Raw genomic sequence first — 57,671 nt, forward strand, 5'->3', positions numbered from 1 at the left:
CTCCGACAGCGGCGTGGCGGTTGCTGCGGTTGCAGCGCTGATTCAAAGTGTCGCCTTGCTTTTTGCACCCGAGAGCGTCGCTTCGTCGAGCGTCCATGCCTATGCAGCGTTGGCTTCTGCAGCGCTTTTCTTGAATACCGCGGGAAAATTTTCGCTCATCAAACGCATTCGGCACAACTTCCGCTTTGTCGCATCGCCGGATCAGAAATATGCGGTGCAATATTTTGATGACCACAACACGGCGCTGCAAATGGCAAAAGGTTGTGTAGCGGATACCCCTGCTATTGCGTATCAAAACAAAGCAGGTTTCCTAAAGCATTTTTTGAGTTTAAGTTATGAAAATGATCCCAGTGACCAAAGTTCGCACATCATTGCGCCCATTGGCGCTATCCTGTCGTTGGTACTCTGTATTGTATATTATGTTTTGAACCAGGACGTGATCGGTGCGATTACGGTGTTTGCAGCGGCCACATGTATCAGCGTACCGATGATGAACATGTTGAGTGTAAATCTTCCCCTCGCGCGGCTGAGCAAATTGGCGACACGCTGTGGAGCAATGGTGGTTGGGTATCCCGCTGTGGAACATTTTTCCACCGCCAATGCTGTGGTGTTGGATGCGAAGGATCTGTTCCCGAAGGGAACCGTGATTCTCAATGGCATTAAAACTTTTGGAGGGCAACGGATCGATGACGCCATTGTGGACGCAACTGCGCTGATGTGCGCGACAGGCGGCCCTCTGAGCGACTTGTTTGATCAAATCATCAAGAGCCACCACGATATGCTCCCAAAGATTGAAAACCTCAGCTATGAGGATGACAAAGGAGTCGTCGGTTGGGTATCGGGCCGCCGGATTCTGGTCGGAAACCGGGATTTAATCAAGGCGTACGGCATTGAGCCTCCGTCAAGGGATTACGAAGAAAAGTATTTGCTGGGCGGCAAACAGGTGGTATACTTGGCTTCGGGCGGAGATCTGGTTGCAATGTTTGTTCTCTCCTATAATTCGGACCGCCGCCGTGCGGCCGAGCTTCGCCGGATGGAGGACAACGGTATCAGCTTGATTGTGCGCACCTGTGACCCAAACATCACTCCACGCTTGCTGGCGCAGGTGTTTGATCTGGATGAACACGGTGTTCGCGTGTTGCCAGAACGCTTGGGCAAAGAATACATGGACCTGGTCGAGGAGCCGGATGAGCGTGTCGATGCTCTGTTGGCAACCAAAGGGCGTCCAACCGCTATGATGCGTATGCTGACGGCCTGTGTGCGGCAGCGCAGCAATATCTCTGTAGCGATTGCCCTACAGACCGTGGCGGTGGTTTTAGGTTTTCTGCTGGTGGCATTTCTGGCCTGTTATTCGGGCCTCAAACAACTCAGTACAGCCGCTCTGCTATTATTTGAACTGTTCTGGCTGGTAGCAGTGCTGATCGTTCCACGGCTACGCAAGCCTTGACCGGAGGAGAACACCATGGAACTTGCATTGACGGCCAAACAATATGAGGGGCAGGACCTGGGCGATGTGGATTTTGCGGACCGGGAACTGCGCGGTGTGCGCTTTGTCAACTGCCGGTTTTACGGGGCGGCGATGAGTGGGTTGTTCACACGGGACTGTGCCTTTTTGAACTGCATTTTTTCGTTTGCCGCTTTGAATGGAAGCGTCCATATCGCTACCTTGTTCCAAAACTGTACGTTTAACGGGGCCAGTTTGTTTAGCGCAGAAATGAAGGACTGTAAGTGCAGTGGCAGCAGTTTTGCCGGCGCCAATCTAACAGGTTTCACGCTCCACGGCGGAAATTTTTCGGATACTGTCTTTGATGGCTGTGACCTGCGCATGATGGACCTACAAGGAATCTGCTTCTCTCATGCATTTTTTCAAGGCGCCAACTTGGAAAAAGCGGATCTACGCGGCTGTGACTGTTCACATGCCGTATTTGCAGATGCTTTTTTGAAAGGAACGGATCTGCGCGGCGCCAAATTAAACGGTGTGGATGTGCGGAGGATGCGTTTCCAGAACACCCGAATCGATTTGGAGCAGGCGGTTCAGTTTGCGGAAAGTTTGGGATGCACACTATCCGGTTGACCAAAAGCACACAGGGAGGCCCTAGAACTCCTTTTGTATGGTTGGCGGATCGCAATTCCGGTGCTCCTAGCAGGAATGTTTAAAAAATTTTTTGGTACAAAATGGGAACAAATTATACAGAATGGAATCGACGCGCGGAGAGCAAGAACGGCTTCTTCCGCGCGTTTCCGGCGATTTGGGCCCTTTTTAGATGGGTGTTTTCAGCAAATACGACATCTAGTATTTGTCAGACTATATGTTGACATGAACCCCAATATGTAGTAAAATGCAATCCTGGTAAAAGGAGCTTGTAAATACAAATAAACGATGCGGGCAGAATAAAGCCAAAGAGAGCTGCTGGTAAGCGCACGGTGCAAAAAGTTTTTTGTACCCTTTGTGAAAAGGAAAAGCCGGCATCGGTCAGAAAGATTCCCCAGCGGACCGGAGAGCCGCCCGGGATATTCCCGCTGGATGTCGAAAGAGAGGATGGAAGCTGTGGCACTTCAAATAAAAAAGAGAAACGGCGTTGTGGTCGAGTTCAATGCCCAAAAGATTCGCAATGCCATTTTTAAAGCCAATGTTGCGGTTACCGATGAAGGAATGACCGGTGCAGCGTTGGATCAGTTGACGAAAAAGGTTGCAGATGCATTTGCAGACAACGTGATCCCCACGGTAGAGGATGTACAGGACAAAGTGGAAGAGATGTTGATTGCGGCAGATTATGCTAAGACTGCAAAGGCGTACATCTTGTACCGCGCGGAGCATGCAAAGATTCGTCAGGCTGAAGGAGACCTGATGGATATTTATAAAGAGTTGACTTTTCGGGATGCGCGTGACGTGGACATCAAGCGCGAGAATGCAAACATTGATACCGATACAGCCATGGGAACCATGCTCAAGTATGGCTCTGAGGGCTCCAAGTACTTTATCAACAATTATGTACTGCCAAAGGATATTGCATCAGCGCACATCAACGGCGATATCCACATCCATGACGAAGATTTTTATATGCTGACAGAAACCTGCTGTCAGATTGATCTGCTCAAGCTTTTTAAGGGTGGATTTTGTACAGGGCACGGTTTCCTTCGGGAGCCGAACGACATCCGCAGTTATGCCGCGCTGGCGTGTATTGCAATTCAGGCCAATCAGAACGAAATGCACGGCGGACAGAGTATCCCCAATTTCGATTATTCCATGGCGCCGGGCGTTGCCAAGACCTTCCGCAAGGCGTACTATCGTGAACTGGCGAAATATCTCCATATCACAAAGGGAATGTCCATGAGCGATGCCAAGGCGTTGGCATCTACCGTTCAAAACGATCTGCCCGGCCCGGTAAAGCTCGGCAATACCGACGAATACGGCAAGGCGGTGATCGCTTATCTGCCGCGCCATCAACGGGAGAACGGCTTTGAAGAAATCACAGAAGCAGAGGCCCGTGAGGCGCATCAATATGCAGTGGAGGCGGCGACTACCAGCACAAATGATGCTACTTATCAGGCGATGGAAGCACTGGTGCACAATTTGAATACCATGCATTCCCGTGCAGGCGCCCAAGTGCCATTTTCCTCTTTGAACTACGGCACCGATACGTCCCCGGAGGCGCGTATGGTGATTCGAAACCTGTTGCTTGCCACAGACCGCGGCTTGGGCGACGGGGAAACCCCCATCTTCCCTGTGCAGATTTTTAAGGTGAAAGAGGGAATCAGTTACAACGAGGGAGATCCGAACTATGACCTCTTTAAACTGGCTTGCCGGGTAAGCGCAAAGCGGCTGTTCCCCAATTTCAGTTTCCTCGACGCGCCGTTCAACCTCCAGTATTACAAAGAAGGCGATTATGATACGGAGGTCTCCTATATGGGCTGCCGGACCCGTGTGATGGGCAATGTGCATGACCGTACACATGAGACTACGTGTGGGCGCGGCAATCTGAGTTTTACTTCCATCAATCTGCCCCGCATCGGTATTGAAGCAAAGGGCGACATCAAGCGTTTTTACGAGCTGCTCGATAAGCGCATTGATCTGGTGATTCGCCAGCTGTTACACCGGTTCCAGATTCAGTGCAGCAAGAAGGTGTACAATTACCCCTTCCTGATGGGACAGGGGGTTTGGCTGGATTCGGATAAGCTGGGCCCGGAAGATAATATTGCAGAGGTGCTCAAGCACGGTACGCTCAGCATCGGGTTTATCGGCTTGGCTGAAACCTTGAAGGCCCTAACCGGAAAGCATCATGGGGAGAGCGAAGAATGCCAAAAACTTGGTCTGGAGATCGTCGGCTATATGCGCAAGCGTATGGATGACGAGAGCGAGAAACGCGGGTTGAATTTTACACTCTTGGCTACGCCTGCGGAAGGATTGTCCGGCCGTTTTGTCCGTATTGACAAAAAAAAGTATGGCATTATCCCTGGAATTACGGACCGCGAGTATTACACCAACAGTTTCCATATTCCGGTGTATTATCCGATCAATGCCTATCGAAAGATTCAGTTGGAAGCACCTTATCATGCGTTGACCAATGCAGGCCACATCAGTTATGTGGAATTGGATGGCGATACAGCGAAGAATGTGGATGCATTTGAGTCCATTATCCGCTGCATGAAGGAGGCCGGCATCGGGTACGGTTCGGTAAACCATCCGGTAGACCGTGACCCGATCTGTGGTTATACCGGCGTGATTGACGACGTTTGCCCGCGGTGTGGACGCCATGAAGGGGAAGGAATTTCCATGGAGAAGCTGGATGAGCTGCGCAAGCGCTATCCCGGCGTGCCACACTTTGCAGGAAAAACTTGAGTAAATGTTGATAGAACACATTTGGAATGAAAATAAATCTGAAAAGGAGTTTGATGATGATGGCAACGACTCATGTAACAGCAAATTTGGTCGGCGAGGGCGTCGGCTTTGAAAGAATCCGCAGGATTACCGGCTACTTGGTCGGCACGATGGACCGGTTCAACGATGCGAAGCGCGCGGAAGAACACGACCGTGTGAAGCATGGCCTCTCTAAGAATTAGCGGTATTGTACCGGAGTCGATTGTGGATGGAAAGGGCATCCGCTATGTGATCTTTACACAGGGATGCCCACACCACTGCCCCGGTTGCCATAACCCACAGACACATGATTTTTTCGGCGGCCGTATGGTGGACACGGACGACCTTCTGGAGGAGCTGCGGGAGAACCCGCTGTTAAAAGGGGTGACCTTCAGCGGAGGAGAGCCTTTTTGTCAACCGGCGCCGTTGGCGGAGCTGGCGCGTAAAATCCACGCGTGCGGCCTGGACGTGACCGTCTATACGGGGTACACCTATGAGCAATTGATCGACCAGCACAATCCGGATACGGATGAACTGCTTCGGCAGGCGGATGTTTTGATTGACGGCCGCTACGAGCAGGACAAGCGCGACTTGACGCTCCGCTTCCGCGGGAGCAGCAACCAGCGTGTGATCGACATGAACCGCACCCGCGCAGAGGGGCGGGTTGTTGTAGAGCAATTGGATGAAGAATAAAAAAAGAGCCGCTTTGCGGTCCCAAATGCGGGAACGGAGGGCGGCTCTTTTTGTGTCATTTTTGTAATATATGAAATAAATAGAATTATTGAAAAATAGAGAATATTATTATAAAATATATTTGAAAAGAAAATTTAAAATTAAAAAATTTATTCTAGCGCGCAGAAAAGCTTTTATTAAAGGCCTAATAAAAATAATAGTGAACTTTAAAATGAAAAGGGCGATTAAACGGACTTTTGCAATAATATGTGTAACTATAGTGGTACTTGCATGCAACTTTTCAGCTCTAACAAAAGCCAAAATTGATTCAGATGATGGTTTACAAATCCGGTATAAACAATTAACACAATATGTTGAAGATTTTTTAGATTTAGAAGAAGGAAAGTTATCTCAACCTTATGAACTTTATGACATAAATGACGAAGTTAACGCATTGCTTTTTACTATTAAAGATGGTGGCTATAGTATCATTCATATTGACAACTATGATGTTCCTGAATATTCATTCGAAAGCAATACCTATTATAAATTGGATGGAAGCAAACTGTATTACGATGGCCCTTTAAACGATTATCAGCAGGTAGCCAATAACGAATTAGAGAACGCTCTGACGAAATCTGTTGTTTCAAAATGGGTTTTAGAGTCAACTGAATGGTATGGAATTCCATCATCTTATATTGAAACGAAGGCTGTTACACGTGTAGCTAGGGTAACACAGACAATATCGAGAATATTGCCAAATTACTCCTACAATCCAGATGGCAGATGCGGCGCTGTAGCTGTTTCTATGTGGCTAAGATATGATAATATTATTATGATATGCGATATATACCAAGTGATTTGGAAACAAGTGATGGAAAGAAATTCATAATCGATATGACTGACCTTATTCCGTTACATGCTATTCTTGGTACTGTATTAAGCGGACTTAGAGAACATTTAGATGAGCAGGGACTAAATGGTGCGGATATTTCTATGGACAATCCCAGTATATCACTTGTAGCATCCTATGTTACAAGTGATAAACCTTTTATCCTCGGTGTAAGAGGACATGCTGAGCTGGGAGATCACTATGTCACTGGGTATGGCTATGAGTCGGCAGGCGGAAGCAATTACGCGATTGTGAATGACGGACATGGAGAAAGTGGCGTTAGGATCAATATGAATTCCAGTGGGATGCAACAGATGATTGGATAGTAGATCATAGAGAATCGAAAATAGTTTTATAAGGATCGCTTGATATGGTATTCGAGAAACTTAAAAACTCTAACAGGAAAAAAGCAATAGGAATTGTTATTGCTTTAGGAGTATTGTTTTGTATCTGGTTTTTTACAGGAAATACGACGATACAAGGGGATGCTGTCGACCGGCTGGTGATCTCTTCGATCCCACGGATGGATTTGCAGAAGGAGACGGAGAACCCGGAGGACATCCAGATGTTTGCCGGGCGCTGGAACCAGCTCCCCTGCTATCCGTCGCTCCCGCCGCTGGGCAACGGGACCATCGGATGGTTCCGGTTCCGCACAAGGGAAACCGGCAATGTCCACCGGGTATTTATCACCGGTTCCCACACAATCACTTTTGACAATCGGGCGTACTATACCCCGGTGGATTTGGGCCAGTGGTTTCCGGAGCTCTACCAATCCCTGGAGGATGTGCTGGAGGAGCCGTTTTCCTATGAGACTTTGTCATAAGCGAATGTTTCCATCGAATCCTTCCCGGACATGGAAGATCGAATCGAACCCGGTGGCAAGAAGAAGGGCTTTGAAGTGCACGATGTCGTTGTGAAAAAGATGCACATAAGGAAAAAACTTATAATGAGTGTGTTATTTTAAAGCTAGTAAATTTAAAGCTAATCAAGCGGAGAATGATTTGGCTTTTACCTTCGATGAAACCATTTGGATGGGAGGAAATCCGATGATCTGCATTCAAAACAAAAGAGGGACAGGCCGTGCGATTTTGTTGACCCTGTTTCTGGCGTTCCTTTTACCGGCGGGCGCCGCGCCGGCACAGGCGGCGGGCGGGACCAGCGTCTCAATGGATGGCAAAGATGTGAATTCCAGCACAGTGGTCGTTTTGCCAAAGGATGCAGCCGTAGCGTTTTCACTCAAGTTGAACGGAACTTATGGAAAGGGATATACCAGCGGGAATGGCACTGTGGCGCAGACCGGGACGGTGCAGCGGTTTGCCGACGGGCAGGCCGTCTATGCGGTCAAAGCGGTCGGGCAGCCGGGCGAGAGCGCGGGTCTGTACATCGACGGAGAAAAGATTTTGGAAATGAAAATTGCAGCGGGAGCGGTATGTCCCGCCTGCGGGGAGACGGACTGTGCGTTTGTCCAAGTGGAAGATGGAAGCTGGCGGACGGGCGGCGAACAACGGGACTGTGTACATTATGCCTATGGGAAAGATACCCGCGAGGCAATGGACGTATATAATATCTATACATGTTCCAAATGCGGGGCATCCCCCAAAATGCAAACCGGGATTGCACACCGGTGGATCTGCCATGGTTCACGTGGGTAATGTGATTTCCTTTCCACAGAATACCGGATAAGCCAAAAACGGAAAAACAGAAGCTGGAACCCAAAATGGATTCCAGCTTCTGTTTTTCTATCGGATTTCAGGTTAAAAAAGAAGGTTGTATACAATACCATCGGATTACCGGCGTGCCGGCGCGGGATCGCGGGCAGGTTCCGCTGGGCGGCCGGGAATCTTTGGAAGGGAATCGAAGCCCGGCTGCAAGTCAGCGTCGGTCGGGATGTAATCGGTCATGGTCTTCTCCATGTAGGAGGTATAAGCGGCCATATCGAAGTAGCCGGTCCCGGTCAAGCCGAACAGGATGGTCTTTTCCTCGCCGGTCTCCTTGCACTTGAGGGCCTCGTCGATCGCCACGCGGATGGCGTGGGAGGACTCCGGTGCGGGAAGGATGGTCTCCACGCGCGCAAACAGCATTGCCGCGTCGAATACCTTGGTCTGCTCGACGGAACGGGCTTCGTCGATCCAGCCGTCGTGGTAGAGTTTGGACACGATCGGGGACATGCCGTGGTAACGCAGACCGCCCGCATGGTTCGGAGAGGGGATGAACCCGCTGCCCAGGGTGTACATGCGCGCCAGCGGCGTGACCTTTCCGGTATCGCAATAGTCGTACGCATACAGGCCGCGGGTCAGGGACGGACAGGAGGCGGGCTCGACCGCGATGAAATACGGGTTCTTTTTGCCCAAAAGCTTATCTTGCATGAAGGGGGCGATCAAGCCGCCCAGGTTGGAACCGCCGCCAGCACAACCGATCACAATATCCGGGTACTCGCCGAGAATATCCATGGCCTTTTTGGCCTCCAGGCCGATGATGGACTGGTGCAATAGGACCTGGTTTAGAACCGAACCGAGCACATAGCGGCACCCCTGGGTCGTGGTGGCCACTTCGATTGCTTCGGAGATCGCACAACCCAAGCTTCCCGTCGTGTCTGGATTGTTTGCCAGGATAGCGCGGCCCACCTGGGTGGTGTCGCTTGGACTGGGGATAACATTTGCACCAAAGGTCTGCATAATCGCCTTGCGGTATGGCTTTTGATTATAAGAGCCCTTTACCATAAAGACGGTTAGTGGGATTCCGAAATATCCGCACGCTTCAGCAAGGGCGGTTCCCCACTGCCCGGCGCCGGTTTCCGTGGTCAAGCTGGTCATCCCCTGCTTTTTGGCATAGTAGGCCTGCGCGACCGCAGAATTCAACTTATGGCTGCCGGATGTGTTGTTCCCCTCAAACTTAAAGTAAATCTTTGCCGGTGTGCCAAGGTATTTTTCAAGGTCATAGGCGCGGTTCAGCGGGGAGGGCCGGTAGGCTTTATAGATGTTCAGCACTTCCTCGGGAATATCAAAATAGCGAGTCGTGCTGTCCATCTCCTGCGCCGCCAGTTCTTCGCAGAAAATCGGATAAAGCTCTGGGGTCTTGATCGGCTCAAAAGTTGCCGGGTTCAGCATTGGGTCGGGCTGATCCTTCATATCCGCGCGCAGATTGTACCATTGTGTGGGGATTTGCTCCTCTGTTAAATTAAATCTGTGTGGAATCTTTGCCATGGTCGTTTCCTCCTTTGTTCAGATAAACAAAAAAGCCCTTGCCCCTCTCAGGGACAAGAGCATTTACTCCTGCGGTACCACCCGGATTGCGTTTTCACGCCGCTTGTTCCGCACACTTCCATGTGCGCTCCCTTGGTAACGGGTGGAGATCCCGTCGGAAGCTACTGGGAATTTCATCCGTTCGCCCCGCCCTCATAAGCCCATTCCATAGACCGCTGCCCACCACAATCACACCACCTGTGGCTCTCTTTTGAGCGCTTTGCCTATGTACTCTCCTTACTCAACGGTTTCTTTTGTTGATTTCATTATAGAAATCGGAGGCGCGTTTGTCAAGAGAGAGATTCAAATATTTTTATTTTCCACTTAAATTTAACGCTTTATAGCAAATAATACAAAGAGAGCGTCGTGTTTTACTTGCAAAAATAGGAGTATAGGGATATAATCATACAAATACCAAATTTTTAGGAGGAACCAATTTATGCAGCTTAACCAACCTGTTCAAAATCCTGCGTTTATCAGCAAGCTCAAGCAGTTTGATTCAAATAAAACAAGGAAAGACGAACTGGAACTCATCGAAGAAATGCGCAAAATGCGCTACATCACCCCGGTGACCTTGACCGGAAAATCCGAAGATGGAACGCCCAACCAGCAGACCCAGGTCAAGTTCCGGGCCGCGACTACCACAAAGGGCGAGAGCTTTTTTGCTATGTTCTCTGATATGGACGAGCTTAAAAAGTGGGCAGCGGATGCAGAGGACACGATGACCCTCGATTTCTCCGAATTGCGCACGCTGGTACATGGCCAGAAAGGCCAGGTGGCGGGTTTTGTAGTCAATCCATCGACGCAGAACTTGGTGATCCGCACCAACACCATGGAGCAGATCGCCCATCCGCTTCAGCAGCGTCCGATCAGCCCCGACATGGTTGTGCTGTCCAAGCCCGATCCATATCCGACAGAACTGGTAAAGGCGCTCTGCGATTTCTTTAAAACTCGCAACGAAGTGCTCAGCGCATGGCTGTTCACAGCGAACTACAAGGCCAACGCCACCGAGCCGCATCATCTGGTAATTGTCAGCCTCACCCAGGGGGTACAGCAGGAAGAACTCTTTAAGGCGACCATCGACGCTTGCCATAAGGCAATGAAGGCGGGAGAATTCCTGGATCTGATGCCGTCGAGCGGAAAGTTTGGCAAAGAGGCAATCGAAGACAAAAAGCCGTTCTATCGCAAAGGAATCACGGTTGAACCGGAGGCTTAAATGTCCGTTCTGCGCGATTTTGATTTAACAGCGACTTTGGAATGTGGACAGTGCTTTCGCTGGGACAGACAACCGGATGGCTCCTATCGGGGAATTGCTGGAGGGCGTTTACTCTGCATAGCGGAGAACCACACAGAGGAGGCCGAGAAAGATCCGTTTTGGCGCGTCTATTTTGACTTGGACCGCGATTACGCGGCCATTCGGGATGAACTGGCACAGGTTGATCCGGTTTTGGCAAAAGCAGCAGCTTTTGCCCCTGGTATCCGTATTTTGCAGCAAGATCCGTGGGAGGCGCTCTGTTCGTTTATTATTTCACAAAACAATAATATTCCTCGAATCAAGGGGATTGTCGCGCGCCTTTGCCAGGCGTTCGGCGAGAAGACGGCGTCCGGTATTTTGTGTTTCCCAAGGCCGGATCGTCTTGCCCGCGAGAACGAGGAAGCACTCGCGTGCCTGCGCTGTGGATTCCGGGCACGGTACATACTCGATGCAGCACGAAAAGTGGCGGGTGGACAGATCGACTTGGAGAGCCTTCGGACCCAACCGCTTACAAAAGCGCGTGAACAGCTGATGACCATCGTGGGGGTTGGCCCAAAGGTGGCGGACTGTGCTCTGCTTTATGGACTGCACCGGCTGGATGCTTTCCCCATGGATGTATGGATGAAGCGCGCTATGAAGGAATGGTTTCCGGGCAAACAACCGGAGGACTTTGGTCCGTACGCTGGAATTGCACAGCAATATCTATTTCACTACATTCGTACAACTGCCTCGGGGGAGCGGTCTGTGAGTGCGTAAGAGAGGGAAAAGGCAATCGTCGATTTCAGGCACAGGTGGGGTTTTCGCCTGTGCCTTTTTGCATGAAATAACTTTTTGGACGTTCACGAAGGATGTAATAGGAGGGGGCTTTTATTTGGTTAGCCTCTGCTTATAATCTCACCCATTCTCTGCTTGCTTTTTTGCCAAAAGGTATTTCTTTTTTGTAGAATGTGCGGTATAATAAAGGCATCTAAAAGATAGGAGTGATTCCAATGGCATTGGTAAATACCAAGGAAATGTTCAAAAAGGCATACGACGGTGGCTATGCGATCGGCGCGTTCAATATTAACGATATGGAAATCATCCAGGGCATTATGAGCGCCTGTGCGGAGCTGAAGGCCCCTGTGATTTTGCAGGTTTCTTCCAGCGCCCGTAAATATGCGCATCCGGCTTATCTGGTAAAGATGGTCGAAGCTGCTGTCAAGGAGAATCCGGACATTCCGGTTGCTCTGCATTTGGACCACGGCCCGTCCTTTGAGATGTGCAAGGCTTGCATCGACGACGGCTTCACTTCCGTTATGTATGACGGTTCCGCAAAGCCCTATGAGGAGAATGTGGAAGAAGCTCGCAGAGTGGTAGAGTATGCACACAAGTACAACGTCACGGTAGAAGCCGAGCTGGGCAAGCTCGCCGGCGTTGAGGACGACGTCAAGGTAGAAGACGACAAAGCACAGTTTACGGACCCGGACGAGGTTCAGGATTTTGTAACACGGACAGGCGTGGACTCCCTTGCGATTGCAATTGGTACGAGCCACGGTGCTTACAAGTTTAAACCCGGCCAGAAGCCGAAGCTGCGCCTTGATATTCTTGAAGAAGTTTCCAACCGCCTGCCGGGCTTCCCGATCGTACTGCACGGCGCCTCCTCTGTCCTCCCGGAGTTTGTGCAGATGGTCAATCAGTTCGGTGGCCAGATGCCCGATGCAATCGGCATCCCGGAAGAGATGTTGCGTGAAGCGGCAGCAAAGGCTGTCTGCAAGATCAACGTGGACTCCGACCTCCGTCTTGCAATGACTGCGACGGTTCGCAAGTATTTTGCAGAGAATCCGTCCCACTTTGACCCCCGCCAGTATCTGGGCGTTGCGCGTGACGCAATTCAGGGCCTTGTGGAGCATAAGATTAAGACGGTTCTCGGCTGCGAGGGCAAAGCATAATTGTAATACTTCTCAATGAAATCTGTAGAGGGTGTCCCAAAAGTCATGAAATGACGGAAGGATACCCTCATTTTTTTGAAACTCAAATATTTTTCCAAACAGAAAACAGAAAGAGGATGTCCCTCTCCTATGAATCTAAAATTCATAGTTTTGGGACACCCTCTTTTTGATTAGGCACCGGAAAAGCAAGAAAAAAGCCACCAGCTAAACTTGTGAACAGCTCCAGCTTGTGCGGACCGTACAAAAAGCCCCTATGTAGGAAATATTGTGTTTTAAACGGAGAGACGTCGCGCAAGCGGCGCCTCTCCCGTCTTTAACTGGATGCGCTCGTGTTGTTGCTTTTTGTTGCATTCTGCGCATAAGAGGAAATGGCCTCGTATGGAAAGACGGTTCTTTCCGGGGGAATCCTCCTATTTTCGCACATTTAGCCGAAGCAAAGAACGCCGTTTGTGTAAAATATACAGAGACATATGTGGAATTTATAACTTTTGGAGAAAAACTTTTGCGTTCTACTCGGTTTATTTTTGCTTTTTGGCTTGTAATGTTTGTGAGAATACGATATAATTGTTATTAATTTGATTGAACAATTGTAAAGTTGTACCAATCAACCCCTGAAAGGAGTTTTTAAGGTGAAATTGTACAATGCAAAAGATATTCTGAACATTGCAATCGCGGGGCATAGCGGAGCGGGAAAGACTTCCATCGCGGAGGCGATGCTTTATCTTTCCGGTGCTACAGACCGTTTTGGTAAGGTTGGCGAAGGGAATACCGTATGCGATTATGACCCGGAAGAAATCAGAAGAAAGACAACCGTCAGCGCGGCAGTTGCCCCGTTGGAGTGGAGAAATCATAAGATCAACCTATTGGACGCCCCCGGCCTGTTCGATTTTGAAGGCGCAATGTGTGAAGCCGTGCGCGCAGCAGATTCGGTTTTGATCGCAGTCTCCGGCAAGGATGGCGTCAACGTGGGTACAGAAAAGGCAGTGGCAGCGGCGGATTCCCGCGGGTTGGCGAAGATTTTCTTTGTCAACGGCCTGTGTGATGAGAGCGCACGTTTCTATCGTGTGTTTGAGGATCTAAAGGCCAGCTTTGGCCCCTCGGTCTGTCCGGTAGTTGTCCCATACATTGAAGATGGAAAAGCGAACATATACATCAATATTTTGGAATATAAAGCATACGACTACTCCAACGGAAAACCCGTCGAAGTGGCAATGCCTCCCATGGGTGACCGTCTGGAGGGCCTGCGCACAGCAATCTATGAAGCAGTGGCGGAAACCAGCGACGAGATGTTTGAAAAGTACTTCTCCGGCGAACCGTTTACGCCGGAAGAGGTCATCGTTGGTGTCAGCAAAGGTGTCAAATCCGGCGCCATCTCTCCGGTGTTTTGTGGCGACGCGCTCCTGATGCGCGGCATGGAGCAGTTCCTGGATGGCTTGACCTGGTTGGCGCCCTCGGCGCTTGAAAAGAGCGGCGAGCTTGCAGCGGATATCGACGGCAATCCGGTTGAGCTCTCCGTCAATCCGGACGGGGCAACCGCAGCCATCGTCTTTAAGACCATCGCAGACCCGTTTGTCGGAAAGATGTCCTTCCTCAAGACCATCTCCGGCAAGGTTGCCACGGATGCACAGCTGATGAACATGCGTACAGGTAATATCGAGCGCATTGGCAAGACGGTCATGATGCGCGGTAAAAAGCAGGAGGAAATGAGCTGCATTGCAGCCGGAGACATCGGTGCGGTGCTCAAGCTGGGGAACGTCTCCACAGGCGATACGCTGTGTTCCCCGACGCGCAAGGTCACATTGGATGGAATTACCTATCCGGTTCCGACGCTTTCCATGGCGATTATGCCCAAGAAAAAGGGCGAGGAAGATAAAGTCGCCCAGGGTCTATTCCGCCTGATAGAAGAAGACCCGGTTATTAAATTTGAGAACAATGCAGAAACCCATCAGATGGTTATCAGCGGTTTGGGCGAGCAGCACTTGGATGTGATCGTCTCGAAACTCCGGACAAAATTCGGGGTAGAGGTCACATTGGAGCAGCCTCGCGTGCCGTACCGTGAAACCATCCGCAAAAAGGTTCAGGTGCAGGGCCGCCACAAAAAGCAGACGGGTGGCCACGGCCAGTTCGGCGATGTTTGGATCGAGTTTGAACCCTGCGACAGCGAAGGGTTGGAGTTTGGCGAGCGCGTTGTAGGCGGTTCTGTTCCGAAAGGGTACTTCCCAGCGGTCGAGAAGGGCTTGCAGGATTGTATCGCTCATGGCCCATTGGCTGGTTATCCAGTGGTAGGCTTGCGTGCGACGCTGTACGATGGCTCATACCATCCGGTGGATTCTTCGGAAATGGCATTTAAGACAGCGGCTTCGCTCGCTTATAAGGCGGGTATGCCGCAGGCAGGCCCGGTTCTACTAGAACCGATCGGTACTCTGCGCGCAACCGTCCCGGACGCCAACATGGGCGACATCATGGGCGAAGTCAACAAACGCCGCGGGCGTGTGTTAGGTATGGAACCCGCAGGCCCTGGCAAACAGACCGTTGAGGCAGAGGTTCCGGTGGCGGAGATGCACGATTTCTGTACGTTTGTCCGCCAGGTTACACAAGGACGCGGCAGCTATACGTTTGATTTTACCCGTTATGAAGAAGCGCCTGCCCAGGTGGCCCAAAAGGTGATTGAGCAGGCAAAGGCGGATGCAGAATAAAGATGATACCATGTTTCCCAAAAGGGACCCTGTGAAGTGAAAGTCTGCCCTCTGGACGGATGGTTCGTATTTTTACAGAAGGTTTGCTTTGATGGGAAAAACGAAGGCGTGTTATGACAAATACAGGCAGTTGTGCTGGTTTTGGCGGCCAGCTCAACTGCCTTATTTTTTGCCCAAATTTAACATAGAAAAAATATCCTTTTAACGGAGGCCTACTATGCTATATATCGGAAACAGATCCAGCTGTTCGCAGAGAAGGAACGGCTTTATACAATTGGCTTTCGAAAGGTTGTTTACAATGGAAGAGAAAAAGACAAGCGCCCATAAAAAAGGGCTTTTCATCGCCGTGGGGATTTTATGCATGCTCCTACTGATGGGAGCTGGCGTGTTTACTGGAATGCACTATCAGGAATGGATGGACGCCCGCTATGCGGAAGCAGAGCGAGTTACACCTGAACTGGACGATGCCGCTCAGGATTGGACGGGCGCCGCGCCGCCGAGCAAAAACGGAGAACAGCAGGGCATCAAAATTCCAGGATACGCCTCAATTTCCATTCCAGCAGGGGAAACAGATGCAAAAATTCTGCTTTTAAATCCGGAGGAAAACCCGTGCTATTTTTCCTTTGAACTGATTCTGGACGAGACCGGTGAATCGCTATTCACCTCTAAGATGGTGGAGCCCGGAAAGGCCATTCAGGAGGAAACACTCTCCCGCGCCCTAGAAGCGGGGGAATACGATGCAACTATTAAAATCAGCACCTATTCCTTGGATACCAATACCCAAATGAATGGCGCCAATGTAAAAACCAAACTTTTGGTGGGATGATGTTTACTTTTATCCACTTGTGGGATATTTGTATAGATGACAAAAAATGGAGGAAACAATCATGAAAAAAACGTTGGCTTTTTGTCTAGCGGCTATGATGGCCGTGGGGATGACGACTTCTGCCTTTGCGGCGGAGAGGTCGATCACTCCGGGAAATGTGATCTTTGACCAGGATACGGACGGGGCCGCTTCTGTAAAGCTGGAGTATAATGCTGTGACAGAACCTACCTATACCATTACGATTCCACAGGGTGTACAGCTTGAAAAGGGTGGAAGCACGTCTACTTTTAAGGCGGAAGGTGTTTCCAATTTGGATGGCGGAAAAGTCGTTTTGTCCATTACCAGTACCCGCAAGCCCGGCATGCCGGAAGATTGCCCAGATTTCGCACTGTATCGCGGCCACAATTATATTCCCTACAAAGTGCAGGGTTTCTACAAGGACGGTTCTTCCCGTGTAATCAGTAAACTTAATACAGAGTTGATGTCCTTTGATGAGGATGGCGAATATCGCTACAAGGTGATTCCTTCCAAGGTGGTCCCGGAGTCCGGCACTTATTGGGGCAACATTACCTTCCAGTTCGACATTGTGGAAGCGGAAGAGTCCGATAAATAATCCGAGTGCAGGCATACCCGTAAGATGAAATTTCGGCACAGTTTTGGGGCGGGATTTTACCGTTCCGATAGAGTACCGGCATCCGGGTGGCCCCTTTTGTAGACTTTTAGTTTGAATCCCAGGCGCATGCTTGGAATCCCTCTGAAGGGGAATCCCCTTTTGGCTTTTGAAAATCTTCTTTTTTGAATCTGTATGCTCCCCCCGAAGTGTCCTGTCCGGGTTCCCGCCGGATTGGGCACTTTTCTTTTGTATGGATTCCTCCAATATGACCCTGGCCGCCAGGCATGTTTCCCCAAAAGGATGCATATCCATTAGGGATGAAAAAGCGGCAACCGCCGCGGGGAGGGATTATTTGTGTTTGTATGTTCCATAAAGGCAGGAAAGAAACGATGGATAATTGTAGCGCTGGCGGTGATTTTGGCAGCTGTGACAGTCTTTTTGGCAGCTGGAAAATGGAATGCCGCGGCAGGAACCGGTAATGAGAAAGGATATATTTGTACGGCATCCACAAACGATGAACGCATCGCGTTTTTGGCACAATTTGGCTGGCAAGTGAGCTCGGAACCACTGGAAATTCGAGATGTTGCGATTCCGAATCCGTTTGACGAGGTATACACGAAATACAATGTGTTACAAAAGCAACAGGGGTTTAATTTGGAACCTCTAGCCGGAAAGGTATGCCGCCAATGGGTCTATGAAGTGACCAATTACCCGGCCGATACGCCGGTCCATGCCAATTTGTTGATTTATGAGGACCGTGTGGTGGGCGGCGATATCTGTTCTACAGAACTCAACGGTTTTATGCTTCCGTTTGATGGGCAAGACAGCGGTTCCCAGGGAATGGCTTCCTCTTCTGCAGTGAGTAATGCCGCTTCGGGAGGTACCGACATTTCACAGCCGGTGGTTTCCTCGCAGGAACCCGGTTCTTCACAGGCGCCAGTTTCGTCGCAACCGGCCGCCTCTGTGCAGCCTCCAGTTTCCTCCCAACCCACTCAAGCATCTTCCTCGGAGATTCCTGCCAATGCCTGGCCGACGGATTAAACAAATAAAAAGGGACAGCACAGCGTCGAAACCGTTTTTCGACGCTGTGCTGTCCGGTTCGTCCAAGATCGGCGGAGGACATAGAAAATCGCCCGGAAAGAACGATTGTATTCGCGCAGGAAACCCGATATAATAGAGGCATTAAAGTGGATGGATGTGAAAACATGCCAAAGGAACGATTGGACAAGGTATTGGCTTCGCAGAATGTCGGAAGCCGCAAGGAGTCGGGAGCGCTGATCCGGCGTGGTACGGTGGCAGTCAATGGTACGGTGGTTCGGCAGGTGGACTGTAAGGTGGACCCGGAACAGGATGTGATCTCCGTGCAAGGCCAGCCGCTCCACTTTCAGCGGTTTCATTATATTATGATGAATAAACCGGCCGGGGTACTGTCTGCGGCGCGGGATTTCCGTCAAAAGACCGTGGTGGATCTACTTCCGCCGGAACTGAAATGTCGGGGGTTGTTTCCTGCAGGGCGGTTGGACCGCGATACAGAAGGGCTACTTTTGTTGATGGACGATGGAGATTTTGCACATCGCATGCTTGCGCCTAAAAATCATGTTTATAAACTCTATGAAGCCAGGCTCGATCAACCGGCCACCATGGAAGACGTACGGATTTTTGCAGAGGGGGTTGAATTAAGCGACCGGACCTGCCTCCCAGCGGAGCTTTTGCTTTTGGGGGGCCAATGCGTACAGGTGCGCATTTGTGAAGGTAAGTTTCATCAGATCAAGCGCATGTTTCATGCGGTGGGAAAAGAGGTTGTGTACCTAAAGCGGTTGCGCATCGGCGCCTTGGATCTGGACCCGGCGTTGCAGCCGGGACAAGCCCGACCGTTGCTTCCTGAAGAGCGGGAGAAGGTCTTTTGTTTGGAAGATTGACAAAATTTTGGGGTTGAATTTGTCTTTTAGCGGATTTTCATAAAGGCATTGTTGCATTTTTGGGTAAAAAACGCCTGTTCAAACGGAAATGCATCTGATATGATTAGGACTAACCTGCTTTTCAAGATGAAAAAATGGATTCGTTGATTCACATTTTATTGCCGTGTAAGTCAACGATTTTTCATCGGATAGAAATAAAGCCAATCGCTTTTTGGAGGAATATGAACTATGGCGAACGTATCATTGAGACATGTTAGTAAGACGTTCAAGAGCGGTGTAACAGCGGTTCGCGATTGTACAGTGGAGGCTAACGACGGGGAATTTCTGGTTGTGGCCGGCCCGTCAGGTTGTGGAAAATCGACCTTGCTGCGGATAATCGCCGGTTTAGAAACACCGGATGAAGGCGAAATCTACATTGCAGATACAATGGTAAATCTGCTGTCCCCACAGGAGCGGGATGTCGCGATGGTTCTGCCGAATCATGCACTGTATCCGGAGTTGAGCGTCCGGGAGAATATGGCATTCAGCCTTAAAATGCACCGGATACCCGAGGAAGAGGTCGAACGGCATGTGCAGGAGACTGCGGAAATTCTTAAGATGGAAACGTTGTTGGATCGCAAGCCCAGCACTTTGACCACTTCGCAACAGCAGCTGGTGGCGCTTGCCCGTGCAATGGTGCGTGGCCGGAAGGTCTTATTATTGGATGAACCGTTTGCCAACCTGGATCGCAAACTGCGCGCACAGATGTGGAAAGAACTCCGTGCACTCCATAAGCGCCTGGGCCTGACAGTTCTCTATGCGACGGAAAACCAGGAAGAGGCAATGGCTCTGGGCAACCGGCTGGTTGTGATGAAAGAAGGGTTTGTACAACAGGTGGGTACACCGGAAGAGTTGTACCATTCGCCGGTCAATCAATTTGTTGCAGGGTTTCTGGGGGACCCACCGATGAATGCGATCAATGTTAAGGTGGGAGACGGCGGTGCAGACTATACCTTTGCATTTGGAAAGAATACGGTGCGTATGCCAAAGGAATGGGATAAGCTCGGCGCGTTACAGGAATATCTGGGGAAAAATGTTATTTTGGGGATACGCCCCCAAGACGTACACGACGACCCAGCCCTGGTGGAAACCCTGCCCAATGGAATGGTGGATGCAGAGGTGGAAGTGATGGAACCGGTTGGCAGAGAATTCTATCTCTACCTGACATGTAGTGGCCATTCGGTTACAGCGAGTGTGGATGCGGACGCTATGCGGCAGAGCGGGGAACAAATTAAAGTTGCATTTGATATGGAAAAAATCTATCTCTTTGACGGGGATACAGAACATACCATCTGGCGTTGAACAGGATTTTTATACCAGTTTGAGGCTTTTCTGGAAATATGTTCCATGCAAATGTGAACAAATTGTAAATTGCGCGGCAATTTCCACAAAAAATTTTTTTATTTTGTGATATATAGTTGAAATGTGTGCTGCTTTTATGTAAAATATATGTAGCCTTTCTATAGAATCAATCATCAAGATTAGCAAATATAGATAAAGTGAGGGAGCAGCATGTCAAACAGACTATTTCAAGGGGTTATTCACCAGATGAGGGATGCCATCGACCGCACCATTGGCGTGATTGATGAAACTTCCGTTATCATCGCCTGTAGCGAGCTGGGACGGATCGGCGAGGTCAATGATAGCATTACCGCCGATGTGTTGGCTGCACCGGGAACCTTTGTGGTGAATGGCTACACTTACAAATCCTTTGGCAGCAGGCCGAGACCGGAATATGCGGTGTTTGTCTCTGGTTCTGACCCGGAGGCCAGCCGGTATGCATCGCTGCTTGCCATCTCTCTAAGTAGTATCAAACAATACTATGATGAGAAGTACGACCGCAGCAACTTTATTAAGAACGTCATTTTGGACAACATTCTTCCGGGCGACATCTACCTGAAGGCGCGGGAACTGCGGTTCAATTCCGATGTCAGCCGGGTTTGTATGTTGATTAAGATCACCAACAAGTCCGACATTTCGGCTTATGATGTGATTCAGAACTTGTTCCCGGATAAGAACAAGGACTTTATCATCAACATCAACGAAACGGACATTGCTTTGGTCAAAGAGATTCGTGCAGGGATTGAGCCAAAGGACCTGGAAAAGCTGGCTGGTTCCATTGTGGATACCCTTTCCAGCGAGTTCTATACCCACTGCGTGGTTGGCATTGGCACCATTGTGACCGGCATCAAGGATTTGGCCCGTTCCTTTAAAGAAGCGCAGGTTGCGTTGGAGGTCGGCAAGGTCTTTGACACGGAACGTGCGATTGTCAGCTATGACAATCTGGGCATTGCGCGCCTGATTTATCAGTTGCCGACGACTTTGTGCGAAATGTTCCTCAAGGAGGTCTTTAAGCGCGGCTCCATCGAGTCCTTGGATCATGAGACCCTGTTTACCATTCAACGCTTCTTTGAGAATAATCTGAATGTTTCGGAGACGTCTCGTAAACTTTTTGTACACCGCAATACGTTGGTCTATCGTTTGGAGAAGATCAAAAAGATCACCGGCTTGGACCTGCGCGAATTTGAGGATGCCATCGTTTTCAAAGTGGCTTTGATGGTCAAAAAGTATCTTTCTTCGAATCCGGTCAAGTTCTAATTGCACGATTTTTGTCGAATCCTATTGGAAGCTCTAAAAATTACAAAAATATTACAAATTATTTCTTTTTTAGAATAATAAATGCAGCACCCGTTGGTATTATGTAAACACGCCAATGGGTGCTGTTCTGTATGTCTGTAGCAGCTTTTGGGAGAGAAAATTTGGAATCATACAGCGCCCAATTTGTGAAATCGGAAATACAGGGAAAGCGAAAGATCGCATTCGGATAAAAATTACCGTGTGTTTTGCGGACCTTTGCGGCGCTTTTTACGGATGGAATTGCGTTTGATGGGATGGAACGATCCCGCGCGTAAGGCCAGTGGAACACCTATGGGCTTTGGGAGAGAGAAAATGATTGAGTTTAAAAATGTGAGCAAAACGTACAGCAATGGTACGCATGCGCTGCGAAACGTCAACTTGACGGTGGAGGACGGCGAATTTGTATTCATTGTGGGCTCCTCTGGCGCAGGAAAGAGTACGTTTTTGAAATTGATTATGTGTGAAGAAATGCCAAACGAGGGCGAAATCATTGTCAACGATACACATGTTTCCAGCCTAAAGAAACGTGAGATTCCATATCTGCGGCGCATGATGGGCATTGTCTTTCAGGATTTCCGCTTAATCGACAATATGACGGTTTATGAAAATGTGGCCTTTGCGATGCACGTGATCGGGGCCACACAGAGCGAGATCAAAAAACGAGTCCCTTACATATTGAGCTTGTTGAACCTGCAGGATAAGCAAAAATGCCGTCCCAATGAACTCTCTGGCGGCGAACAGCAGCGTGTCGGCCTTGCAAGGGCCCTTGTGAACAATCCCAAGCTCATCATTGCGGACGAGCCAACGGGGAACATTGATCCGGCGCTCTCGTTTGAGATTGTCGATCTGCTCAGCGAAATCAATCGCCGTGGGACCACTATTCTGATGGTGACGCATGAACATACCTTAGTCAAGCACTTCCACAAGCGCGTAGTAGAAATCCATGACGGCCGTATTGTGGCCGATACAGCTTCAATGGAGGTGCAGCAGGATGAACAGGAATAAAACCGTACATACCTCCAAAAAGAAGACCGGGTCGCGGCTTTCCAGCCTGGGGTATCTGTTGAAGGAGGGCGTCAAGAATATCTGGAGCAACCGTACCATGAGTTTTGCCTCGGTTGGCGTGTTGGTGTCCTGCTTGCTGTTGACAGGGGCAGCGGTGCTTTTCTCAATGAATGTGGATGTGGCGATGAAGTCATTGGAGGGAAATAACTCCACAACCGTTTACCTACAGGAGGGCTTGCCCACACTGACCAGCCTCAAGGTGGGGCAGGAGATCAAGCAGCTGGACAACATCGAAGAATGCGAATTTGTCTCTAAGCAGGATGCTGTACAGAATATGTTGGACATGTTGGGCGATGATGGGACCGTTTTGGAAGGGCTTCTGGGAGATGAGAACTTTTTGCCGGATGCATTCCAAATCTCTATGAAGGACTTAAATTTGTACGATGAGACAGCGGCGCAGATCAAGGCGATTAACGGCGTGGATGAAATTATCGATTATTCCGACATAGCAGAACAGCTTACCGATCTGGACAATTTGGTGACTTCGGCGGGATTTTGGATTGTTCTCATCCTAAGCCTAGTATCTCTGTTTATTATCTCCAATACGATCCGTGTGACGATGTTTTCCAGGCGTTTGGAAATCAGCATTATGAAATCAGTCGGTGCGACAAATTGGTTTGTTCGTGTACCCTTTATTGTAGAGGGCGTGATTATTGGTTTGCTTTCCGGCGGAGTGGCCAGCGGGCTGTTAATCTTCTTGTATAATAAGTTGGTGACCTCCATTGCATCCATTCCGCTGTTTTCGCCAGTGGACATCGGCCCGATGGCTTGGCGGATTACATTGATCTTTATGTTGGCGGGTTCCTTGTTTGGCGCATTGGGTGGCCTGATTTCTTTGGGCAAGTACCTCAAAAAAGAAGGAGGAGATTTGGGTGGTCTGTAAAAAAAGGGGACTGAAGGTCTTTTTGGCGCTGGTTTTGGCGTTTTCCATCTTCTGCGCACCGGCTCAGATGCAGTTGCATGTGGATGCGGCGTCGTCCGATCAGCTTTCCGATTTGCAGCAGAAGCAAAAGGATTTACAGCAGCAAAAGCAGGAATTGGCGAAACAGCAAGCACAGACCAACCAGAAATTGGCCAGCTTAAAGGCGGACAAGGAAAAACAGCTGGAATATAAAAATACATTGGACGAGCAGATGGAAAATTTGCAAAGCCAGATTGCCGTTTTAAACGAACAGATCGACACACTGGACCAGAATATCACAGAAAAGACGGCGCAAATCGCCGATAAACAGGCGGACATTGATTTCAACTATGAGCAGTTAAAAGAGCGCCTTTGTGCCTTGTATAAGACCGGCGAGGCAAGCAATTTGCAAATTTTATTAAATTCTGAAAACGTGATGGACTTAGCAAACAAGACGCATCTATTGAAAATTATTACCGAGCATGATACCGAGCTGATCAACACGCTTAAAGAAGAGATGCAGGCGATTGCAGACGAAAAAGCAGAGATCGAGCAGAACCGCCAGGAAGTCGCCGCGGCAAAGACCGAGTTGGACAACAAGCGCAATGAATTGGGCGAGTTGGAAAGCGAAGCGCAGCGTGTTTTGGATGAGTTGACTGCCAACGAACAGTCCATGCAGTCGGAGAGCAACAGTTTGGCGGCTCAGCAGAAGAAGATTGAGCAGGAGGAAGCACAGGCGGCTGCGGAGATTGACCAGTGGTGGGCAAATTATTATGCGTCCCAGAACGGAGGACAGAGCAGCAGCGGGAATACGACAACCCCGGAGAGTTACGTCGGCGGCCAGTTTACATGGCCAGTCCCGGGGTATACGCACATCTCATGCGGTTATAGCAGCAGCCACAAGGCGATTGACATCAATCGGACCAACGGCAAGAGCATTTCCGGCGCACCGATTGTAGCGGCGAATGGTGGCAAAGTCGTGGTAGCAGGCTGGCACTACAGCTATGGGAACTATGTGATGATCGATCATGGCGGCGGGTACTCGACGTTGTATGCCCATGCGAGCAGTCTAGCTGTAAGCAAGGGGCAGCAGGTCAGCCGGGGACAGACCATCGCCTATGTCGGCAGTACGGGCAATTCGACCGGGCCGCATCTTCATTTTGAGATTCGTGTCAACGGTGTGCGAAAGAACCCGTTTAATTGGTTCTCCTGATTGGTACGAGGTGGAATGAGACAGGCATGTCCTTTAGGGAAAGACCCCTAGCTTTGTGGAGGGGGCCCCATTGTTTCCTGTGAAGGGAATGGATGGAATTTCCAGTGGGGCATGCCTGTTTGAAGCTTTTCGGAAGATATAAAGGGGACAGAGTTTGGTGTTGCTTTTGAGAAAAGTAGGGCAAAGGGATGGAGAACGATGCCCCTGATAGGCATGGGGATTCCTGCTGCGAAAGATGTGGTTTTACCATATAGCCCTGCCATCGAGAACCCATTGGACGCCGGTTCTGTTGTATGCATTTTTCGCTGGAGCTTGCAATGGATGCTGTTTTTTGCCTATATTCGAATTTGTACCAGCTTGTGAAATCGCGTGAAAACGGGAACTTGTTATGGAAAAATTGAGATTATTTAGGGAGGAAATCCATGAATCAAGCGAAGAAGGCCCGGCGAATGGCCGCAGCCTTGGCAGTAGCAGTTTTGCTGAGTACCTCCATGGGGACGCTTTCGTGCGCCGATGCGGCGGTATCGGACGGAGAATTGGACGTGCTTCAACAGGAACAGCTGGAACTACAACAGCAGCGTGAAAAATTGGAGCATGACCAAGCCGAAAATAAAGCAAAACTGGATCAGTTGCGTGCGGACAAGACACAGCAAGAAACCTATAAAGCGGCGTTGGACAGCCAGATACAAAATGTGCAGCAACAGATCGATGTCCTGAACCAGCAGGTTACATCTCTGACCGCCGGCATTGAGGAACAGACGAACCAACTCTCCGACAAACAAAAGGAGATAGACTCAACATTTGAGGAGTTAAAAAAACGCCTCTGTGCACTCTATAAGACCGGAGAAGCGAGTACGCTGCAAATTCTTCTGAGTTCCCAAAATGTGATGGATTTGGCCAATAAAAGTTATCTGCTCCGGAGTATTACAGAGCACGATATGGCGTTAATCGACGGATTAAAAGAGGAGATGCAGGAGATTTCAGCGGAAAAAGCGAAGGTCGAGCAGGACCGTGCCGACCGATTGGAAGCGAAAAATACATTGGATCAAAAGCGTACCGAACTGGGAGTTCTTCAGAGTGAAGCGCAGAGCGTTCTGGATGGAATTGCCGGACAGGAGCAGGGCATCCTTGCGGAAGGCAGTGCGCTTTCCGCAGAAGAGCAGGAAATCCGGCGCAGAGAAAACGAAGCGGGCGACCGGATTGACCAATGGTGGGCGGACTATTATGCAGAACAAAAGCGCCAACAGGAGGAACTGAAACGGCAGCAGGAAGAAGAACAGCGCCGGCAGGAGGAGCAAGCCCAACAAAATCAGGGACAGACTCCGAGTGCAGAACCGGCCGAAGAACCAGAGCAGCAGCCTGCGGTGCCGTCAGATGAGAGCAATGCTCCAGTGGACTATGTAGGCGGACAATTTGCCTGGCCGGTTCCGGGGTATACACATATCTCCTGTGGATATAGCAGTGACCACAAAGCGATTGACATCAACCGGACGAACGGCAAAAGCATTGATGGCGCGCCAATTGTAGCGGCGAATAGCGGAAAGGTTGTCAAAGCGGGCTGGGATAACAGCTATGGAAACTATGTGATGATCGACCATGGCGGCGGATATTCGACCTTGTATGCCCACGCCAGCAGCTTGGCGGTGAGTACCGGACAGCAGGTGGATCGGGGACAGACCATCGCCTATGTGGGGAGTACAGGCGACTCCACAGGGCCGCATCTGCACTTGGAAGTGCGGGTCAATGGTGTCCGTCAGAATCCCATGGACTGGTTCTCCGCGGGGTGACATCCTTTAAAATATAGGGTTCCAAAGGCTTTCCTATGGAAGAAGTACCTATGATCCACGTGTGTGAAAGTGGGCAAAAGGAGTGCGGAAGGAGCCGAAATTCCGCAGAGGAGTTTTTTTCGAGTATGAAACCCTATTTTGGGATATGCTTGTAAAAGAAGAAGGAACACAGGACCTTTCACGGAGGAAATGGCGTAAAATTTACATTTAGCGGTATAAATAGGAATAGAAATCCGGTATGATAAGAAAAGGATGCTGCACATTGGCGAAATTTGCCATGGCAAGCCTCGGTTTCTTTTGGATTAAAAAATGTAGATCCAGACTGAAAGATGGGAAAAACCTGCATAGTAAGGAATGATCGGTGATGGGTAAAAAAATATCTCTGGGAGCAGCAGTCGCCGTTGCTGGAATTACAGCAGCGGTAACCGTATCCCTGACTTATGTATACGCAATGAACAGCTTCAATGACAAAGTAGCAGACGTCAATGAGCGGCAAGCTATGTACACCAAGCTCAGCGAAATCGACCAGAAGGCGCGCCAGGATTATATCGGCCAGATCGATGAAACAAAGCTGACCGATGGAATCTGTGCGGGCTATGTTGCAGGCTTGGGGGATCTACAGGCGCAGTATATGTCGGCTGAGAAGTATAAGACCTACCAATCGGGAACAGCGGGAAAAGATGTCGGTGTTGGCATCAAGACCATTATGGATGAGGATGGCAACATGGAGGTGATCCAGGTGATGCCCAACTCGCCGGCGGAAAAAAGTGGGATTCGCAAGGGCGATACCATTGTTTCCATGGATGGGAGGGAGATTGTCCGGATCACATATGGAGATGCACTGAACCGGCTCGATGGAACAGCGGGAACCACGGTGACCTTTGGCATTTATCGGGAAGCTGCCCCATTGGAAACGGATACAGAAGATACATCTGCCAGCAGTGCGACTTCTTCGGGGGCAGAACAGCAGGGGGAAACCCTGGAGATTACCGTCACCCGGGCGGAGTATACCAAACAGAGCATTACCTCTACAGTCATCAATGGCAATGTGGGATACATCAAGATCTCTGAATTTAACGATAGCAGTATCGAGCAGTTCAATTCAGCGCTTTCGGCCTTAAACAAACAACAGGTGGCAGGGCTGGTGATCGATCTGCGCAACAATTCCGGCGGAAGCATTGAAGCGATGGCGTCCATGTTGGATACGCTGTTGCCAGCCGGAAATTTGGTGACGACACAGGATAAAACAGGCAAAACGACCGTTGAATATACCTCTAAGCCCAATGAGATTGCACTGCCAATCAGTGTGATTGCCAACGAAACAACCTTTGGAGCCGCGGAAATTTTTGCCGCGGATATTAAGGAATTCAAGAAGGGCTTGGTTGTAGGGCAGACTACGGCGGGCTATGGAACAAAAGATGAGGTGATTCCTCTGTCCGACGGCTCTGCGATTGTATTGTCTGTGGCAAATTATCTGACTCCAGGGGGTTCTGCGTTCAACGGAACCGGAATTGCGGCAGATATTTCTGCGAAATTGACCGAAGAACAGATGGAATTGTTGGCGCGCGACCAGTTAGAAAACACTGAGGATGCACAGCTACAGGCTGCTGTAAGCGCTCTGGTGCGTCAAGGAGCGGCGGTTGCAGAAATTCCAGGGACACAGAGTGCGCAGGGAACCGATGCGATTCCGGAGGAAGGTGCTACACAGGATACCTCGTCTACATCTGCGGCCTCTGCTCCTGTTCCGCAAGAGGAAGCAAGTAGTTCCCCCAGCAGCACAGCGGGATAAGTTTTTGTGCCGAAATAAAGGGCGAGAGACTTTTGGAAAGGCCTCTTTGGATGGTTTTTGCAGAGGACAAGGCATTTGGAAAGGGTTACACCCTTACAGATGAGGGGGTTACCCATCGCCCGACTCATTTGAAATTCAAAATCCTCTCCACAGAAAATTCTGTGGAGAGGATTTTTTGATTGTAAATATCGATTTGTCAATTGTCCATGGGATAGTGATTTTGCTGTGGGATGAAGCTGCGATTATGCTTACGGCATTTGCTCCGCTGGAAGGACTTCAATCCCTGCGGAAGATCCACTGGCAACAATGACCGGATATGCAGTATCCAAAACCTTGCAGCCGTCTACTTCGGCGTAGTCCTCCAAGTGTCCAGCGAAATTCCCTGCATATTCTTCTTTTCCCTCTTCTGGGACAATTGCCCCTTGGTTGGAGCATCCGGAGATCGAAAGCGAGACATAAGAGCCCGTATTGATGGAACTACCCAAAACACCGCCGAGGTATCCCCAGCCTTTGATTGTGCCATAATTGTGGCAGTTGGTGATTTCGTTTGAGGAAACACCTGTTGCACCTACGATCCCGCCAGCACCGCCGGACGGGCCTATGACCTTTTGCACTGTGGCATAGTTCTTGCAATTTTCGACTGTGCCACCGTATACGTATCCAGCGATTCCGCCGACATTGTTGTAACCGGTGATGGTTGCGTCGCTTACGGTCAGGTTCTTGACGGTCGCCCCACGAATATAGTTGAATACACCTGCGTAATTCCCAGTTGCTGAATCTGGGCGGTTGATTGTAAAATTCTTAATGGAATACCCTTGGCCGTCATACGTTCCGCCGAAATAATAATTGATGTCTGCACCAATCCCAGGAAATTCGTGGCCGCCCAGGTCAATATCTGCGACTTGAATCAACTTTTTATTTGAAAAGTGTTCCCGGTCCTGCCAAGAGTCATGCTGGGTATTTACCTGCTGTGCAACCCATGCCAACTGCGAGCCGGTTGCAATCTTATAGACGTTTCCCTCCGGGATAACAGGCTCAACACTTTCTCCGTCCCAAACTTCTTCGGAAGGTTCCTCTGCAGAGACGGTGTCGGGCTGTACAGCCGATACAACCATTTCTCCATGGAAATGCTTTGCCTGATATTCATTGCCAACCGTTTCCCCCGGTAACCATGCAGCTACGACGTAGTCCGTGCTGGCGCCGGCTGCCAGCGTTTCGGGAAGCAGATATGTAACAGCCTGTCCATCCTTCCATACAACAGCCTGCGTGCCGTCGGAACAGTTGACCGGAACAAGTGCGCCCTCCGCATCCTGCTGATAGAGCAACAACTGAAGAACGTCTGCCAAACTGTTGTCGCAGGCAGCCTGCTTTCCTTCATTCTTTACCCCGCCAGAACCGTTTTCCACAATCTGCGGCAGATTCGTCTCACTACAGGGACCCGAGCTTTCTACAGAGAGAGACACCCGCATGGGAAGACTACCTGCGTTTTCAATGTGGATTTTGTGAAAATATAGAGGCAGGTTATCTGCAAGATATCCATCCGCTACGTCTTCAAGGTTTCCTACCGGAGTTCCATTCTGGAAGCTTGTTTCAAGCTGCGCCAAGGTGAGAGGGCGCAGGTTGGTGTAATCGATGGCTCCTTCTTCATTTGGGTTTTCCGGGGTCAGAATCGCATCCAATACGCCTGCGGAGAAATTCGCTCCCGTCTTTTCTGTGTCGGTGAACCATGCAAACGATGCCCCAACCAGCAGACAGAACACCAGGAGAACCGAAACGCCGGACAACACAATTCGTCTTTTCATTTACACATACCTCCTACTAATTGGTTTGTTATAGCGGCAGTCGTTCGGCTGAAGGCATCTATCCATATAGGGAAACATCCGAGGTCCGCCGTGTTCCTTTCATTCTAACGTATGTTGTTTATAAATACAATGTTTTTTTCAAAGAACAGATTTCTTTTTAGTGCAATATATATATATATATATATCGAGAATATTATTTGTCGAATAATCTAAAAATTAATAAAAATAGAATCCTTTCTATGAAAAATGGTTTATCCTTGTCAAGGGCCTTACCTATATTTTATAGGCCACCGGGGTTAATCAATATGGCAGTTGGCTGGATTTGCCGATTAGGGAAACAAGGCAGATCCCTTTGACCATTCGCTTTACTTGCACATGTGCGGTATAGGTAACCCCGGCACGCCATTTTGATCACTTCCCCTGCTTGTCTGCATTCAGCACAGGTAAATGCGGCAAACCATTTTGATAATTAGCTGGGCATTAGCCTATACGTGACATAGGCTAATCTGGCACATTATCTTGATAATTTGCCTATGGAGGCCAGTAAGGCAGATTATCAAGACCATTATGACATGCATTTGCATATATCCGATCTGCAAATCAGTCTAACCAATATGGTGGTTAACCATATGGCCCATTAGGCAAACAAGGGCAGATGATCTTGCATAGCTCAAATCGAAGTAGGGGACCCATCGGAAGAAAAAGCGAAAATCCGCCTTGCAAGCTAGCGGATACAATGTTAAACTATAAGAATACGAAAAGGATGGGATTTGCGTGGAAAGACTGAAAAAAATCGTACGGTTTTTGACTACACCGGAAATGCTTCTATACATATTTTTCGGGGTTTTAACCACGGTGGTCAATATCCTGTCCTTTGGGTTGCTGCGGGATGTCCTGCGATGGCAGTTGTTGACGGCCAATACACTTGCGTGGGTACTTTCGGTCGCGTTTGCCTTTCTGACAAACAAGGTGTTTGTCTTTCGAAGCAAAAGTTTTGCCGCGAAACAGGTTTTGCGGGAATTAACTTCCTTTGTGGGTGCGCGATTGTTTTCCCTCGCGGTGGATACCGCGGGCATGTGGCTGCTGGTAGACGTTCTCACCTGGAACGACTGGCTAGCAAAGATCCTTATGAACGTTATCGTCGTTGTAATCAATTACGTGTTCAGCAAGCTGTTTATCTTTAGACGACCGCAGTAGATTGCATTTCCCAAAAAGAATCAACGGAGCGCAGCCAGCGCCCCGGACAATGGAGGATTTTACATGTTAGCAACGGAAAAGACCATGGAAAAAATCGTGGCACTCTGCAAAAGCCGCGGCTTTGTTTACCCGGGCTCTGAGATTTACGGTGGCCTCTCCAATTCTTGGGATTATGGTCCGCTCGGCGTGGAGTTCAAAAATAACGTCAAGCGGGCATGGTGGAAAAAATTTGTCCAGGAGAGCCCCACCAATGTCGGGTTGGATGCAGCCATTCTGATGAATCCTGAGGTTTGGGTAGCTTCCGGCCATGTAGGAGGGTTTTCGGACCCACTGATGGATTGCCGCGATTGCAAGACACGCCATCGTGCGGATAAATTGATTGAAGATTATACCGGCCAACCAGCGGATGGGTGGAGCAATCAGCAGATGATGGACTTCATCAAGGAGCACGACATCAAGTGCCCCAACTGTGGTTCTGCCAACTTTACGGATATTCGCCAGTTTAACTTGATGTTTAAGACTTTCCAGGGTGTGACAGAGGATGCAAAGAATGAGTTGTATCTCCGCCCGGAGACGGCGCAGGGAATCTTTGTGAACTTTAACAGCATCCAGCGTACTACGCGGAAAAAAGTGCCCTTTGGCGTCTGTCAAGTCGGCAAGAGCTTCCGCAATGAGATCACCCCTGGCAACTTCATCTTCCGCATCCGTGAATTTGAGCAGATGGAGTGTGAATTTTTCTGCAAACCCGGCACCGATCTGGAATGGTTCGAATATTGGCGTGGATTCTGCCGCGATTGGCTCCTTTCTCTCGGCATGACAGAAGAGAATATGCGCCTGCGCGACCATGAAAAGGAAGAGCTTTCTTTCTATTCCAAGGCGACGACGGACATCGAGTATTTGTTCCCATTTGGATGGGGAGAGCTGTGGGGAATTGCAGACCGCACGGACTATGACCTCAAACAGCATCAGGAACACTCCGGCAAGAGCCTGGAGTATTTCGATCAGGAAGCCAACGAACGCTACATTCCCTATGTGGTGGAGCCGTCCCTCGGTGCAGACCGTGTGGCGCTGGCCTTCCTTTGCGATGCTTATGACGAAGAAGTGGTTGATGCGGAGAAGAAAGATACCCGTGTCGTGATGCATTTGCATCCGGCGCTTGCACCGTTCAAGGCGGCTGTGCTGCCTCTTTCCAAGAAGCTGAATGACAAGGCGCAGGAGGTTTATTCAAAACTGACCAAGCACTTTATGGTGGATTACGACGACGCGGGGTCCATCGGCAAGCGGTACCGCAGGCAGGATGAAATCGGTACGCCGTTCTGCATTACCTATGACTTCGACAGTGAGACCGACGGTTGCGTAACGGTGCGTGACCGCGACAGCATGCAGCAGGAACGTGTAAAGATTGACGATTTGGTCCATTACATTTTGAAAAAAATTCAATTCTAAGAAGGAAGCTGAGTACGTATCCAATGGATGGTTATCCTCTTAGAGCTACAAGAGGAGGGTGTCCCCAAACTACGAATCTTTGGATTCATAGGAAAGGGGCATCCTCTTTCTATTTGAAGAACATCTGCGTTTCTAAAAAATGAGGGTATCCTTCCGTCATGTCATGACTTTTGGGACACCCTCTTTGTAGTTATGGTATTTATAAAAGATTTCTTTAATAGGCGAATGCGGAAGAATGTTTAACCATTCTCAGTCCTTGATCGTGTAAATCCGCAGAATGTCATCCGGCCCATAAGCAACCAGATGATTGGCATCATCCGGCGCGAGCGCAAGAAAGTCGGTCAAAGTCATAAAAGCGCCCCCGTTTGCGTAGGTGATCGGATATTCCTGACTGTCGATGATACAGACTTGATTTTTTACCGTGGCCTCCATTCCACAAAGACGCGCAGTTTCTGGCATTGGGAGCAATACGGCGGTATTCCCTTCAGAGCCAAGCATCATATTCCGGCCGAGTTCCGTATCCTGACCATTCGCCCGGATGGTTCGGCGCGCTGACATAGAATGCAAAGCGACCGTTGTATCTGGCAAGGAAACCAATGGAATCGGGACGCGCACAATTCCAACCGCGTAGGGCAATACATCGTATGGCTGGAAGTAGACGACCAGGTTCTCACCTTCCAGATAGTAGGAATAATCCCCGTTCAGCGCTTGAATTGCTTGGGACGCGGAAGGATAGAGCGATTGATCGGCATCGTCCGGAAGAATCCCCTTTAAATAAGAGAGGATTTTTTCAGTAACTTCCGGGATCGCTTCTTCGGGATTCCGAAAGAGATCGCGGAAGGCATAGAATTCGCCCGTCTCCGGGTTCAAATTGTAAGAGCAAACCCAGTTCATCCCATGTGCGCCGCCGGTGTAATTCTCATTGGTCAACCAGACTGACAGGAGACCGTTTTCCTGATAGTCGAATACGCTTTGATAGAACAGAGAAGAGGTAACGCCGGTTTCCGCGCCACTGTTCGCAATGGAGCGGAGCTCCGCGATACTTTCCTGTTGTTCCTGTTCGATTTTGGCATTGAGCTCGTCCGCTCCAGAAAAACCGGAGAAGTGCGGAGAGGCAATTTTGACCTGAATATTTCCTTCGGTCTGATTTTGGATGGATATGGCCGGCGCAGGAATGGTGGCCTGAACTTCTGGAAGCGGAGCTTGTGAAGAGCCGACAATATCGGGCTGAGAGTCAGAAACGATGGAAGAACTCTGGGAAGAGGATGTTGAGCTGGAGGATTCCTCTCCATTTGGGGAACAACCGCTTGCAGACAAGCAAAGACAGACCGCAAGCATCGCTGTACAGGCACGCAAAAAAGCGATATATTTCATAAAGATTCTCCCTTTGAGACCGCCATAAAAACGGAGTTTGTCCAAATTAAGCTGTATTTATTATAAGGGATTTTTGACAAATCGCAATAGAAATGACATAATTGTAAGCTTAGGTTACAAAGCCTTGCAGTGTCCCGGCCAACAACACGCAGATCGATGTCGATCACTATTTTAAGCGTCCGTATTCGAATCCACATCCTCTGTATGGAGGATGACGGTTGACAAGGTTGTTTCGGATTGTCGATAGGAATCTAAACAGTTCAGATCCGTTGATATACCCAAAAGGAAAAACCATAATTCACATGGCCTTTCCCTATGGGGAAGTGTGTGATTCAGAACCGTATAGCTTGGTCAAGATACCTTCATCCAAACGATTTGTAAAAGCAATGACATGCGGAGGCGTTCCCACAGGCCTAACGCAAAACGTATTTCAATCCGCACCGCTATGAAACGGTGACAGCAATCATCATTTTAACCGCATCGATGATATAATTTATTTCAACCCTCGCGCTCTTATGAACGGCGACTGGCAGAAGACTATCGCTACAGGAAATGAAAAGGGAAGTTCCTTTGCCCGTCCTTAAACAACAGCGATTTACAAAGCTAGGCCACTCGCTCTTTCTAAAGCCGTATGGCCGCCAGGCGACTCCTTGGCAGGGACCATCCATCCTCCCGGACAGGCTTCCTTTCCTTTGGCCTTAGATAATCATACCTCCATTGACGCCTAAGACCTGGCCGGTGATAAAGGAAGCGCGGCTGGAAACAAGAAAACGCACAGCGTCGGCGATATGGGCAGGTGTTCCCAGAATTTCCAAAGGGGTTTCCTCTCGCAGGCATTCCAGCGTTTCTACCCCCAACAGGGCATTCATGTCCGTTTCGATCACTCCGGGGGCAATGCAATTGACACGAATATGGGAAGGCCCCAGCTCTTTTGCAAGCGATTTTGTCAGCCCGATTACCGCTGCTTTTGCAGCGGAGTAATGGACTTCGCAGGAGGCGCCGACCTGCCCCCACATGGAGGATATGTTCACAATAACGCCATCCTTCTGGCGGATCATGTGCGGAAGCGCCAACTGGCAGCAGTGGAAAACACCCTTCACATCGACTGCGAACATGTGGTCCCAGTCTTCTTCTGTCAAATCGGTGAATAGTTTTTGTTGGGCAATTCCCGCATTGTTGACCAAAACATCCACATTTCCCACAGCAGCAAACATCGCTTCCGCCTGAGAACGATCGGAGACGTCGGCACGTACGGCCAAATGGGGCAGATTTGTCAACTGTTGTAACTCCTGACAAAGCGTCTCTGCGGCCGTTTGATTGGTATGATAGTTGATGGCTACCCGGTAACCATCTGAAGCCAATCCCCGTGCAATTGCGGCCCCAATTCCACGGGAAGCTCCTGTTACAAGTGCCGTCTGCATGGTCACTCCATTCCTTTCCTACAGGTTATCAGTGGCGAGCATGACAGCTGCCAGCGCTGCGATGGGGGCTGTTTCTGTGCGCAGAATCCGCGGCCCAAGGGTTGCGACAGATACACCCTGTTCTTTTGCAAACTGAACCTCCGAGCTGGCGAAGCCGCCCTCCGGCCCTATGAATAACGAGAGTTCCCGTATTTCCGAATCGACCAGAGACGAAATGTGTTCACCGCCCCCTTCATAAAAAAACAGAGCTTTTCCGGTCTCAATCGCTTCTTGAATAGCAGAACGGAAAGAAAGCGGCATAGAAACTTGAGGAATCACACCTCGACCGCTTTGTTTGGCCGCTTCTTCGGAGATTTTTTGCCAGCGGTCAATCTTCTTCTTAACCGCTTTTTCGTCCGGTCGGGAAACACATCGTTCAGAAAGCATGGGGACAATCCGTGTAACCCCAAGTTCTACGGCCTTTTGAACAACGGAGTCCATCTTGTCTGCTTTTGGAAATGCTTGATAGAGTGTGACATGAACCGTAGGTTCGCTGACGCTTTGGCAGAAATGAAGCACCTTTACGGTCACAGTATCGCCTTCAACCCGCTCAATTTCACAGTGATAGTCCATGCCAATGCTGTCACAGAGAATCAACGATTCCCCTGGCCGCATTCGCAGGGATTTGGCAATATGATGGCCATCGGTTCCCGTGAGGACAGCGCGTTCCTCCGGAATATAATCAATAAAGAATCTTGGCATGACGATTCCCCTTTATGATCTTATTATTTCTTGTAAATTATAACATTTTTATACCCCAAGACTCAACCGGTAGGAGTCTTTATCGCCCTTTTTCCAGGGGTCTGATGGTAGAAATTTAGAAAACCTTTGGGATAGGGGGTTGACAAATGGGGTGTTTTGCATATACTAATATTTAGTAATACTAAATAATTGAGAACAGGAGAAAAGAAATGGATGTGCGATATGAGCGGCAGCTCAAGCGCGGACTGCTGGAGATTATTGTCCTTAAGCTTTTGAGCCAGGGACGCGCTTATGGCTACCAACTCCTGCAACGCCTTGACCAAGAGAGTGGAGGCCTGTTCCGCATCAAGGAAGGAACGCTCTATCCCATCTTGTACCGTTTGGAAGACGACGGCCTGATCGTGTCGGAATGGAGTGTCCCAGAGGACAAGAGCGTAGCCAAGAAGTATTACCGTTGTACACTCGAAGGGAACCTTGTTTTGAAAGAGTTATTGGGATTATGGCGCAGATTTGACGGTGTAGCCAATCATTTTTTACAAGGGGAGGACGAATAAAGATGACAAAAGAAACCTATGTCCGCGCAATTGTGCGGAATTTGCGCTTACCTCATAAGACTAAAAGGCGGATAAAAAACGATTTGTTGAACGACTTTATCGTCCGCATAGAGGCGGGAGAATCCCAAGAACAAATTATTGCAGATATGGGGGCTCCCGAGAAAGTAGCAGCAGAATTCCATGAGAATTTTTCCGACCAGTTGCTTCCCCATCGTACAGCGTTGGATTGGACTCTCTTCATCGGTGGGATTTTTTTTGGCGTATTGGCGCTTTGGCAGGTAATTGACAGTTTTCTTTTCCCAGCACTGCTTCATGCAATGATGGGGAATTTCGATATGCATTCTGCTCCTTCCGGGGATATCGCAATAATCGGCGGTGCGGACGGCCCGACCTCCATCTTTGTGGCAGGTTCCTTCAATCTGGTTGCTCTATTGGTGCCGTTACTCCTGTGTGGAATATGCATAGCATTTTATCTGTGGCATCGAAAAAGAGAAAGATCCTCCCGTGGATAAACGGCCTCTTACAGCAAGGATATACGGGAATGGACTTTACAAAAAACATATAAAACAAAATGATGCGCCCTGAATCACAGTCATCAAACAATGTGATTTAGGGCGTTACCTTATGTGCTTTTTTATGAAATCCTGTATGGAAGCCTCTCCTTGGTTCCCGTATTTTACCGCTTGACAGAAAAAAGGAAATATGCCATACTTAAACTGTACTATTCAAAATAATACAGATATTACATATGTTAAACAGGTGGTGTATCAATGTTTTTGGGTGTGTTGATGGTAGGAGTGCCCTTTTCATTGCTTCTGGGGGGATTTCTCTATTTGCCTTATTATTTGTGGCATCGAAAGGAGCGCCGTCCCGTTTGGCGGCACTTGACGGTGTATGCATGGTTGTGCTTTACGATTCTGGTCTTGGATGCGACTCTTCTCATTGGGGGCATTGATTTTGCGCCAACATACCATTTTCTGAATCTGGCGCCTTTCGAATGGATACGGCATCCTTACGAGATGGGGATCAGGGATATGGTCAGCCAGCTGGTGCTGAATGTTTTCATGTTTATCCCCTTTGGAGTATTATTGCCCATGGTATTCCAAAGGCTTCGCGCCCTTTGGAAAACGGTTTTAGGAGCGTTTGGCATAACTGTGATGATTGAGACATTGCAGTATTTCACAGGACGGTCTGCAGATATTGACGATGTCATCATGAATGTGTTGGGAGGCGTTCTTGGTTACGGCGTCTTTGTTCTGTTAAACCATTGTCTGAGTGAGAAGCGATGGTGGCATGCTATGCTCGGAATGGCCTCTTCCAATGACAAAACCATGAATCCGAAATGAGCAATAAAAATGTAGAATTTGATAGGCATAATAGGTGGCTTCGCATAGAAAAACAATGAACCCCCGCTGCATGGGTTGCAGCGGGGGTTTTTAGATATATGAACAAATGTGGGAAACTTATACAATATGGATGTACTGGAGCACGTAGCGGATCAAGAAGAGAATCGAAATCGCGTACATAACCGGATGGACCTCTTTGGCTTTGCCGCGGACCAGTTTGATGATTGTATAGCTGATGCAACCAAAGGCAATGCCTTCGGAAATGCTGTAGGCAAACGGCATCATGGCAATGGTGAGGAAGCACGGAATGGCGATCTCCATGTCGTTCCAGTCGATATCACGGACGCCGCCCATCATCATAACGCCAACCAGTACCAGCACGGGGTATGTCGCAGCGCCCGGAACAAATCCGAGGAAAGGCGCGAGGAATATCGCCAAAACAAAACAGATAGCCGTCGTGACGCTGGTCAAACCGGTACGGCCGCCTTCAGAAATACCGGAACTGGATTCTACATAGGTGGTGACTGTCGAAGTGCCCAGGACAGCGCCAACCGAAGTTGCAATAGCGTCTGCCATCAGAGCCTTGTTGGCGCCCGGCAGCTTGCCGTCCTTTGTCAGGAATCCAGCTTTGCTCGCAGTACCATACAGTGTACCAACGGTGTCGAACATGTCGACCATGGTCAAAGAAATCAAAACGGAAATCAGGGAGAAAATGGCAACGCCGATTCCCTGGTCCAACTTGAGCAACTCACCAAAGCCGCCGAGGAACTGGCCAAAGGTTGGGGCTAAAGAATTGCCGACAGACAGGCCCTTTGCAATCCCCACATTTGCGCCAAATCCAAACTGCATGATTGCGCCGACAACGGTTGTGATCAGGATGCTGATAAACAGGCCACCTTTGACATGCCATACCACAAGGACCGTGGTGATTACGATTCCAATTACAGCAAGCAGTACCTTTGGATCGCTGAAATTTCCGAGAGTAATCAAAGTAGAGTCACTGTTTGCAACAATCCCCGCATTAATCAAAGCGACAATTGCAATGAACAGGCCAATGCCACCGCTGATCGCTTTTTTAATGGGCAGCGGAATTGCATTTACAATCGCTTCTCTGCCACCGGTAGCGGTCAGAAGGATAAAGATCAAACCGGAGATAAAAACAGCGGCCAAACCAGCCTGCCAGGAGTACCCGTATGTGCCACAGATAGTGAATGCAAAGAACGCATTCAAGCCCATACCAGGTGCCTGCGCCAACGGATAGTTGGATAAGAGGCCCATCAACAGGGTGCCAATGGCAGCCGAGATACAGGTTGCCAGCATAATTGCGCCTGTGTCCATGCCGGTGGTACCCAGGATGGAGGGGTTGACGAAGATGATGTACGCCATTGTAAAGAAGGTGGTCAGGCCGGCCACAATCTCTGTGCGTACCGTGGTCTTGTTCTCCTTCAACTTGAAGAAGTCTTTCCGGGATACAGTGGATTCCTTTGCCATGGGGTCACACTCCTCAAACGTTTTTCTTCCTTATTCGACAGGATGGCCGAGAAATACCGCAACATGGATTGCTCAAAACAAATTTCTCCATGAAAAGCCATTTTTCGCCGCAGAGATGGGAAGCGGCCGCTATCTTTTTCTGTATAGAGGACAGCAGGAGAAATTGCAGAACATGAATCACAAGGGCGCCCGCCAAAGAAGGAAATAGATACTTCTATTATATAGATTCTGTACACGTGAATCAATAGCAAAAATCAGAATCAAACGGGAAGGAAATGTGGGAAGAGAAAAGATGGATGGCTAGCAAAGGAGATGGTCGTTTCTTTTAAGAAGTTGAAAGAAAATCAAAAGAATCGGAAACAGTTGTCGGGTCATGTGCAATTGTAGAAAAACAGGATTGCAATTTCGTATGGAATGTGATATGAATAAAAACAAAAGATGGATTAGCTGAGGTTTCTGAAAAAGGGATAGAGCAAGCCCCAAGGGCATCCATGCTTTGCCTATCCTTCGAGAAACAGTTGTTGGCAAGAACAAAGAGACTTTTTTAGAAAACAAGTGGGTAACTGGGGGTGAAGGTATCGCGTTTCATCATTGAGATATAAACATCGATTTTTAGTTCCTATTTTTGGGATTATGAAAAGGTCGTTGTTCGCAAGAACGCGAGGATTGAAATACAACACCCCATATGCCCAGGCCAGCCCCCAGAGCCGTCACTCTTGGAAAGAATCTTACAAAAAGGTTTTTTCAGAAATGAATAGACCTTTTTAATGCAGGTTTTCCAAGGGTGATGTGGATGGAAAGAGAAAAACTCTGCGGTGGAACCACCGGGTAAACAGTCGCCTTCCATGGGGAGGTGTGGATTGAAATGCGTGTCTGGTGTTCACTCTGACAGCACCGCTCTACTTCTATGAGACTTAGAGGGCGGTAAAGAGTGGGAACAAAGGCTTTGAGAAAGCTTTTGTTCCTCCTGGAGTTTCCTGTCGTTGGTTGAGCGAATACGAGGGTAGAAAAGTGGAACAGGTGAATGAGCAATTTGTGATTGCTGGACACAATCGGTAAGGACGGTGAGACGGTCAATCACAATCATGGTATTTGTTTTTTATCGGGATAGGATTAAAAGACAATACACACAATAGCCATCGATCATAAGGCCGCGATGGGAACGAACGATCGAAATATCCCACAACGGTCCCAGAAGGCAGACAGCAGGCACGGTTGTCTGTATTGGAAGAGCCGCCGCCCTTATGGGCGGCGGCTCTTCCAATGTCCAGATTTCGTGAATGATTTGATGAGGAATCCTTTCATGTGCAACCAAAAGAAAACAAAAATAAATAGCGTACAGATTGTATTTCTGTACGATTCCTAAAAATTGTGTAAAATTGTTAAAACATGAGAGATTCCCTTGAAAAGAAAGATAAAACGTGATATTCTCTAAATACAGACGAAATAGGCAAAAATTCGGCTGAAATGAATCAAAGGAGGGAAAATCGGTGGACCTTTGTGGACGAAGTACGGCACAGGACAAAGACGTTTCTTGGCGTAGAACAGCGGTTGGGCCATCGGTTTTTCCGAGGTGTTTCTGCTGAAAGTTTGCGAAGAGATGTTGCCATAAGGGGATGTGCACAATCCCCTTATGTTTTGTTCCTTTGGCGGCTTCCTCCCTGTAAAATAAAGACAGGAGGAGAACCCAATGGAGAGAATGGATCGTTTGAATGCCTTTCAAAACCTTTTGGAGCAAAAAGAGTATCTTACGCTGCGGGCAGCCATGACAAGAGAAAATGAGGTGGATATCGCCGAATTTATCGAAGGTTTGTCAAAGGAAAATGCGGTTATCGCTTTTCGCACGTTGCCCAAGGAACTGGCAGCCGAGGTGTTTTCGAATCTGTCTCCGGATATGCAGCAGGTCATGGTGGACTCGTTCACCGACACAGAGCTCTCGGAGATGGTTGAAGAACTGTTCGTAGACGATGTGGTGGACATGCTGGAAGAGATGCCTGCCAATGTGGTCAAGCGTGTTTTGAGGAGTGCCCGACCGGAAACACGTAAGCAGATCAATACCTTTTTGAACTACCCGGAAAATTCGGTTGGAAGCATCATGACAGCAGAGTTTATCGATTTGCGCAAGGATATGACTGTCAGGGATGCCATTCAACGCATTCGCCGCACAGGTGCAGATTGCGAATCCATCTATACGGCTTATGTCATCGATGAGCAGCGCTTTTTGCAGGGGGTTATCACGGTAAAGGAGCTGCTTTTGGCCGATGATGATGTTACCGTCGAAACGATTATGGAACCGGATGTAATTACCGCAGCAACCTTGGAGGATCGGGAAGAGGCTGTTCAACGGATGATGCGGTACGATTTCCTTTCCATGCCTGTAGTGGACCATGAAAACCGTCTGGTTGGTATGGTGACTTTCGACGATGGCATGGATGTATTGGAAGAAGAGGCTACAGAGGATTTTGAAAAGATGGCTGCAATGCGGCCCTCGGAGAAGCCATACCTCAAGACCAATGTTTTTATACTCGCAAAGAATCGCATTGTATGGCTGTTGGTGCTGATGGTTTCCGGGATGATTACCGGTGGAATTCTTGGAAAATTTGAAGCGGCCTTTGCTGCCATGCCCTTATTGGTCACTTTTATTCCGATGTTGACCGATACAGGTGGAAATGCGGGGAGTCAGAGCAGCACTTTGATTATCCGTGGTATGGCGGTGGGAGAGATTGCCTTCCACGACTTTTTTCGTGTGCTCTGGAAAGAACTACGGGTCAGCCTGTTGGTGGGGATCGTTTTGAGTGCGGTGAATTTTGTACGTCTGGCGATCTTCTACCCCGGACAGGAGGGAATTGCCTTGACCGTGGCGATTGCACTCTTGGCGACTGTGATGATGGCCAAAACCATCGGAGGCGTTCTTCCCATGCTGGCGAAGGTATTGCATGCCGATCCGGCTATTATGGCAGCGCCGCTGATTACGACGATTGTCGATGCATGCTCGCTTGTAATTTACTTTTCTGTCGCACAGGCATTGTTGGGGTTATAAAATGATGAAGCCCCCTGAAATGGTAAAAAACCGTTTCAGGGGGCTTTTGTTTGGGAAGAAGATGCGGGACCTTCTATCCTTCACAGAGCGGTTTACCGTTTAATCGGTATCTCTAGCACCATAGGATTGACATGAATCATACAATGCTTTACTGTGGGGAAATACGCTTCTACAGCGTCATGGGTCCTCTGCGCAATGGCGTGTGCTTCGGTCAGTGTTTTGTTTCCATCTGCCCGAATTTCGATGTCTACATATATTCGGTCACCAAACAGGCGCGTTTTCAAATCGTCAATGCCAAGAACACCCTCCTGCTCTAGGATGAGCTCCTGTAGCTTTGCGACTGTTACATCGTCACAGGAATGGTCAGTCATTTTGCCGATCGCATCGCGAAAAATATCCCAGGCGGCCTTTAGAATGAACAGACAAATCCCAACGCTTGCAAGCGGGTCTAAAATAGGGAGTCCTAAGCGCGCGCCAAGAATTCCGGCAAAGCTTCCGATGGAGGAAAGTGCATCCGACCGATGATGCCATGCGTCCGCCATCAATGCGCTGGAATGGATACGTTTTGCTGCGAAATATGTATACCAGAACATGGCTTCTTTGGTCAGAATGGAAATTCCAGCAGCAGCCAAGGCCAGAAGTCCCGGGGCGGGTGGAAGATACCTGCCGGAAAAAATTTGCGAGATTCCGGTCGCACCAATTCCAAAGCCAGTAGCTGCCAATAATACTGCCAATAACATAGCGGCGACACATTCCATCCGCTCATGTCCATAAGGATGGCTTTTGTCTGCCGCCCGGTGTGCAACTTTTATTCCAACCATAACCACAACTGTACTGAACACATCGGAGGCCGAATGGACAGCATCGGAGATTAGGGCACTAGACCTTGCGGCAAAACCTGCAAAAAGTTTAAAGCCCGAAAGCAGAATGTTGCCCACAATACTGACAGAGGAAACCCGGAGAGCCGTTTGTTCGGGCGTATGCGCTTTCAATTTGGAGCCTCCTTTTTTCTTTTCGTCCATTTTATGCAACGAACCAAAGAAGTGTTCTTGAAAGAAGGCTTTTTGCCGGTGATTCCTTAATATGGGTTCATACGTAAAAAGGATTTACAACAGAGGGATAACCGGCTTTACTCTTTATCATACATGGTATATTCTCCGGTGATATGCTGCACCGTGGCACTCGGGTCGATGGACAGTGTTCCATTACAGTCCAGATGCCCGATCTGACACTTTGGCCCAATGACCACTCGGCTGCCATTGACGGTCTGTGCGGTAACACCCTTCAACTCTACATAAGTGGCTTCAATCAGTTCGATCTTGGAACCGCCTTTTGTAAAAAGCTTCCCCCATGTTCCCAGGTAGGATTGGATGATAATGCGATCTCCCACAATTTCACGTGCGCGAATCAGCCCGTCTGCCCGAACAGTATCCGCGCAGATCTGTCCATCCATGCTGATGCTTCCGTCACAGAGGACTTCGTCTGCTTCCAATTTAGAGCCGTTCATCATTGTTAGAAATCCATCCACAGAAAGACGTCCAGCCTGAATGTCTTTGTCGAAGCGCGCAGTGCCGTCACAATTTAGCTCTTTTACTGTAACCGCCCCACGGCATTTGAGCACCCCGTCCACTTTGAGCGTATCCGCTTCCAAATCCCCCATACATTCGCCGACGCCATCGATCACAAGCCGGCCAAAGCTTCCCCCTGGAATTTTTCCAATCCCATCAATTCGTATATCCTGCATATCCGATTCCTCCTAACAATTTCGTATGTTTTGATACCGAAGTTTCATCTGATTGGAGAGTTCTCCCAAGGGACGTACATCTAAGACCTGGATTTCACAGTCAAATTGGATTGGTACGGTACCTTTTGAAAAGGCAAGATGATACATGCCATGTGAAATAAATACTGTACAAGTCCAGTCCAATCCCTTGAGGGTGGAGAGTATCGATGAGCCTCTGCGAAGGAGATCCTCCATGTGTTCCCGAGAAATGTCTTGATTCCACGCAGTTTCAGAAAGGGCTGCGAAAAGTGTAATCTCGGCGAGGCTATAGGCTTCTTTGGGACAGGATGCAATGATTGCAGGTAGAAGGCTCCCGCTGATTTCCTCCATTTGTTCCAATGCATCCGCAGGGTAAAGTTCTGAGGAGTCCTCAGGAGAAAGGATTTTTGCCAGTTCTTCCAGCGAATACTGGTCCTTTGCATCGAGTATCGCTTGAATACGCCGCAGGACTTGTTCCCGGGGAAAGAAGGTTTCCTGCCCAGTAAAGGCAGATTGCTTCAAAAACCACTCCTCCGGGATCAGACGTGCCCGTTTCCAACGATAGAGCTGCCCGTAGGAGATGCCAGTTTGTGCCAAAAGTTCCTTTTTTGAAATAAGGTCCAAAAGATAATCACCTTCTAACGTAACAATGTTTTGTTTCACAAACGTAGTATAACAAAACATTGTTACGCTGTCAAGAAAAAAGATTTCTATTTTCAATAGTGCGGCTTTTATTGGTTAGCTCCATTTGCCTATAAAATGTAGGGAAGTTCTGTAACAATTATCAAGATGGTTTGCCGCATTTGCCTATGTTGAATATAGACAAGCAAAGGAAATGATCAAGATGGCGTGCTGGGTTTACCTATACCGCATATGGGCAAGTAAAGCAGATTATCAAGATCATCTGCCCTTGTTTGCCTAACCGACCATCCGGTTAACCACCGTAAAGGTTTACAACAAAAAAGGAGACCGGCTGTATGCCTATCTCCTTTGTGAATCGTATTCGTCTAACACGTTTTTTATAGCAATATTCACCAGTTTATAAATGCTTACGCCATATTTTGCCTTGAGGTCCTCTAACCCGGCGAGATTGCTTTCACGGATGAGCAACGTATGTGTGACAGAAAAATCGTTTGCTGCTTTTTTGTAGAGAGAAATTTGTTCACTCTCAATTAAGTGTTCTAGGGACGCATTTACAAGGTCGGTGACGGTTGCATCGTAAATGGTAGAGAGCTGTTCCAAACGCACATAAAGACTGTCGTCAATCTCGTAGTTTCGTCGGTACTTCTTTTCGCGTTTGTGAAATTTCTGATCAAAATATCCCATATTCCCACACTCTCATCGCTCAACACGTTTTATTCATATTTTATAGGTATATAAAGCATTGTTTAAGTGTATATATAACTATATTAATATGGTATAATAGTCTTGATAAAAGAGGAAAGAATATGTATAATGGAATTGAAAAAAATTAGGAGCCGGCTTGATTGGATTCAAAGAACGTCTTCAAACCAGCAAAGGCCCTGTTTATGGATTCGATTTTCTACAGAAACACTTCAATCATACGACCTTGTGTTGGAAATAAAAAGGGCCATGCGTGTATTGTTATGAAACATGGGGCGCGAATAAGGGTACATACTGGCCAAAAAAGAGCACGTCGCGAAAAGTAGTTTCGCAACGTGCTCTTTTCTTTATCCATAGAACTGCCTTAGGAACATACCCGTGAAAAGCCACCACGCCTATCTCGATTGTAGAAACCAGCAGATTGTCTCTCAAATGTATTTTAGGGAAAAAAGATCCACAATCCGGTTGCAGATCGGTGTGCCAGTCGCATTTCAACCCACCTCTCCCTGTGAAGTGTGGCAGGAGAATGTCTGGATATATTACAAATATATCCAATTCCAATTCACACGCTCCGTGTGAAGGAGGACACGTGTTTGCTGGTATTCCGGCCCCGCCGTTGATAATTTCGATCGACACTTCTCCACATGGAAGAGGACTTTACTGTTTCAGTAGCGCTTTATCATTGTATTGCTTTCAACTTGTACTCTACGTGTGAAAAGGGACGTTCTGATAGGCATATTTTGCACTACAGTTCGTAGGATCTCAACCTATCCCCTTGACATGAAGGGTGACATACGAGAGACAAGATCGGTTAAATGCTCAATCGGATTTCAATCCATACCCTCCGCATAGAAGGGAACTTACGCTGTTGTGAGGCGATGTAGAAAATACGGATTTCAATCCGCGCGCTTCGCAAGAAGGACGACGTTCAAAAGCTCCTCTATAGCCCAAAGAGAAAACGGATTATTCTGTGTCCTCTTTTATAATCCGATCATCAAAGCCATGGGAGGCGATTCGCTCCATCCTTTACCATAAAAAATCGCAATATCTCCGTAGTCCAGATGGATAGAACACATGCCTCCTAAAAATCGAATCGTTCGAATCCTGGAGTCCTTCAAAATGGAATATTTTCTGTATAAGCCCCCCGTAGCTCAGTTGGATAGAGCGCATACCTCCTAAGGAGGCCACCGCCTCAAAGCAGAAGCGCTTCGACAATCATCGAACTTTCATCCATTGATTCGGTAGTTGAACGGTCTTTTATCGGAAAAGAAGCAGCGCCAGAAATGGCATGATTTGGCCTCCCCGGATGCGTTTGGCCACCGGCAAAGAAAGGAGTACTATAAGCCATGATAGTTCAATCCACACATGATTGCGAACCACATTGCGGACTGCGGCAGTTAAAATGGTTTACCGCATTTGTCTGTGCTGAATACAGATAAGCAAAGGAAATGATCAAGATGGCGTGCCGGGTTTACCTAAACAGCATATGAGCAAATAAAGCAGATTATCAACAACGTCGTTATCTGAAGCGATTTGTTTATATGGAATTATTTTTAGTTCCAGAATACAAAGTTGTTCTTACGCCTCTTGCGGCAAAACTTCAGGTTTTCGATTGAATTCATGAAAATGGTACGAATGACTCAACAAAAGGTTCCGATCCGTCACAAGCACCGAAAAAAGAGGTGTTAAAGGGCTCTCAATTGGGTAACCAGCAAGTGAAATGTGGGCAACGGAAAAGGGATTACCAGCTTTGGTTGGCTACCCTTTGTTATTTTAGGATAAAAGGTGAGACTTGCATGCAATGGTTCCCATAAGGCTTATTGTGTAAAGCATTCGGATTCCACAGCGGCACAAAGATAGTGGTACATTGCCAAGTGATATTCCTGTATACGGAACGTCCGTGTCTCCGGCGCGGTAAGAGCGCAATCTGCCAGTGAAGCCAATTTTCCACCGCTTTGGCCGGTCAATGCGAGAACCTTTGCCCCACATACATGTGCACACATCGCTGCAGCACAAACATTTTTGGAATTGCCTGAAGTGCTGATTCCTAGAAGGATATCCCCAGGATTTGCATATCCGAGTACCTGCTGTGCAAAGGCCAGGCTGGGATCGACATCGTTAGAGAAGGCGGTGCTTAATGCCGTATGTGTGGATAGAGAAATAGCAGGCAGCGCCTCCTGCAAGACTTCCGCGATCTGCTTGCCATCCTCGCCAAACAGATTTGTGAACAGGTCCTTTTTATCCGATGAAAGTGGGCGCTTGAGCAAAAATCCTTTCATGAGCTCCCCAACAATGTGTTCACTGTCAGCGCTGCTGCCTCCATTTCCGCAGATCAGGAGTTTCCCGCCAGAGCGAAAGGTATCCAAAAGCAGCCGGAGCGCTTTTGACAATTCGGCTTCGAGAAATGTCAAATCCGGATGGAGTGTATAAAATTCCTGCATAATTTGCTGTGTACGCATGTTCATATGTGGTTCTCCTTTTCTTGATAGTAGAGTGCGACGGTAAGCGCCGCGATGTCTCCAACGGATTCTGAAAGAGCGCAGGGGACGACAGAACAGGCGGCGCGTGCAGCAGGAAGCGTCTCTTCTGCAATCACACGTTCAGCAGCTGGCCAGAGCTGTTCCTGGCAACGGGCAAAGATGCTTCCGATTACAATTCGTTCTGGATTTAGTAAATCAATCACAATCGAAAGCCCTTTGCCAAGCTGTTCACCGGCTGCTTGTAGAATACGCAATGCCAAAGGATCACCGGCCTGTGCGGCCCGGCCTACGTCCGCGGTGGTGATCGTATCCAGCTGTTCGACATGCGGGCAGAGATCTGGCTTTTTACCCCTTTGTAGCTCCTGCAACAAAAACATACGGGCCAATTGTGCGATTCCGCCGCCGCTACAAAAGCCTTCAAACGACCCCATTTTTCCATAGCCAACGGGCCCTGATTCTGAGAGACGGATATGTCCCAATTCTCCTGCCATGTCACTAGCCCCAGTATAGAGATGCCCATCCAGAATGACCCCTGCCCCCAAACCGGTTCCAAAGGTCAGAAATAGCATGCTGGAACAACCGCGTCCTGCGCCGAAACGCCATTCTGCCAGGGCACAGGCGTTGGCATCGTTGCAGAGCCAGGCGGGAAGCCCTGTTTGTACTTGAAGTTGTTCCACAATTGGAATATCATCCCAGCCGGGGAGATTGGGTGGGGATAGGATGCGGCCTGTCCGGCTATCCAATGGGCCGCCACAGCTGATGCCAATTCCGACCGGCCGGTCGGGGGCATGGGCCATACAGTCGCGTACATCCTCGGATAACCGGTGAATCATCTCCTCCGGGGAAAATGAAGCGGTTGGGTGTGGTGTACATTTATAAAGAATTTCTACGGAATCCTCGGACATCTGGCCCAAGCATACAGCACATTTTGTACCTCCGATGTCCACTCCAATGGCAAACATAAAATCCCTCCTATGGTGATGAGAGCAAAAGGCGGCCTCCGTCTTCGGAAGCCGCCTTTTCAAGAAAGTTAAAAAGAGGATTAGAGAAGAAGATATTATAGATTAGAGAAGAGAGAATTAGATGGAATCTTTGTCAATGACGGAAACACCGGTATCAACGAATTCTTCGCCGATGTCCTCGCCTTCCAGGGCCTTGACTGCTGTCTGGATGCCCTCATAACCCATGACGTCCGGGTTCTGTGCCATAGTGCAGAGAATATAACCATTCTTGATTAGGTTGAGGATCGTATCGGACTTGTCAAAACCAACGCCGATGACGGTCTGGCCAGCTTCCTGAATAGCGTTGCCGGTACCGACGGTGGAGCCTTCATTTGCGCCGAAGATGCCAACACAGCCCTGGGTGATGTAGTTCGCAGCGATGTCCTTGGACTTTGCTGCATCGCCATCGCCGTACTGAGTTTCAAGGAGTTCAAAATTGGTTCCTTCAAATGCTGCACGGAAGCCTTCTTCACGGGCAACCGTGGAAGCAGTTGCTGCATTGACGTTGACGATACCGATCTTACCCTCGGTGATCCCCTGTTCCTCAAGAGCCTTAATCATCTCTTCGCCAGCGATGGTGCCAGCTGCCTTATTGTCCGTTGCGAGGGTCTGTACACCCGGGAAATCTGCTGCGGAATCAACGTAGACAATCTTGACGCCAGCGGCATCCGCTTCTTCCAGAGCAGCGGTTACAGCGTCCGGACCATTGGCTGCCAAAAGAATGGCTTCTGCGCCACCGGCAACCGCGTTATTTACACATTCAATCTGCTTCGCGTCGTCTTTGACGTCCGGAGCCAGCCAAGTGTAGTCGACATTGCCGAGCTCCTCGACAGCCTTCTTACAACCTGCATCCACATTGACCCAGTGCTGGTCCATCTGGTCCATTGTAATCAGGTAGATTTTGTGATTACCGCCTGCATTGGTATCGTCGCCGGTATTGGTATCGGATACCTGGCCATCTGTGGTGGATTCGGGGGCGTTGCTGGTTCCTGCGTCACCGCTGCAGCCAGCCATCATGCCGGCCATCAGTGCACAAGACAGGAAAATGGATACGAGCTTCTTGAATTTCATGATTCTTTCCTCCTGATATTGTTTTTGATATTGTTTAAAGCGTCTACATGAAAAACGTCACGCCTTAACTCCTACATTCTTGGATTTTGCCTCGGAAGAGGACTTTTCCTTTTTTCTTCTTGGCTTGCCACTGCGGACAACGACATCCAACAGGACAGAGATAACAACAATGATGCCGATGACGATGTTGCGGATTGCGACCGGTGCACCAGCAAACTGGAGGCCATTCTGAAGCACGCCCCAGATGGAAGCGCCGATCACGGTGCCGAGCAGGATACCCTGGCCGCCGAGGGTGGATACACCGCCGATAACAGAAGCGGCTACTGCATACATTTCATACATGTTACCTGCGTCCATAGTACCCATACCACTGGTGGCGCAGATAATGAGGCCGACCACACAGGCACAGATGGAGCTGACTACATAAGCCTTTGTTGTGCTGGCGACCACATTGACGCCGGACAGACGGGCGGCCTCCACATTGCTGCCAATGGCGTAGATATGACGGCCCGTGCGGGTTTTGCTCAACAGGAAGTTGAAGAGAATCCAAAGAACAACAGCAATCCAGATAGTGTTGTAAACGCCGAGGAACTTGCCATAGTAGAAAAAGTCGCGGAAGGCTTGCGCGCCGTCACCGATGGAATCGGTGTTATAGTTGTTGTTGACGATCTGTGCGATACCACGAGCGATGGTCATAGTGCCCAAGGTTGCGATGAAGGGCGGCAGTTTGCATTTTGCAACGAGCTGACCATTGAGAACACCCACCAGGATGCAGCAGATAAAGGTGATTCCAACAGCAATCCAAGGGTTGATCCCCTTGGTCATCAAGGTGGCGGAGATCATACAACTCATACCTACCACAGAGCCGATGGAAAGGTCAATGTTTCCGGTAATCAATACATAGGACTGGCCAATACCGATCAGAAGAATCGGTGCGATCTGACGAAGAAGGTTGGCGACATTCTGTCCAGAGAAGAAGATCGGATTTAACACACCGAATACGATGCACAGGATAATCAAGCCGCATGTGACCGTGATTACCTGGCCCATACCTCGAATCGCCAATAGCCTTTTAAACGGGTTTTGTTTTGCTTTGTTTTCCATATTTGTCTCTCCCCAATTCTGAATCTTGATGTTATCGGATACAGGTCCGGCCGTTAAGCGCCGGCCTTTTGAGAAATCTTGTTTTCAAACCGGGTGGCACACTCCAGAATCTGGTTCTGGGTAACCTCTCCGGAGAGAAATTCCCCTGTGATGCGGCCGTCACACATGACCAGGATTCGGTCGCTGATGCGGAGAATTTCCGGCATTTCCGAAGACACGAACATGACGCCGATGCCCTGTTGCTTGAGTTGGTTCATCAGGTTGTAGATTTCAACCTTTGCAGCGACGTCGATGCCGCGGGTCGGTTCATCAAAGATCACCACGCGGGAGTTTCGCGCCAGCCATTTCGCAACAACGATTTTCTGCTGGTTGCCGCCGGAAAGACTTCCAGCGTCCGATTCAGAGCTTGCCAGCTTAATGGTCAGTTCATGGACGGAACGTTCCACCATCTCCGTTTCTTTTTTGTGATTGACCACGCCGAATTTGTTGCACAAAATGTCCAGATTTGGCAACGCAATGTTGTCGCGGATACTCAACTTGGTACACAGGCCATCCTTTTTGCGGTCTTCCGGTGCGAGCACGATACCAGCCCGAATGGCGTCCATTGGTTTGCGGATATGGACCGCCTTGCCGTCAAGAAGAATCTCTCCACTTTCCTTGGGATCAATCCCGAAGATGGCCCGCGTGGTTTCCGTACGCCCTGCGCCCATCAGGCCGGCAATTCCAACGATTTCGCCCGCGTAAAGATCCAGGTTGATATCGCGGACCAACCGTCCAGCGTTCAGATTTCGAATCTCCAAAATTTTCTTTCCGCGTGCACAGTTTACACGGGGGAATTTTTCCTTAATCTCACGCCCGACCATATAAGCGATGATCTCGGACATAGTGGTATCCTGGAAATTCATGCTGGTAATGTACTTTCCATCGCGCATAATGGTGACGCGGTCGACAATGTGCTGCAATTCCTCCAAACGGTGGGATATGTAGACGATGCCGTGCCCGGCTTCACGCAGTTTACGGATGATTACAAACAGGTCGTCGATCTCTTTCGACGTCAGAGCGGACGTCGGTTCGTCCATGATTAAAATTTTGGCATTGGTGGAAAGCGCCTTTGCGATTTCCACCATCTGTTGCTTGGATACGGGAAGGTCGCCGACAATGGTATCTGGGTCGATGTCGATGTTGAGGTTGCCAAGGATTTTTGCAGCCTCCTTGCGCATCTCGCGCTCGTTGAGAATGCCTGAATGCAACCTTTCACGGCCGAGGAAGATGTTCTCTGCCACGGTCAGGTGGCCGCACATGTTCAACTCCTGATGAATGATCGCAACGCCAAGGGCCTGCGCTTTTTTGGGGGTGAGTTCGTCGATCTTCTCACCAAAGAGCTTGATGTCCCCGCTGTCACGCGTATACACGCCGCTGAGAATTTTCATCAGGGTCGATTTGCCTGCGCCGTTTTCACCCAGCAGAGCGAGGACCTCGCCAGCCTTTAGGTTAAAGGATACGTCGTCCAGCGCTTTTACGCCGGGAAAGGATTTGTTGATGTGCTCAAGTTCCACTATGTATTCTTGCATCAAATCCACCTATCTTTTTCCTGGAACGATTCGGTCTTGTGGAAATACCGTTTCGTTCTGTTAGTCAATTGTCTTTACGATGGATTTATTATAGCATTCCCACTTTGGAAACATAAGGGGGCTGTGTTTGGTCTTATGGGGGGTTCCTTTTGGAAATTTTGTGCGTTATGAATTCTTTTTTTCGAATAGTTTGGCAATATTTAGATAGATTATGATGAAGCAAGAAGGAGGAAAGGTTGCGCGAATATAGATAGAGGACACCCAGAGGTGTCCCCTTTTTCAAATGCGTTTCATTTTGATCGAAAAACCGTGGAAAAAATCGGTTAGTAGGAGTCTAGGGAAGAGGTATCTGTATTTGCCATTTCGCTTGAGAGATGAAGAAGCGACTGCCCGGGGGCAAACGCAAGATGATGAAATTCATCCCGCAGGTACTCTTTGCGAAGGTTTCCGTCTTCAAACATCAAAAGGCGGTCTGCAACAAAGAGGCTATCAGAGAGGCTGACGGCCAAAATGACAACGGTGATTTTTCGCTCTCGCAGCTTATTGATTAAATGAATCAAATGGTGGCGTAGATACATATCAGCCCCAGCGAAAGGCTGCATCAAAAAGACCACCTTGGGGTGGTACAGGTGAACCCGGTAATAGATCAGGCTATAGAGGGAATAGGGGGACAGATGGGTGATGTCCTGTGCGCGTATGTCCTTGCCGATCAACGGTTCGTATTCCAGAAGAATGCTTTTTTTAATACGCCGGCTCATCCACAGAGTAGGGCATCGCCAGTCCATCGCAAAACAGAGATTGTCAATATAGGACATTTCTCGGAACAACATGGTCTGGATGGGATTTTCCCGGATAAAGGAGACCTTATGCTTGAGTTTTTCATGGTTGGAACACCAGTCGCGGGCATCCAGAAGGATCTTTCCCGCTTGGGGGAATCGATCGCCAGTCATCAAATCGGCCAAGTCGTTCAGAACGAGGCTGTTGCTGTCCAACAGAACGACACATTCCCCTTCCTCAATGGTACAGTTCATGTCGTGGATATGGTCTGTAAAGAGATGACGCAACTTCAGCATTCCGTTGCGTTGTTCCGGTCGAACAGGCGGTGTCAATGGATGCCGGAAGTCCAGGGCATAGTGCAGGATGATTTCGTCTCGGAAATCTTCCCGGAACAAAAGCTTTCGCACACGGCCGTTTTCCATGAGAGCTACACGGTCACAGATTCGAAAGGTCTCCTCATGGTGATTGCAGATATAGAGAAAGGAGAGGCCTTCTTTTGCATAATGGCGAAGCAATTTTAAAAAATGGATCAGATCGGCTGGCCCGAGAAAATTGCTGATGTCGCGAAGAACCACCAGCTTGGCCCCAGAAATAATGGCCTTCAAAAGCTCAGCGACACAGCGTTCAAAATGGGTGAGATTTCCGGCGAGCTCCCCGGCGTCGATCTGCACGTCAAGCTCCTGCGTAAACAGCGAGAGCTGTGCACGCAAAATCCGCGGGGCGATCAGATATTTTTTGAACCCCCGCCGCAAAACAAAGATATTGTCTGCAACGCTGAGCCCTTCTGCCATGTGGCTTTTTTCCTCAATCACGGCCACCCGGTTGGGCTCCATGGAACTGTGGCGATAGCTATTGACCAGCTGCTCTTCGAAGTAAATATATCCATAATGTATGGGAACATTTTGACAAAGGAGATTCACCAAAGCGTCCTGCCCATTGGAATTGAGACAGACAAGCCCCATGATTTCGCCCTCAAATATGTGCAGGTTTAAGTCATCCAGCAGCGTAACCTCGCCCTCCATCAGGGTGACACGGTCCAAACGCATAATTTCTTTTTTCATGGTGTATAATCCTTTGATTTGCCGGTGATCCGCGGGAGGGTGACCTCTACATCCGTGCCAACCCCTTCGGTACTGTAGATAGTGACGCCATATTGCTCCCCAAAGAGAAGGCGGATGCGGCTGTTGACATTGATGATAGCAATACCGCCGCGCTTTTCCCGATCGGGGGTGACAAAGTCCAAAAAGGGAGTCTCCAACTCACGGTTGAGCTTTTGCAGGCGCGCCTCATCCATACCGACGCCGTCATCCGATACCGTAATGATTAAGCGACTGGGGGTGGCCTCCAATTTAATACGGATATTGCCGCGCCCAATTTTACATTCAATGCCGTGGATGATGGCATTTTCGACAATTGGTTGAAGAGTCAGCTTGGGCATCCGGCACTTGCTGAGTTCGTCACGGTCATCCTCATCGTCGTACTCAATGCTCAGGTTGATGCGCTCGCCAAAGCGATAGCGTTGGATGACATAATAATTTTCAATATTGCGCAGTTCATCCTCCAACGAGACAAGATGTTCCACGTTGGAGATGGTGTAGCGGAAGAAGGTGGAGAGGGCCTCCGTCATCTTTGCGACGGTATCCAGCCCTGCGGCGAGCGCTTCTCCGCGAATCCCCTCCAAGGTATTGTATAAGAAGTGGGGGTTAATCTGGTTTTGCAGGGCCAAATATTGCGCCTGTTTTTTGCTGGCGTTGATGAGTTCTCTGGTGTTCAATAGACTGTGTAGCTTGTCCAGCGCGCGCTCCATGCCAGGGCTCATCGGATAACGAAGCTCATACGGGCTGTTCATGGAATACCCGTCAACAAATAGTTCGAGCATTTTTTCCGTTTCCCGGAAGGGAAGATACACCCATCGGTAACCAAAATAGAGTGCACCCCCCAGCAGAGCGGCGCCCCCCAGTACCGCCCAGGTGGCCCAGGGTTCCTCTGCGATATAGATCGCCAGAGCGACCAACAAAAGCACAGCCAAAACGGCTAAGGCAAGGATAAACAACATACAGCGGTCAAATAGATAGCGGGATTGTATCTTTTTCATTTGTAGTCCCCGTCCTTTATCACGAATAGAGCTTCCGGAACTCGTTTGGCTTTAATCCGGTTGCTTTTTTAAAGCTCTGTGTAAAGTGTTTCAGGTCGCTGTATCCGACTTGGCTACAAATATTTGCCACCGTAAAATTGGTCTGCTTGAGGAGCTCTTTTGCACGGTTCATCCGCACTTCGGAGAGATATTCCAAAAAGTTTTTACCACTCTCCTTTTTAAAGAGGGTACTGAAATAGGAGGCGTTGAAGCCAACAAAATCCGCGACCTCCTCCAAACTGATCGGCTGCATATAATGCTCCTGAATATATTGCTTTGCAGCGCGCACCGGCTTTTTTTCGGCCTGCCGGCGATCTTGAAGAATGGAATCTAAAGATTCGCAGAGGATGCCATTGAGATGCCGAAAAAGCTCTTGCGAACTTCCACAGCCATCGCTTTTCTGAGAAAAGCGATGGTAAAGCTCATCCGCGTTTTCTACGTGGATTTGGTGTTTATGTAACACCATCAGATAAATCCGGCACGCCTTTAAGGACAGAGCCAGCAGGCGCTGTCCATTGATCCCCGGCGCTGCAAGCGCCTCCCTTTGAAATTTCTTTAAAGCCGCCGTCAGCGCCTCACGGTCCAGTACCTCCATTGCTGCTTCTACTTCGCAGGTGAGTGCCGAAAGAAGGCTATCTGTGTCAAATGGTTCCGTTGGAACGGTTGCCTCAATGACCTTTCCTGTGCCCTCTAATAGACGTTGTGCGACAGCAGACTCTGCGCTGTGCAAGGAGGCCTCCATCTGTTCGGCTTCCTCCACCGCCTTGCCCAGCCCAATGGTAAGCTGTGTGTTTTCAAACAGGCCGAGTTGGACCAGGAGCTCATCCATAGCAGAAAGAATGCGTTTGCGCACGGTACCACGGCGTTCCTCTGGGTAGTTCAAAACGCTGTAGGCGCGGCTTCCCGTAAAGCAGACCTCCATATCGCTGCATACAGGGCGCAGGGCGGTGCATAGCGTATGTAATATTTTTTCTTCCAAGACCTTGATGCTGTCCCGCGAAAGAGGGCAGTCCACCTTCACGATGAAAATTTGATACAGTCCGGGCGTGAACTGAAAATGGTAGTCCCGATTTGCCTGTTCCAGTGTGAGAGGACCATCTGGATCGGCGTTCAACAGATGTGTGAATAATCCGGAACGCAGCTTGTCGATGTCACTCTGTAACCGCATACGCAGACGCTCCTCGTTGCTGAGCTGTTCATTGCGCAGCTGATACCGCCGGCGCATCTTTTCCAGCGTGGCACAGAGTTCTTCTTTTTGAATGGGTTTGAGAAGATAATCGGAAACCCCGTATTTGATGGCGCTTTGCGCATATTCAAAATGACGGTACCCACTGATGATGACGAATTCAAGTGTGTCCGAAAGCTGTTTAGCTCTGGCGATCATTTCGAGGCCGTCACACCCGGGCATGCGAATATCCGTCACCAACAGATCTGGGTGGTATTGCCTTACCATTTCCAGCGCTTCTTCTCCATTGTGAGCAACTGCAACGATTTCCATATCGAAGGCACTCCAATCGACCAAATTGCAGATCAATTGGCAAACTTTGACTTCGTCGTCCGCGACGACTACCTTTATCATCTTACAACTCCCTTTCCCCTTTGCCAGCTTGTGGCGACAAACGTTTCCGGACAATCCCCTCCCCATGGGGAGAATTCCTCCTACTTCACTGAGTTCTGCTCGAA

The 57,671-nt window shown here is 49.0% G+C and carries 47 protein-coding genes, 1 pseudogene and 1 other annotated feature; of the genes and pseudogenes, 30 read left to right on the plus strand and 18 right to left on the minus strand.

The features are described 5' to 3' along the window. From B9Y59_RS01535 to B9Y59_RS01570, 9 genes and pseudogenes are all read left to right on the plus strand, one after another. Positions 1 to 1,447, plus strand: a pseudogene (locus B9Y59_RS01535) (hypothetical protein); the annotation flags it as partial. Positions 1,448 to 1,462: 15 nt separating this feature from the next. Beyond that, positions 1,463 to 2,074, plus strand: a complete 612-nt coding sequence (locus tag B9Y59_RS01540) for a pentapeptide repeat-containing protein (protein WP_054323777.1) — start codon at positions 1,463 to 1,465, stop codon at positions 2,072 to 2,074. A 465-nt stretch (positions 2,075 to 2,539) separates the two neighbouring features. Next, positions 2,540 to 4,840 carry an anaerobic ribonucleoside triphosphate reductase gene (locus B9Y59_RS01545; protein ID WP_442856170.1) on the plus strand — a complete coding sequence of 767 codons (2,301 nt, stop codon included), beginning with the start codon at positions 2,540 to 2,542 and terminating at the stop codon, positions 4,838 to 4,840. 56 nt (positions 4,841 to 4,896) lie between these two features. After that, positions 4,897 to 5,061 carry an anaerobic ribonucleoside-triphosphate reductase gene (gene nrdD, locus B9Y59_RS14980; RefSeq protein ID WP_175055204.1) on the plus strand — a complete coding sequence of 55 codons (165 nt, stop codon included), beginning with the start codon at positions 4,897 to 4,899 and terminating at the stop codon, positions 5,059 to 5,061. After that, positions 5,042 to 5,551, plus strand: coding sequence for an anaerobic ribonucleoside-triphosphate reductase activating protein (gene nrdG, locus B9Y59_RS01550; RefSeq protein ID WP_085531379.1), 510 nt, complete (start codon positions 5,042 to 5,044; stop codon positions 5,549 to 5,551). Before nrdD ends, nrdG begins: the two co-directional genes overlap by 20 nt. Before the next feature lie 88 nt (positions 5,552 to 5,639). Continuing rightward, a complete protein-coding gene (locus B9Y59_RS01555) occupies positions 5,640 to 6,422 on the plus strand; it encodes a hypothetical protein (RefSeq protein ID WP_085531381.1) in 783 nt (260 codons plus the stop codon). A 5-nt stretch (positions 6,423 to 6,427) separates the two neighbouring features. Next, positions 6,428 to 6,748, plus strand: a complete 321-nt coding sequence (locus tag B9Y59_RS01560; protein WP_085531384.1) for a hypothetical protein — start codon at positions 6,428 to 6,430, stop codon at positions 6,746 to 6,748. Between the two features lie 44 nt (positions 6,749 to 6,792). Continuing rightward, a complete protein-coding gene (locus tag B9Y59_RS01565; protein ID WP_085531386.1) occupies positions 6,793 to 7,245 on the plus strand; it encodes a hypothetical protein in 453 nt (150 codons plus the stop codon). A gap of 223 nt (positions 7,246 to 7,468) precedes the next feature. Continuing rightward, positions 7,469 to 8,074 carry a YheV family putative zinc ribbon protein gene (locus B9Y59_RS01570; protein ID WP_143255199.1) on the plus strand — a complete coding sequence of 202 codons (606 nt, stop codon included), beginning with the start codon at positions 7,469 to 7,471 and terminating at the stop codon, positions 8,072 to 8,074. Positions 8,075 to 8,209: 135 nt separating this feature from the next. Here B9Y59_RS01570 and B9Y59_RS01575 read toward each other — a convergent pair whose 3' ends face one another. Continuing rightward, on the minus strand, positions 8,210 to 9,625 hold the full coding sequence (locus tag B9Y59_RS01575) for a TrpB-like pyridoxal phosphate-dependent enzyme (RefSeq protein WP_085531391.1): 1,416 nt from the start codon (positions 9,623 to 9,625) through the stop codon (positions 8,210 to 8,212). A 46-nt stretch (positions 9,626 to 9,671) separates the two neighbouring features. Continuing rightward, positions 9,672 to 9,918 (minus strand) — a binding site (T-box leader). 185 nt (positions 9,919 to 10,103) lie between these two features. Between B9Y59_RS01575 and B9Y59_RS01580 the strand changes: the two genes are divergently transcribed. The 15 genes from B9Y59_RS01580 to B9Y59_RS01650 all read left to right on the plus strand — a co-directional run bounded on the left by B9Y59_RS01580 (position 10,104) and on the right by B9Y59_RS01650 (position 28,332). Further along, positions 10,104 to 10,880: an enhanced serine sensitivity protein SseB C-terminal domain-containing protein gene (locus B9Y59_RS01580; RefSeq protein WP_054323768.1), complete on the plus strand. Its 777-nt coding sequence runs from the start codon at positions 10,104 to 10,106 to the stop codon at positions 10,878 to 10,880. After that, complete coding sequence (locus B9Y59_RS01585) at positions 10,881 to 11,675, plus strand: DNA-3-methyladenine glycosylase family protein (protein ID WP_085531394.1); 795 nt, start codon at positions 10,881 to 10,883, stop codon at positions 11,673 to 11,675. Positions 11,676 to 11,908: 233 nt separating this feature from the next. Beyond that, a complete protein-coding gene (gene fba, locus B9Y59_RS01590; protein WP_054323766.1) occupies positions 11,909 to 12,847 on the plus strand; it encodes a class II fructose-1,6-bisphosphate aldolase in 939 nt (312 codons plus the stop codon). Between the two features lie 629 nt (positions 12,848 to 13,476). Then, entirely contained in the window at positions 13,477 to 15,543 is a 2,067-nt protein-coding gene (locus B9Y59_RS01595; RefSeq protein ID WP_054323765.1) for an elongation factor G, read from the plus strand. Between the two features lie 298 nt (positions 15,544 to 15,841). Then, entirely contained in the window at positions 15,842 to 16,369 is a 528-nt protein-coding gene (locus B9Y59_RS01600) for a hypothetical protein (RefSeq protein ID WP_143255200.1), read from the plus strand. A gap of 61 nt (positions 16,370 to 16,430) precedes the next feature. Then, on the plus strand, positions 16,431 to 16,982 hold the full coding sequence (locus tag B9Y59_RS01605) for a hypothetical protein (RefSeq protein ID WP_085531396.1): 552 nt from the start codon (positions 16,431 to 16,433) through the stop codon (positions 16,980 to 16,982). Between the two features lie 354 nt (positions 16,983 to 17,336). Beyond that, positions 17,337 to 18,023, plus strand: coding sequence for a DUF4830 domain-containing protein (locus B9Y59_RS01610; protein ID WP_054323762.1), 687 nt, complete (start codon positions 17,337 to 17,339; stop codon positions 18,021 to 18,023). Between the two features lie 164 nt (positions 18,024 to 18,187). Then, a complete protein-coding gene (locus tag B9Y59_RS01615; RefSeq protein WP_085531398.1) occupies positions 18,188 to 18,901 on the plus strand; it encodes a pseudouridine synthase in 714 nt (237 codons plus the stop codon). A gap of 228 nt (positions 18,902 to 19,129) precedes the next feature. Further along, positions 19,130 to 20,242: an ABC transporter ATP-binding protein gene (locus B9Y59_RS01620; RefSeq protein WP_085531400.1), complete on the plus strand. Its 1,113-nt coding sequence runs from the start codon at positions 19,130 to 19,132 to the stop codon at positions 20,240 to 20,242. A 210-nt stretch (positions 20,243 to 20,452) separates the two neighbouring features. Next, positions 20,453 to 21,538 carry a PucR family transcriptional regulator gene (locus tag B9Y59_RS01625; RefSeq protein WP_054323759.1) on the plus strand — a complete coding sequence of 362 codons (1,086 nt, stop codon included), beginning with the start codon at positions 20,453 to 20,455 and terminating at the stop codon, positions 21,536 to 21,538. A gap of 351 nt (positions 21,539 to 21,889) precedes the next feature. After that, positions 21,890 to 22,582: a cell division ATP-binding protein FtsE gene (gene ftsE / locus B9Y59_RS01630; RefSeq protein ID WP_085531402.1), complete on the plus strand. Its 693-nt coding sequence runs from the start codon at positions 21,890 to 21,892 to the stop codon at positions 22,580 to 22,582. Continuing rightward, positions 22,569 to 23,525, plus strand: coding sequence for a permease-like cell division protein FtsX (gene ftsX / locus B9Y59_RS01635; RefSeq protein ID WP_085531405.1), 957 nt, complete (start codon positions 22,569 to 22,571; stop codon positions 23,523 to 23,525). The genes ftsE and ftsX overlap by 14 nt, the downstream gene beginning before the upstream one ends. Next, positions 23,515 to 24,756: a murein hydrolase activator EnvC family protein gene (locus tag B9Y59_RS01640; protein ID WP_143255201.1), complete on the plus strand. Its 1,242-nt coding sequence runs from the start codon at positions 23,515 to 23,517 to the stop codon at positions 24,754 to 24,756. The genes ftsX and B9Y59_RS01640 overlap by 11 nt, the downstream gene beginning before the upstream one ends. 422 nt (positions 24,757 to 25,178) lie before the next feature. Next, positions 25,179 to 26,543 carry a murein hydrolase activator EnvC family protein gene (locus B9Y59_RS01645; RefSeq protein ID WP_085531408.1) on the plus strand — a complete coding sequence of 455 codons (1,365 nt, stop codon included), beginning with the start codon at positions 25,179 to 25,181 and terminating at the stop codon, positions 26,541 to 26,543. Between the two features lie 364 nt (positions 26,544 to 26,907). After that, a complete protein-coding gene (locus tag B9Y59_RS01650) occupies positions 26,908 to 28,332 on the plus strand; it encodes a S41 family peptidase (protein WP_085531410.1) in 1,425 nt (474 codons plus the stop codon). 248 nt (positions 28,333 to 28,580) lie between these two features. Here the strand turns inward: B9Y59_RS01650 and B9Y59_RS01655 are convergent, their stop codons facing one another. Next, on the minus strand, positions 28,581 to 30,134 hold the full coding sequence (locus B9Y59_RS01655) for a TasA family protein (protein ID WP_085531412.1): 1,554 nt from the start codon (positions 30,132 to 30,134) through the stop codon (positions 28,581 to 28,583). Between the two features lie 774 nt (positions 30,135 to 30,908). Here B9Y59_RS01655 and B9Y59_RS01660 point away from each other — a divergent pair. Together B9Y59_RS01660 and B9Y59_RS01665 are read left to right on the plus strand one after the other, a co-directional pair. Further along, a complete protein-coding gene (locus B9Y59_RS01660) occupies positions 30,909 to 31,331 on the plus strand; it encodes a GtrA family protein (RefSeq protein ID WP_085531415.1) in 423 nt (140 codons plus the stop codon). 63 nt (positions 31,332 to 31,394) lie between these two features. Next, on the plus strand, positions 31,395 to 32,777 hold the full coding sequence (locus B9Y59_RS01665) for a glycine--tRNA ligase (RefSeq protein WP_085531418.1): 1,383 nt from the start codon (positions 31,395 to 31,397) through the stop codon (positions 32,775 to 32,777). Positions 32,778 to 33,026: 249 nt separating this feature from the next. Here B9Y59_RS01665 and B9Y59_RS01670 read toward each other — a convergent pair whose 3' ends face one another. The 3 genes from B9Y59_RS01670 to B9Y59_RS01680 form a co-directional block, all read right to left on the minus strand. Beyond that, a complete protein-coding gene (locus B9Y59_RS01670) occupies positions 33,027 to 34,151 on the minus strand; it encodes a DUF3298 and DUF4163 domain-containing protein (RefSeq protein WP_085531420.1) in 1,125 nt (374 codons plus the stop codon). 698 nt (positions 34,152 to 34,849) lie between these two features. Next, complete coding sequence (gene ymfI, locus B9Y59_RS01675) at positions 34,850 to 35,572, minus strand: elongation factor P 5-aminopentanone reductase (protein WP_054323830.1); 723 nt, start codon at positions 35,570 to 35,572, stop codon at positions 34,850 to 34,852. Positions 35,573 to 35,590: 18 nt separating this feature from the next. Next, on the minus strand, positions 35,591 to 36,313 hold the full coding sequence (locus B9Y59_RS01680) for a 16S rRNA (uracil(1498)-N(3))-methyltransferase (protein ID WP_085531422.1): 723 nt from the start codon (positions 36,311 to 36,313) through the stop codon (positions 35,591 to 35,593). Between the two features lie 209 nt (positions 36,314 to 36,522). Here B9Y59_RS01680 and B9Y59_RS01685 point away from each other — a divergent pair, with 209 nt between their 5' ends. From B9Y59_RS01685 to B9Y59_RS01695, 3 genes are all read left to right on the plus strand, one after another. Then, positions 36,523 to 36,867: a PadR family transcriptional regulator gene (locus B9Y59_RS01685; protein ID WP_085531424.1), complete on the plus strand. Its 345-nt coding sequence runs from the start codon at positions 36,523 to 36,525 to the stop codon at positions 36,865 to 36,867. Between the two features lie 2 nt (positions 36,868 to 36,869). Further along, on the plus strand, positions 36,870 to 37,379 hold the full coding sequence (locus B9Y59_RS15600; RefSeq protein ID WP_085531426.1) for an HAAS signaling domain-containing protein: 510 nt from the start codon (positions 36,870 to 36,872) through the stop codon (positions 37,377 to 37,379). Positions 37,380 to 37,637: 258 nt separating this feature from the next. Further along, complete coding sequence (locus tag B9Y59_RS01695) at positions 37,638 to 38,213, plus strand: VanZ family protein (protein WP_054323745.1); 576 nt, start codon at positions 37,638 to 37,640, stop codon at positions 38,211 to 38,213. A gap of 117 nt (positions 38,214 to 38,330) precedes the next feature. Here B9Y59_RS01695 and B9Y59_RS01700 read toward each other — a convergent pair whose 3' ends face one another. After that, positions 38,331 to 39,704: an NCS2 family permease gene (locus tag B9Y59_RS01700; protein WP_085531429.1), complete on the minus strand. Its 1,374-nt coding sequence runs from the start codon at positions 39,702 to 39,704 to the stop codon at positions 38,331 to 38,333. A 1,690-nt stretch (positions 39,705 to 41,394) separates the two neighbouring features. Here B9Y59_RS01700 and mgtE point away from each other — a divergent pair. Beyond that, on the plus strand, positions 41,395 to 42,744 hold the full coding sequence (mgtE, locus tag B9Y59_RS01715) for a magnesium transporter (RefSeq protein ID WP_085531438.1): 1,350 nt from the start codon (positions 41,395 to 41,397) through the stop codon (positions 42,742 to 42,744). 92 nt (positions 42,745 to 42,836) lie between these two features. On the opposite strand, the gene B9Y59_RS01720 is transcribed toward mgtE, so the two are convergent. The 12 genes from B9Y59_RS01720 to B9Y59_RS01775 all read right to left on the minus strand — a co-directional run bounded on the left by B9Y59_RS01720 (position 42,837) and on the right by B9Y59_RS01775 (position 57,567). Further along, positions 42,837 to 43,766, minus strand: coding sequence for a cation diffusion facilitator family transporter (locus tag B9Y59_RS01720; RefSeq protein WP_198945580.1), 930 nt, complete (start codon positions 43,764 to 43,766; stop codon positions 42,837 to 42,839). A gap of 107 nt (positions 43,767 to 43,873) precedes the next feature. Next, entirely contained in the window at positions 43,874 to 44,488 is a 615-nt protein-coding gene (locus B9Y59_RS01725; protein ID WP_085531442.1) for a polymer-forming cytoskeletal protein, read from the minus strand. Positions 44,489 to 44,500: 12 nt separating this feature from the next. Continuing rightward, positions 44,501 to 45,130 (minus strand): DUF4004 family protein, encoded by a 630-nt coding sequence (locus tag B9Y59_RS01730; protein ID WP_158088910.1) that lies wholly within the window; start codon positions 45,128 to 45,130, stop codon positions 44,501 to 44,503. Between the two features lie 357 nt (positions 45,131 to 45,487). After that, positions 45,488 to 45,832 (minus strand): hypothetical protein, encoded by a 345-nt coding sequence (locus B9Y59_RS01735; protein WP_085531444.1) that lies wholly within the window; start codon positions 45,830 to 45,832, stop codon positions 45,488 to 45,490. 1,835 nt (positions 45,833 to 47,667) lie between these two features. After that, on the minus strand, positions 47,668 to 48,315 hold the full coding sequence (locus B9Y59_RS01740; protein WP_054323739.1) for a D-sedoheptulose-7-phosphate isomerase: 648 nt from the start codon (positions 48,313 to 48,315) through the stop codon (positions 47,668 to 47,670). After that, on the minus strand, positions 48,312 to 49,292 hold the full coding sequence (locus tag B9Y59_RS01745) for an ROK family protein (protein WP_085531446.1): 981 nt from the start codon (positions 49,290 to 49,292) through the stop codon (positions 48,312 to 48,314). The genes B9Y59_RS01740 and B9Y59_RS01745 overlap by 4 nt, the downstream gene beginning before the upstream one ends. A gap of 117 nt (positions 49,293 to 49,409) precedes the next feature. Then, positions 49,410 to 50,402, minus strand: a complete 993-nt coding sequence (locus tag B9Y59_RS01750) for an ABC transporter substrate-binding protein (protein WP_085531448.1) — start codon at positions 50,400 to 50,402, stop codon at positions 49,410 to 49,412. 57 nt (positions 50,403 to 50,459) lie between these two features. Continuing rightward, a complete protein-coding gene (locus tag B9Y59_RS01755) occupies positions 50,460 to 51,506 on the minus strand; it encodes an ABC transporter permease (protein ID WP_085531450.1) in 1,047 nt (348 codons plus the stop codon). Positions 51,507 to 51,559: 53 nt separating this feature from the next. After that, positions 51,560 to 53,077, minus strand: coding sequence for a sugar ABC transporter ATP-binding protein (locus B9Y59_RS01760; protein WP_085534439.1), 1,518 nt, complete (start codon positions 53,075 to 53,077; stop codon positions 51,560 to 51,562). Positions 53,078 to 53,400: 323 nt separating this feature from the next. Continuing rightward, positions 53,401 to 54,915 carry an ATP-binding cassette domain-containing protein gene (locus B9Y59_RS01765; RefSeq protein ID WP_143255202.1) on the minus strand — a complete coding sequence of 505 codons (1,515 nt, stop codon included), beginning with the start codon at positions 54,913 to 54,915 and terminating at the stop codon, positions 53,401 to 53,403. Further along, positions 54,912 to 55,949: a sensor histidine kinase gene (locus tag B9Y59_RS01770; RefSeq protein ID WP_198945581.1), complete on the minus strand. Its 1,038-nt coding sequence runs from the start codon at positions 55,947 to 55,949 to the stop codon at positions 54,912 to 54,914. The genes B9Y59_RS01765 and B9Y59_RS01770 overlap by 4 nt, the downstream gene beginning before the upstream one ends. 19 nt (positions 55,950 to 55,968) lie before the next feature. Further along, positions 55,969 to 57,567: a response regulator gene (locus tag B9Y59_RS01775; protein WP_085534441.1), complete on the minus strand. Its 1,599-nt coding sequence runs from the start codon at positions 57,565 to 57,567 to the stop codon at positions 55,969 to 55,971. Positions 57,568 to 57,671 lie beyond the last annotated feature (104 nt).

This window comes from Anaeromassilibacillus sp. Marseille-P3371, from assembly GCF_900169665.1.
Taxonomy (GTDB): Bacteria; Bacillota; Clostridia; order Oscillospirales; family Acutalibacteraceae; genus Anaeromassilibacillus.

Excerpts from the sequence above, each read along its gene's own strand:
- B9Y59_RS01540 (WP_054323777.1), top strand. The coding sequence starts at position 1,463 with ATGGAACTTGCATTGACGGCCAAACAATATGAGGGGCAGGACCTGGGC.
- B9Y59_RS01545 (WP_442856170.1), top strand. The coding sequence starts at position 2,540 with ATGGAAGCTGTGGCACTTCAAATAAAAAAGAGAAACGGCGTTGTGGTC.
- nrdD (WP_175055204.1), top strand. The coding sequence starts at position 4,897 with ATGATGGCAACGACTCATGTAACAGCAAATTTGGTCGGCGAGGGCGTC.
- nrdG (WP_085531379.1), top strand. The coding sequence starts at position 5,042 with ATGGCCTCTCTAAGAATTAGCGGTATTGTACCGGAGTCGATTGTGGAT.
- B9Y59_RS01560 (WP_085531384.1), top strand. The coding sequence starts at position 6,428 with ATGACTGACCTTATTCCGTTACATGCTATTCTTGGTACTGTATTAAGC.
- B9Y59_RS01565 (WP_085531386.1), top strand. The coding sequence starts at position 6,793 with ATGGTATTCGAGAAACTTAAAAACTCTAACAGGAAAAAAGCAATAGGA.
- B9Y59_RS01570 (WP_143255199.1), top strand. The coding sequence starts at position 7,469 with ATGATCTGCATTCAAAACAAAAGAGGGACAGGCCGTGCGATTTTGTTG.
- B9Y59_RS01575 (WP_085531391.1), bottom strand. The coding sequence starts at position 9,625 with ATGGCAAAGATTCCACACAGATTTAATTTAACAGAGGAGCAAATCCCC.
- B9Y59_RS01580 (WP_054323768.1), top strand. The coding sequence starts at position 10,104 with ATGCAGCTTAACCAACCTGTTCAAAATCCTGCGTTTATCAGCAAGCTC.
- B9Y59_RS01585 (WP_085531394.1), top strand. The coding sequence starts at position 10,881 with ATGTCCGTTCTGCGCGATTTTGATTTAACAGCGACTTTGGAATGTGGA.
- fba (WP_054323766.1), top strand. The coding sequence starts at position 11,909 with ATGGCATTGGTAAATACCAAGGAAATGTTCAAAAAGGCATACGACGGT.
- B9Y59_RS01600 (WP_143255200.1), top strand. The coding sequence starts at position 15,842 with ATGGAAGAGAAAAAGACAAGCGCCCATAAAAAAGGGCTTTTCATCGCC.
- B9Y59_RS01605 (WP_085531396.1), top strand. The coding sequence starts at position 16,431 with ATGAAAAAAACGTTGGCTTTTTGTCTAGCGGCTATGATGGCCGTGGGG.
- B9Y59_RS01615 (WP_085531398.1), top strand. The coding sequence starts at position 18,188 with ATGCCAAAGGAACGATTGGACAAGGTATTGGCTTCGCAGAATGTCGGA.
- B9Y59_RS01620 (WP_085531400.1), top strand. The coding sequence starts at position 19,130 with ATGGCGAACGTATCATTGAGACATGTTAGTAAGACGTTCAAGAGCGGT.
- B9Y59_RS01625 (WP_054323759.1), top strand. The coding sequence starts at position 20,453 with ATGTCAAACAGACTATTTCAAGGGGTTATTCACCAGATGAGGGATGCC.
- ftsE (WP_085531402.1), top strand. The coding sequence starts at position 21,890 with ATGATTGAGTTTAAAAATGTGAGCAAAACGTACAGCAATGGTACGCAT.
- ftsX (WP_085531405.1), top strand. The coding sequence starts at position 22,569 with ATGAACAGGAATAAAACCGTACATACCTCCAAAAAGAAGACCGGGTCG.
- B9Y59_RS01645 (WP_085531408.1), top strand. The coding sequence starts at position 25,179 with ATGAATCAAGCGAAGAAGGCCCGGCGAATGGCCGCAGCCTTGGCAGTA.
- B9Y59_RS01650 (WP_085531410.1), top strand. The coding sequence starts at position 26,908 with ATGGGTAAAAAAATATCTCTGGGAGCAGCAGTCGCCGTTGCTGGAATT.
- B9Y59_RS01655 (WP_085531412.1), bottom strand. The coding sequence starts at position 30,134 with ATGAAAAGACGAATTGTGTTGTCCGGCGTTTCGGTTCTCCTGGTGTTC.
- B9Y59_RS01665 (WP_085531418.1), top strand. The coding sequence starts at position 31,395 with ATGTTAGCAACGGAAAAGACCATGGAAAAAATCGTGGCACTCTGCAAA.
- B9Y59_RS01670 (WP_085531420.1), bottom strand. The coding sequence starts at position 34,151 with ATGAAATATATCGCTTTTTTGCGTGCCTGTACAGCGATGCTTGCGGTC.
- ymfI (WP_054323830.1), bottom strand. The coding sequence starts at position 35,572 with ATGCAGACGGCACTTGTAACAGGAGCTTCCCGTGGAATTGGGGCCGCA.
- B9Y59_RS01680 (WP_085531422.1), bottom strand. The coding sequence starts at position 36,313 with ATGCCAAGATTCTTTATTGATTATATTCCGGAGGAACGCGCTGTCCTC.
- B9Y59_RS01685 (WP_085531424.1), top strand. The coding sequence starts at position 36,523 with ATGGATGTGCGATATGAGCGGCAGCTCAAGCGCGGACTGCTGGAGATT.
- B9Y59_RS15600 (WP_085531426.1), top strand. The coding sequence starts at position 36,870 with ATGACAAAAGAAACCTATGTCCGCGCAATTGTGCGGAATTTGCGCTTA.
- B9Y59_RS01695 (WP_054323745.1), top strand. The coding sequence starts at position 37,638 with ATGTTTTTGGGTGTGTTGATGGTAGGAGTGCCCTTTTCATTGCTTCTG.
- B9Y59_RS01700 (WP_085531429.1), bottom strand. The coding sequence starts at position 39,704 with ATGGCAAAGGAATCCACTGTATCCCGGAAAGACTTCTTCAAGTTGAAG.
- mgtE (WP_085531438.1), top strand. The coding sequence starts at position 41,395 with ATGGAGAGAATGGATCGTTTGAATGCCTTTCAAAACCTTTTGGAGCAA.
- B9Y59_RS01720 (WP_198945580.1), bottom strand. The coding sequence starts at position 43,766 with ATGGACGAAAAGAAAAAAGGAGGCTCCAAATTGAAAGCGCATACGCCC.
- B9Y59_RS01725 (WP_085531442.1), bottom strand. The coding sequence starts at position 44,488 with ATGCAGGATATACGAATTGATGGGATTGGAAAAATTCCAGGGGGAAGC.
- B9Y59_RS01735 (WP_085531444.1), bottom strand. The coding sequence starts at position 45,832 with ATGGGATATTTTGATCAGAAATTTCACAAACGCGAAAAGAAGTACCGA.
- B9Y59_RS01740 (WP_054323739.1), bottom strand. The coding sequence starts at position 48,315 with ATGAACATGCGTACACAGCAAATTATGCAGGAATTTTATACACTCCAT.
- B9Y59_RS01745 (WP_085531446.1), bottom strand. The coding sequence starts at position 49,292 with ATGTTTGCCATTGGAGTGGACATCGGAGGTACAAAATGTGCTGTATGC.
- B9Y59_RS01750 (WP_085531448.1), bottom strand. The coding sequence starts at position 50,402 with ATGAAATTCAAGAAGCTCGTATCCATTTTCCTGTCTTGTGCACTGATG.
- B9Y59_RS01755 (WP_085531450.1), bottom strand. The coding sequence starts at position 51,506 with ATGGAAAACAAAGCAAAACAAAACCCGTTTAAAAGGCTATTGGCGATT.
- B9Y59_RS01760 (WP_085534439.1), bottom strand. The coding sequence starts at position 53,077 with ATGCAAGAATACATAGTGGAACTTGAGCACATCAACAAATCCTTTCCC.
- B9Y59_RS01765 (WP_143255202.1), bottom strand. The coding sequence starts at position 54,915 with ATGAAAAAAGAAATTATGCGTTTGGACCGTGTCACCCTGATGGAGGGC.
- B9Y59_RS01770 (WP_198945581.1), bottom strand. The coding sequence starts at position 55,949 with ATGAAAAAGATACAATCCCGCTATCTATTTGACCGCTGTATGTTGTTT.
- B9Y59_RS01775 (WP_085534441.1), bottom strand. The coding sequence starts at position 57,567 with ATGATAAAGGTAGTCGTCGCGGACGACGAAGTCAAAGTTTGCCAATTG.